Below are 56,446 nucleotides of genomic sequence, written 5' to 3'. Positions count from 1 at the left end.
AACGGATTACTTCAGTTCGTCGGCCTTGATGTAGCCGGAGTCGACGACCAGTGCCTGGTAGTTCGACTTGTCGACCTCATGCGGCGTCAAAAGGATCGAGGGGACGACCTTGACGTCGTTGTTGTAGGTCTTTTCATCGAGGCCGTCCGGCTTGCCGCCCGAGAGCACCTTGTCGACGAGTTCGACGGTGGCCTTGGCCAGTTCGCGGGTGTCCTTGAACACGGTCGAGTATTGCTCGCCCGTGATGATCAGCTTGACCGAAGCAGTCTCGGCGTCCTGGCCGGTCACGATCGGCCACGGCTGGGCGTCGGTGCCGTAACCGACGGCGCGCAGCGAAGCGGTGATGCCGCGCGACAGGCCGTCATAGGGCGAAAGAACGCCATCGACGCGGCTGCCGTCCGAGTAGTTGGCCGACAGCAGGTTGTCCATGCGCGCCTGGGCGGTGGCGGCGAGCCAGCGCAGCGTGCCGACCTTGTCCATGCCGGTCTGGCCGGACTTGATCTTGATCGAGCCGTCATCGATCAGCGGCTGCAGCACCGAGATTGCGCCGTTGTAGAAGAAGAAGGCGTTGTTGTCGTCCGGCGAGCCGCCGAACAGTTCGACGTTCCACGGCTTGGTGTTCGGGAAGCGCTCCTTGAGGCCCTTGACCAGCGAGTTCGCCTGGATCACGCCGACGCCGAAATTGTCGAAGGTGGTGTAGTAATCGACATTGGCGGTCTTCTTGATCAGGCGGTCATAGGCGACGACGACGACGCCGGCGTCAGCGGCCTTCTGCAGCGCGTCCGACAGGGTCGTGCCGTCGATCGAAGCGATGATCAGCGCCTTCGGGCCCTTGGTGATTTCGTTTTCCAGCTGGCTGAGCTGGTTGGGGATGTCGTCCTGAGCGTACTGCAGGTCGACCGTGTAGCCGAGAGCTTCGAGCTGGGACTTGACGGCATCGCCGTCATTGATCCAGCGCTGCGAGGTCTTGGTCGGCATCAGCACGCCGACAAGACCCTTGTCGGCTGCATGCGCCGAGTAGGTCATGGCAGCGATGCCAAGGGCCGCGACGGCGGCCAGTGTCTTGATGATTTTCACGTAAAACTCTCCCTGGTTGATGGACGCGACACCTCGGGGCTTCGCGGGCCGCGCAGTCGGGCGGATGCGCCAAAGCGCCGCCGCCGTCATAATCGATCTCCGGTATCCTCCCAATCGGCCCTCAGATTTAAATCGATACGATTTTGCTCGTCATCGACCGTCAAGTCTTGAGGACGCGCGAAAGTGTGACCCTTTGCCATAACTGTCAAATGCGATCTTCGGTGGTTGCTATACCAGAACCGGTATATGACTAAACCGGGCTGGAACAGTGGCGGAAGCGGGAAAAGGCATGGCGGCTTTACGAGGTCCTCAGGGAATTTCAAGCGGTTACGATGAATTGCCGGGCGATGGCGAGACACTTCTGCGTAGCGGCTTGAGCCTGCGTCACATGCGCATGATCGCAGCACTCGACGATCACGGTCGGGTGAGTGCTGCCGCCCAGGTGATGAACATCTCGCAGCCGGCGGCCTCGCGCATGATTTCCGAGATGGAAGCGGTGCTCGAGGTGAAGCTCTGCGAAAGGCTGCCGCGCGGCATCACACTCACCCCTTACGGCAAGGCGCTGGCCCGGCGCGCGCGCTCGATCCTGCTCGAAATGCGCGAGGCCGACCGCGAAATATCGGAGCTCAAGGCCGGCAAGGGCGGCTCGGTGTTCCTTGGCGCGGTGACGGCGCCGGCGATCGAACTGGCGGTCCCGGCGATCCGCGAGATACGCCGCCTCTATCCGCGCATCGAGATTACCATGCAGGTCGAGACGTCGAATGTGCTGGCGCGCGAACTGATCGCCACGCGCCATGATTTCATCATCGCCCGTGTCCCCGAAGACCTCAATCCGCGCCTGTTCGAATCGCGCGTCATCGGCGTCGAGAAGGCCTGCCTGATCGTGCGCCGAGGCCACCCGCTGAGCAACGGCCATCCTCTAAACAATGGGAAGGCGGTGAGGCTGGAGGACACCGCCGCCTTCGACTGGGTGTTCCAGTCGGGCGGGTCGCCGCTGCGCCAGGCGATGGAGAGCAATTTCCTGAACCGCAACATCGCCCTGCCGGACCGCATCCTCAACACCTCGTCGCTGCTGCTCACACTGGTCATGGTGGCGCAGTCCGACGCCATCGCCCCGGTGTCGATCCAGGTGGCAAAATTCATCCAGAACCCCGACGGTCTCGCCGGCGCCATCGATGTCGTCCAGACCGAGTTCGACATCGAGGTCCGCCCCTACAGCCTGATCACGGTGAAGAACCGCGTGCTGTCGCCGGCAGCCAAGATGCTGCACGATTTTATCTTGCGGGAAGTGGGATAGGAACTGGAGCGGGTAGAGGGAATCGAACCCTCGCGTTCAGCTTGGGAAGCTGACAAGCTACCATTACATCATACCCGCGTCGGCCTCTCGATATCATGATGGGCGTGCTTCGGGCAATCGCCCTTGGACAGCTGTTCGGAAACGGCTGTTGGAAACCCGACCGATTGCGCCGTCCGCCCGCCTTGATGCGGGCGCAGCAAGTGCGTATTCGTGGGTTTGTACCCCGAATCCGGGCACACCAATCTGGAGGCAGGCCCCTTGTCCACAGTGACGCGCTTTCTCGGTGACTCGCCCGTCAGGGTGATCGTCAAGCTGCTGGTCGTGTCGTTCCTGGTCGGCCTGGTCATGAATGCGTTCGGCTGGACGCCGATGGACGTCTTCTACCGCATCCAGGGTTTCTTCATCGATCTTTGGAACCTCGGCTTCAACGCGGTCTATCGCTTCTTGGGCTATATCCTGCTCGGCGCCGCGATCGTCGTGCCGGTGTTCATCCTGCTCAGGCTCGCGAACTACCGGAAGTGAAGCGGACCACGATCCCGAAAAGTGGAAACCGGTTTTCGGAAAAGATTGTGCTCAAACCAAAGGCCACTCAGGCAAAGTCCGACGCCACCTCGAACAGGATGGCGTGGCGCGCCGCGAGCGCTGCGACATCGGTCGAATAGCCGCCGCCGATGACACCGCAGACCGGGATGCCCAGCGCGCGGAAATGACCGATCACCATGGCGTCGCGGGCACGCACGCCGTCATCGCTGAGCGATAGCCGGCCGAGCCGGTCCTCGGCATGCACGTCGACACCGGCATTGTAGAAGACGATGTCCCAGTGCGCCTTGGCCGAGAGCTCCGGCAGGAGGACACCCAGCCGTTCGAGATAGGCGCCATCGCCGGTGCCGTCCGGCAGGGCAACGTCGAGATCGGAGGCAATCTTGCGCACCGGATAATTGCGCTCGCCATGCATGGAAAAGGTGAACGCGCGTGGCTCGTCTTTCAGGATGTCCGCGGTGCCGTCGCCCTGATGCACATCGAGATCGACGATCAGGATGTTTTTCACCGCGTCTTCGGCTAGCAGCACCAGCGAAGCGACGGCAACATCGTTGAAGGTGCAGAAGCCCGCGCCTTGCGCGCGCCGCGCATGGTGGCTGCCGCCGGCGCTGTTGCAGGCAATGCCATCGATAAGCGCCAGTCGCGCCGCCAGCACCGTGCCGCCGGCGGCGAGTTGCGCCCTGAGCGAAACGCGCGGTCCCACGGGAAAGCCGATCTCGCGCTCGATCTTTTCAGGCACTGAACACGTGATGACCTGGTCGACATAATCAGCCGCATGGGCGAGCTTCAGCCAGGAGGCCGGCGCCGGCTCGGGCATCGACAGCGCCCCCGCATGGATCAGACCCCTGATATGCAAGGCCTGCATCAGCAGCGGATATTTGCTCATCGGAAAGCGATGATTGACGGCGAAGCCGGCATCGTAGTCGGGATGATGGACGATCTGCAGGGGCATGGCTAAAGCAATTCCAGGAAAAGTGTGCAGCGGTTTTCCCGGGAGAAGCGCGTAGCGCTTCCCCTTGGGAATTGCTTAAAACCAGTACTCGGATCCGGCGGGCTCGCGCCAGAAGAACATTTCGGTTGGCCGTCACGGCAAGAGTGATTGCGCGGTGGCCGGAAAATGGGGCACATCGGCTGTTCGATCAAGCCGCAATCAGCAAGGCAGCAGTCCCCTGGACACGGGTGCAATCCCAGCCGACGCGAGACCCTTCGCCGTCACCAACCGTTCGGTGCTCGCCATCGCCGTGCCGATGACGCTCGCCTATCTGACGACGCCGCTGCTCGGCATCGTCGACACGGCGGTGGTCGGGCAGTTCGGCGATGCCGCCCTGCTCGGCGGCCTGGCGGCCGGGGCGCTGGTCTTCGACGTGGTCTTCAGCACCTTCAATTTCCTGCGCTCCGGTACCACCGGCCTCGTCGCCCAGGCGTTTGGGCGCGGCGACGAACTGGAGGAGCAGGCGGTGTTCTGGCGCGCCGTGCTGATCGCGGTCGCCGCCGGCATCGTGCTTGTCGTCCTTGCGCCGCTGATTGCCATCGCCGGCCAGAAATTCATCGGCGGCGAAGCGCGCGTCGGCGAGGCGATGGGCGTCTATATCCACATCAGAATGCTCGCCGCCCCCTTCACGCTGATCAACTACGCCATCCTCGGCTATGTCCTTGGACGCGGCGAGGGCGGGCTTGGGCTGATGCTGCAGGCGGTGCTCAACGGCATCAACATCGTGCTTTGCATCCTGCTCGGCCTGAAGCTTGGCTGGGGCGTCGCCGGCGTGGCCTGGGCGACCGTCACCGGCGAATGTCTGGCCATGCTGCTGGGTCTCGCCATCGTTGTCTGGCGCTTCCGGGCCGCACCCCGCCTGCCGCGGCATCGCCTGCTCGACATGCCCGCTTTCCTGCGCATGCTGTCGCTCAACCGCGATATCATGATCCGCTCGTTCTCGCTGCTCGCCGCTTTCGCGCTGTTCACCCGCCAGGGCGCGCAGTTCGGCACGCTGACGCTGGCCGCCAATGCCGTGCTGATGAACTTCTTCCTCGTCGCCGGCTATTTTCTCGACGGTTTCGCCACCGCGGCCGAACAGTTGGCGGGACGCGCGATCGGCGCACGTGCCGAGACGGCGTTCCGCCGGGCGGTACGTCTGACCTTATTCTGGGGGTTCGGCCTCGCCGGAACCGCCACGCTGATCTTCTGGCTCGGCGGCGCCGGCCTGATTTCGTTGATCACCACGTCGCCGGATGTTCGTGCTGTTGCCGACATCTATCTGCCGTGGGCGGCACTGACACCGCTGAGCGGCGTGCTGGCCTTCCAGATGGACGGCGTCTTCATCGGCGCTACCTGGTCGCGCGACATGCGCAACATGATGCTGGTGTCGTTCCTGGCCTTCAGCGCCGCATTGTTCAGCTTGGCGCCGTCTCTCGGCAATCACGGCCTGTGGGCGGCGCTGCACGTTTTCCTGCTGGTGCGCGGCTTCAGCCTGCTGGCCATCCTGCGGCTCCGGTTGCGCACGGCGTTTTAGAGCGGCCTGGCAGCCCACTGATCGAGCCGGCTGTCGCGCAGTTCGCGCAATGATTTCAGCCGCTCCTTGTCGGCAAATCGCACCATCCCGGCAAGGATGCGCCCCGGCAGCGCCGGCCCGGCATAGATCATGCCGGTGTAGAGCTGGACGAGATCGGCGCCGGCGCGGATTTTCTCCAGCGCGTTCTCGGCCGAATCGACGCCGCCGACGCCGATAATGGCGCGCTCCGGCCCGAGCAATTTGCGCATCTTGGCCAGCACGATGGTCGAACGCTCGAACAGCGGTTTGCCGGAGAGCCCGCCGGTTTCGCTGGTGGCGCTACGCAATCCGGTTCGCGCCAGCGTCGTGTTGGAGACGATGACGCCGTCAATCTGCTTCTCGCTGACTTCGGCGGCGATGTCTTCAAGCTCGGCCTCGACCAGATCGGGCGCGATCTTGAGGAAGAGGGGCGGCTGCGCCGAAGCTGCTGCACGCACCGACATGACCCGAGACAACAGTTCGCCGAGCTGTTCGCGCGCCTGCATGGTGCGCAGGCCGGGCGTGTTGGGCGACGAGATGTTGACGGTGAGATAGCTGGCGTATTTCGCAAAACGGGAAACGCCCAACTCATAGTCACGGACACGATCGGCGCTGTCCTTGTTGGCGCCGATGTTGACGCCGACAATGCCGCCGCGTCCCTGGCGCGCGGCAAGGCGTTTTTCCGCCGCCTCGTGGCCCTCATTGTTGAAGCCCAGGCGGTTGATCACCGCATCATCCTCAGTCAGCCGGAAAATGCGCGGCTTCGGATTGCCGGCCTGCGGCAGCGGCGTCACGGTGCCGACTTCGGCAAAGCCGAAGCCGAGGCCAAGCAGCGCGTCGGGCACCTCGGCGTTCTTGTCGTAGCCTGCGGCCATGCCGAGCGGATTGGGGAAGGCGATGCCACAGAGGCTGAGCTTCAACCTGTCGTCGCGCACCGTCCGCGCGCCGACCGGCAGACCGCATCGCAGCGCCGCGATCGACATGCCATGCGCCGTTTCCGGATCGAAGGTGAACAGCAGTTTCTGGCCGATGCGATCGAACACGATCATTCGGCCTCCAGCGCCGGGAATTGATGGGCGCCGTCGGCCCCGAGCGGCAGTGGCCGCACCCACAGCACGGCGCTCATATCGAGCACGCCATAGAGATGCGGGAACAGCGCGCCGCCCCGTGAGACCTCGTATTTCAGCGCGTCACCGAGCAGCGCCCCGTCGATGGCGATCAGCAGCAAATCCATCTGGCCGGCGAAATGCTTCGCCGCCGTCTCCCTGACCTGATCAGCGGTGGAGAAATGGATGAAGCCGTCGGCGATATCGATCGGAGCGCCGGTGAAACGGCCGTTTTTCTCGGCCTCGCGCCAAAGCGCTTCGGGCGCGATCTTGTAGATAATCTGAGACATGGTTGCGCTATAATCCGAACCGATCATGCGGGGAAGGGCAACTCGTCCGCATTTACGGCGCAAAGCTGTGATAGGTTGCGCATACTGGCTCGTGGAGGATGGAACATGCGTCTGCAGCACATACTGATCCCCGCCGCACTGGTCTCGCTGGTTGCGGCATCGGCCTGGTCCGAAGAGACCGACCGCTACCGGCTGGAAAAATCGGCCAACGGCTATGTCCGCATGGACACCCGGACCGGCGCCATGTCGATCTGCGAGGAGCGCTCCGGCCAGCTCGTCTGCAAGATGGCGGCCGACGAACGCGCCGCCTTCCAGGACGAGGTCGAGCGTTTGCAGGCCTCGATGAAGGCCATGGACGAACGCGTCGCCAGGTTGGAGAATTCGCTGTCGGCCCGTCTCGAGTCGAAATTGCCGAGCGAAGAGGATTTCGACAAGACGATGAGCTATATGGAGCGCATGCTGCGTGGCTTCATGGGCATCGTCAAGGAGATGGACAAGGATGACGGCGCCAATCTCAATTCGAAAAAGACCTGAACTGCCCGGCGGGGAAATGCCCCGTCCGGCCATTGCCGCTTGAAACAAAGCGCTTCGCCGCATAATCGTCCGGTCCCGTAAAAGCCGATAATCAATAAGGGATTTGGGGAGGAACATTTGCCGTCGGGCTACACCTTCGTCATTGCCGACGACCATCCGCTGTTCCGCGGCGCCTTGAAAGAGGCGCTTGCCGGCGTCGGCGATGTCGCCGCCATTCACGAGGCCGGCGATTTCGAAAGCGCCAAGGCGCTGGTCGTGGCCCATGAGGATGTCGACCTCGTGCTGCTCGATCTGTCGATGCCGGGCGCCAGCGGCCTGTCCGGCTTGATCGCGCTGCGCGGCATCCACCCGGCGGTGCCCCTTGTGGTGGTGTCGGCGCATGACGACCCGGTGACCATCCGGCGTGCGCTCGATCTCGGCGCATCCGGCTTCATCTCCAAATCGGCCAGCATGGAGGAAATCCGCAGCGCTGTGCAATCGGTGCTGGCAGGCGATATCGCCGCGCCCGTCGGCATCGACCTCGGCGTCGAGCGCGACCCCGAAATATCCGACCTGATCAAGCGGCTGCAGGCGCTGACGCCGCAGCAGACGCGTGTCCTCGGCATGCTGGCCGAAGGCCTGCTCAACAAGCAGATCGCCTACGAGCTCAGCGTCTCCGAAGCGACTGTAAAGGCGCATGTCTCGGCCATCCTGCAGAAACTCGGCGTCGACAGCCGCACCCAGGCGGTGATCCAGCTGTCCAAGATCGGCAGCGATCCGCTGCAGCCGGCGGGCTAAAGCTATTCCAGGAAAAGTGCGTAGCGCTTTCCCTTGGGAATTGCGTAAAACAAAAAGATAGAAACTCTACTCGGCCGCGGACGCCAGCGGCCTGACCCTTGCCATCATCGAACGCAGCACCGCCGGCTTCAGCGGCTTGTTGATCACCGGCACGTCGAGCGCGGCGGCAGCGGCACGGACCTCGGTGGAGCGGTCGGCGGTGACCAGCACGGCCGGCAGGTCGGAACCATGGATGTCACGCAGGCGGGCGATGATGTCGAGGCCGCTTCTGCCATCGAGATGATAGTCGGCAAGCACGATGTCGGGACGATCGGCCTTCGCGAAATCCTCCGAACCCGAAAACGTGCCGATGCTGCAGCCCCAGCCCTCGAGCAGAAGCCGCATGCCGTCGAGGATGCGGGCGTCGTTGTCGATGCACATGACGCGCAGGCCGGCCAGCGAATTCGCGGTGCGGGCAGGCGCCTTCGGCTCGACCTCGCGCCGCGGCGCCTCAACCGCCGCAACCGGCAGGATAACGGAAAAGCGCGTACCCTTGCCCGGGTTGGAAAAGATCTGGATCTCGAGCCGCAGCACCCGCGCGATGCGGTCGACGATGGACAGGCCAAGGCCGAGACCTTCGGCCTCGCGCACGCCTTCGTCCAGCCGGGTGAACTCGTTGAAGACCGTGTTCAGCTTGTCGCCGGCAATGCCGATGCCAGTGTCGATCACCTGGATTTCGGCGAGTTCGCCGCGCCGTCGCACGCCGACCAGGATGCGGCCATGGGGGGTGTATTTGATGGCGTTGGAGACCAGATTCTGGATCAGCCGGCGCAGCAGGTTGCGGTCCGTCAACACGCTGAGCGACGAGGCTATGATCGTCAGATCGAGTTTCTTTTCGGCGGCGAGCGGCTGAAAATCATTGCCGATCTGGCGCAGCAGCCCGTCCAGGCGGAAGGCGCTGTCGTCCGGCTTCATCGCGCCGGCGTCGAGGCGGGAAATGTCGAGCACGGCGCCCAGGATCGTCTCGACCGATTCGAGCGAGGATTCGATGTTGATAGCAGCCTCCCCGGCCGGGCCCTTGCCGGCCTTTTCGATCAGCGACGAGCAGTAGAGACGGGCGGCGTTCAGCGGCTGCAGGATGTCGTGGCCGGCGGCGGCGAGGAAGCGCGTCTTGCCCAGATTAGCCTCCTCGGCCAGCATCTGCGCCTGCGCCAGCTCCTCATTGACCCGGGTCAACTCCTCGTTGACTCTAGTCAGTTCGATGGTGCGCGTCTTGACCCGCTGCTCCAGCGATTCATTGGCCCGCTTCAGCGCCAAATCCTGTTCGACGCGTCCTGATATGTCGGCATAGGTGGCGACGATTCCGCCGTCCGGCATCGGGTTTGAGCGTAGTTCGAGGATGCGGCCGCTGGTCTTCAACTCCATCTGCCACGGGCTGACGAAACTGGTCAGCCGGTTGAGCATCGCCACGCGCTGGTCGGCCGGAATATCGCCGCGCTCGGCGAGGTGGCGCAGGATGCGGTCGAGCGAGACGCCGACCTGGCCCATCTCGTCGGGCAGGTCGAACAGCGCGCGATATTGTCTGTTCCAGCAGATCAGGCGGAAATCGCGGTCGAAGACGGTGATGCCCTGTTCCATCTGGTCGAGCGCGATCTGCAGCAGGTCACGATTGTGCTGCAGCGCTTCGGTGGCGTCGTCGAGCAGGCGAAAGGCGTCCTTGGACTCGCGGTCGTTGCGGCGAAACAGCAGCGACAGGATCAGCCGCGCCGAAGACGAGCCGACCGCGCTCGCCAGCAGCTGCTCGGAAAAGCGGATGACATCCATGCTGGCCTGCTCATTGCCGTGCAGCGAGACGCCAGTGCTCTTTTCGAAGGACTGGAAGGAGCGCTCGGTGCGCTCGACGCCGAGGTAGCGCGAGATGGTGTCTTTCAGCACGTTGACGGTGATGGCGGTGCGGAAGCGGCGCAGGCTGGGCATCGGGCCGGATTCGCGCGGCACGAAGATCGACGCCTGGATACGCTCCAGCGGTACTGACGCGCGCGACAGCGAGCCGAGCACGAAGAACAGCGTGTTGACCGACAGGCTCCAGAGCACGCCGTGGTTCAACGGTTCGGCGACGGTGCCGAAAAGAGCCTGCGGCCGCAGCGCCTCGAAACCGAACAACCCCTGCACGACGATGTCCGCGTCGGCTGCCGAGAGCGACGGCAAAAGCAGCGTATAGCCCCAGACGAGGATGCCGGCGACCATGCCAAGGGCCGCGCCGCGGCCATTGGCGCCGCGCCAGATCAGCCCGCCGATCAGCGCCGGCGCGAATTGGGCGATTGCCGCGAACGACATCAGGCCGATCGACGACAGCCGCGCCGAGTTGGTGCTTTCGCGGTAGTAGAGGAAGGCAATGAACAACAGGATGAAGATGGCGCCGCGGCGCACGTTGAGGATCAGCGTCGACCAATCCTCATTCTCCGAGGTCGTGGTCTTGAGCAGGCGGCGCAGGAACAGCGGGATGACGAGGTCGTTGGAGATCATGATTGACAGCGCCACGCTTTCGACGATCACCATGGCGGTCGCCGCCGACAGCCCACCGATGAAGGCGGCCATGGCGAGGAAGTCATGGCCGCCGAACAAGGGCAGCGCCAGCACATAGAGGTCACTGGTGGTTTTGGTGCCGACCAGCGCCAGGCCGGCGAAGGCGATCGGCAGCACGAACAGGTTTATCGCCACGAGATAGAGCGGGAACACCCAGGTCGCGGTGCGCAGTTCGGCCTCGCCGCGGTTCTCGACGATGGTGACGTAGAACTGGCGCGGCAGCATGATGATGGCAAAGCCGCTCAGGCAAGTCAGCACCAGCCAGGTGGCGAGCGAGGTGTTGTAGCCCATGGCTTGCCGCACCTGGCTGTTTTCGGCCAGCTTGTCGATCATGTCGCCCGGGCCACCGAAGATCAGGAAGGTGACCATCAGGCCGATCGCCAGGAAGGCGGCGAGCTTGACCACGGTTTCGACCGCCACCGCCAGCACCAGCCCGTCCTGGTGCTCGGTGGCGTCGGCATGGCGGGTGCCGAACAGCACCGCAAACAGCGCCAAGAGCATGGCCACCACCAGCGAGATGTCGCTGACGAAGGGATCGAAGGAGGGCGGCGATCCCGTATAATGCTCGACCATCAGGCCGACCGAACCGGAGATCGCCTTCAGTTGCAGTGCGATATAGGGCACCGCGCCGATGGTGGCGATCAGCGTGGCGATCGCCGAGACGGCAAAGCTCTTGCCGTAGCGCGCGCCGAGGAAGTCGGCGATCGAGGTGATCTTCTCGCTCTTGGCCAGCCGCACGATGCGATTGAGCAGCGGAAAGCCGAACACGAACACCAGCACCGGCCCGGTGTAGATGCCCAAAAATTCGAGGCCGCGTTCGGACGACAGGCCGACCGAGCCGAAGAAGGTCCAGGAGGTGCAGTAGATGGCGAGGCTGAGCGCATAGATGAAGGGCCGGGCGCGGCCGGGTCCCAACGCCGTTGAACGCCGGTCGCCGAGGCTGGCGATGACGAACAGCAGCGTCACATAGGCGACCGCAATGATGACGATGAACCAGCCCTGCACGGCCCGAAAATCCTCCTCGGCCAGCTTTCACCCCGGCCTGCCCAGAGGCAATCACAGCTCTAAGGTCAAGTCCATCGCGGCTTTCGGCGCATGGTCGCGACCCTGCCCTGTCGAACCGTGAACCAAGGTAAGGAGAAAGCGGTGTTTTCCAGCTTTTGCTTCTGTTGCAACCGCAGGTTTTTGTTATGGTGCGCACGGGCCGACGCCGGAGGGACGGCGGCAGCGCGGTCCGTCATGACAAGGAGGGTCGAATGCTGAAAGAATTCCAGGAATTCATTTCCAAAGGAAATGTGATGGACCTTGCGGTCGGCGTCATCATCGGCGCGGCCTTCAGCAAGATCGTCGATTCTCTTGTCAACGACATCATCATGCCTTTCATCGGCGCACTTGGTGGCGTCGACTTTTCCAACTACTTCATAGGCCTCTCATCAACAGTGCATTCGACCAATCTTGCCGACGCGCGTAAGGAAGGCGCGGTGTTCGCCTACGGCAATTTTATCACCGTGGCGCTGAATTTCGTCATCCTGGCTTTCATCATCTTCCTGATGGTCAAGGCCGTGAACAACATGCGCAAGCGGCTCGAGCGCGAGAAGCCGGCCGCACCTGCGCCTCCGCCACCGGCCGACGTCGCTTTGCTCACCGAAATTCGCGATCTCCTCGCCAGGAAATAGACAAGGCCAGATTTCTGGACCAAAACCCCGGTCGTTCGCGGCCGGGGTTTTCTGTTGCCGCATCTGCTAACAGCATCCGCCAATGCATGTCGCCCATAAGTGCGCAGCGGTTCTGGATAATGAGATGCATCAAAGCAGACATCAAAACGGACCTGTTCATGACCCTGATCGATAGCTTGCGCGCCGAAGCGGTGGCCGCCCCCGAAAGCGGCATTGTCGCCGTCGTCAATTACGGCCGTACGCGCGAGGGCATGATCCCGCTCTGGGCCGGTGAAGGCGATTTGCCGACGCCTGCCTTCATTTCGGAAGCCGCCGCCAAGGGGCTCGCCAATGGCGAGACCTTCTATACCTGGCAGAAAGGCATTCCGGAGCTGAGGCAAGCGCTTTCTCGCTACTATGCCAGGCATTTCGGCAAGAGCTTCGCCGAAGAGGAATTCATCGCCACCGGTTCCGGCATGCATGCCATTCAGTTGGCATTAGCCGCGGTCGCCGGCAGCGGCGACGAGGTGGTCTATCTCTCCCCGGCCTGGCCGAATTTCGCCGCCGCCGCCGGTATTTCCGGCGCTACCCCGGTTGCGGTCACGCTCGACCAGTCGGGCAATGGCTGGTCCTGCGATGTCGACAAGATTGCAGCCGCGGTCACGCCGCGCACCAAGGCGCTGTTCGTCAACACGCCATCGAACCCCACCGGCTGGACGGCCGATAAGGAAACGCTGCAGGCGATCCTGAATCTCGCCCGCCAAAAGGGCCTGTGGATCATCGCCGACGAGATCTATTCGCTGTTCCACTACGGCCACGGCCGTGCGCCGTGCTTCCTCGACATTTCGACCGCGGAAGACCGCATCCTGTTCGTCAACTCCTTTTCCAAGAACTGGGCGATGACCGGCTGGCGCGTCGGCTGGATCAAGACCCATCCCGAGCTGCAGCAGGTGTTCGAGAACCTGATCCAGTATTCGACCTCAGGCGTCGCCCAGTTCATGCAGCGCGGCGCCGTCGCGGCGCTGGACCACGGTGATGCCTTCATCGTCGAGCAGGTGGAGCGCGCCAGGAAAGCGCGCGACCTGGTCTGCGATATTCTCGGCGCAACCGGCAAAGCGCGCTTCACCGTGCCGCAAGGCGCGTTCTATTTGTTCTTCACGGTAGACGGCATCACCGATCCGCGCCGGGCCGCTTTCGACATTGTCGACAAGGCCAATGTCGGCCTCGCGCCGGGCACCGCCTTCGGCCCTGGTGGAGAGGCGTTTTTGCGCCTGTGCTTCCACCGCCGCCTCGACCAGCTCGAGGAAGCGGCACACCGGCTGGCGGGATGGATGAGGACGGTTTGAGGTTAAATGGGCGGCGGCTTCAGCCGCCCGACTTCGGCACCAGCAGCGGCACAATCCGGTCGCTCTTGGTGACAGTGGGCCGCCCTGCGGAGCCATAGGGAATGCCCAGCGCATCCCATGTCTCGACCAGCGCGTCCTGCAATCCCGCAATCAGCGCATCGGTATGGAACGGCGTCGGCGTGATGCGCAGCCGCTCGGTGCCGCGCGGCACGGTCGGATAGTTGATCGGCTGGATGTAGATGCCGTGCACGCCGAGCAGACGGTCGCTGGCCATCTTGCAGAGTTCGGGGTCACCGACCAGCACCGGCACGATGTGTGTCGGCGATTCCATCACCGGCAGGCCAGCTGCAGACAGAACCTCCTTGGTCCGCGACGCCTGGTGCTGTTGCGCATCGCGCTCGGCCTGCGAGCGCTTGAGGTGGCGGATGGACGTGGTGGCGGCGGCGGCGACGGCCGGCGGCAGCGCCGTGGTGAAGATGAAGCCCGGCGCATAGGAGCGCACCGCGTCGATGACGGCGCTGTTGCCGGCGATATAGCCGCCCAGCGTGCCGAACGCCTTGGCCAGCGTGCCTTCGATGATGTCGATGCGGTCGGCCAGCCCCTCGCGCTCGGTGATGCCGCCGCCGCGCGGTCCGTACATGCCGACGGCATGGACCTCGTCAATATAGGTCATGGCGTTGTAGCGTTCGGCGAGCTCGACGATCTGCTTGATCGGCGCGATGTCGCCATCCATCGAATAGACGCTCTCGAACACGATCAGCTTGGCGCGTTCGCGGCCCGCGACCTGCAGCAGGCTTTCGAGATGCGCGACGTCGTTGTGGCGGAAAATCTTCTTTTCGGCGCCCGAGCGCCGTACGCCTTCGATCATCGAGGCATGGTTGAGCTCGTCCGAAATGATCAGGCAATTGGGCAAAAGCCGCGCAATGGTTGAGATCGAGGCCTCGTTGGAGACGAAGCCGGAGGTGAAGACGAGCGCGGCTTCCTTGTCGTGCAGGTCGGCCAGTTCCAGCTCGAGTTCGACCAACGGGTTCGAGGTGCCGGAAATGTTGCGGGTGCCGCCGGCGCCCGAACCCATCTTGCCGGCCGCGTTCTGGAAAGCGGCAATGACATCGGGGTTCTGGCCCATGCCGAGATAGTCGTTGGAGCACCAGACGGTGATTTCCTCGGCGCGGCCGTTTGAACGCCAGATGGCGCGCGGAAACTTGCCGACAATGCGCTCGAGATCGGCGAAAACCCGGTAGCGCCGCTCGGCGTGGAGCTGGTCGATCGCTTCCTCGAAGAACCGCTGATAGTTCATGTCGCCTTCCCAGTTTTGCGCGGGATCATAATCGTTGGCCCATTCGTCGTCCACCGGGCCGTTTTGGTCAAAATGCCACGCCCCAAGCCTGTTCCTAACGATGCCAGATCGTGGCCTATTCCCTTGATGTGGATCAATTTTGTGTCCGTACGATGCCACAGGCCGGTGAGACTGTTACGGATTTAACATTCAGGCGTTTCTAATGGCCTCGCCGCAGGCTTTCCAGTAAGGCGGTGATTGAGACAGTTTCCGACAAATTACGAGTAAAAGAGGACGCGGATGACGGTTTTGGTAACGGGCGGCGCCGGCTATATCGGCAGCCACATGGTCTGGGAACTGCTGGATGCCGGCGAGAGCGTCGTCGTTCTCGACCGCCTTTCCACGGGCTTCGAATGGGCGGTGGCGCCGGAGGCCAAGCTGGTCGTCGGCGATGTCGCCGATAGGGAATTGGTCGGCCAGATCATCCGGGATAACAAGGTCGACGCGATCATCCACTTCGCCGGTTCCATCGTGGTGCCGGAGTCGGTTGCCGACCCGCTCGCTTATTACGAGAATAACACCTCCAAGACCCGCACGCTGATCGAAACCGCGGTGCGCGAGGGCGTGCCGCATTTCATCTTCTCCTCGACCGCCGCCGTCTATGGCGGCGCCGGCATGGAGCCGGTGCGTGAGGATGCCCGCCTGGCGCCGGAATCGCCCTACGGCCAGTCCAAGCTGATGAGCGAATGGATGCTGCGCGATGCAGCGCTTGCGCATCCCTTGCGCTACACGGCGCTGCGCTACTTCAACGTCGCCGGCGCCGATCCCAGGGGCCGGACGGGGCAGTCGACGCCTGGCGCCACGCATCTGATCAAGGTCGCCTGCGAGACCGCGCTCGGCAAACGCCCCTTCATGCAGGTGTTCGGCACCGATTATCCGACGCCGGACGGCACCTGCATGCGCGATTATATCCATGTCAGCGACCTGGCTGCGGCGCACCGGCTGGCGCTGCAGCGCCTGCGCGCCGGCGGCGGCAGCCTCGTCGCCAATTGCGGCTACAGCCACGGCTATTCGGTGCTCGAGGTCATCGACAGCGTGCGGCGCGCCTTCGGCCGGGATTTCGAGGTCAAGATGGGCGACCGGCGCCCCGGCGACGCCGCCGCCGTGGTTGCCAATTCGGACCTTGCACGCGCCGAACTCGGCTGGACCCCGCAACGCGACGACCTCGACCAGATCGTCGCCGATGCGCTCGCCTGGGAGCGTATCCTCACCGGCAAGAACTCCGCGCGGGGCTGAGCCGGGCACTTCCGAGGGCTCGCAAGGCGCGCGGCGAAGCGCTATTGAAGGCATTGGCGATGCGGCGTGGAGGCGCTGCGCCGCGAAGAGATTTGGGGGGTGGCATGAAGATAACGGTGCTTGGAGCCGGTGTTGTCGGCACCGCGGCCGCGTATTATCTGGCCGCCGACGGCCATGAGGTCACCGTTATCGAGCGCCATCCGGCGCCGGCGCGCGGCACCAGCCAGTCCAATGCCGGTCTGGTGTCGCCGGGCGACGCCACCGCCTGGGCCTCGCCAGCGGCGCTGAAGACCTTCCTGCGCGCGCTCTGGAACCATGATCTCGGCATCAAGGTCAGGCTGCGCTTCGATCCTTATTTCCTCGCCTGGAGCCTGCGCTTCCTGCGCCAGTGCACGGTGGCGCGCCTGCGCGCCAACAGCCAGGTCAAACTGCGCCTGGCGCTCTATTCGCGCGACTGCATCAACGCGCTCTCCGACGCCACCGGCATCCACTATGACGAGCGCAAGAAGGGCATTCTTTATTTCTTCCGCTCGCAGCACAGCCTCGACACCGGCACCGACAACTACCAGTTTCTGGCGAAGCATGGCCTGCCGATCGAGATCGTGGGCCGCGACCGGCTGGTCGAACTTGAGCCCGGGCTCGCGGGCGTGAAGGAAAAGATCGCCGGCGGCGTTTATTCGCCGATCGACCAGACCGGGGATTCCAGGATATTCGTCGACGGGCTCGCCGCCTATGCTGCCGAAAAGCTTGGCGTCAGATTCCTGTTCGACACCACGGTCGAGGGGCTCGACATAGAGGGCGACTGGGTACGTGCGGTCATGACATCGGCCGGCCCGGTGACGGGCGACGCCGTCGTCATCGCCATGGGCCCCGAGAGCGGCCTGATCGGTCGCCGCTACGGTATCGACCTGCCCGTCTATCCGGTTAAAGGCTATAGCGCGACCATCCCGCTGGAGGACGAGAGCAAGGGACCGACCATGGGCGGCGCCGACGAGGACCGGCTGGTTGGCTACTCCAGGCTCGGAAACCGCCTGCGCATGTCCTCGACAGCCGAGTTCACCGGCTTCGACCGCAGCTTCAAGCCCAGCGACTTCAAGTCCATGCTGAGCACCGGCAAAGACCTTTTCCCTGGCGCTTTCGACGAGAAGAAGGCGCTGTTGTGGGCAGGTCTGCGGCCGATGATGCCCAACTCGGTGCCGGTCATCGGCAAGGCGAAATACAAGAACCTTTACCTCGACACCGGCCACGGCCATGTCGGCTGGACCATGGCCTGCGGCTCGGGCAAGTTCCTGGCCGACCTCGTCGCCGGCCGCAAGCCGGAGATCGACCCGCAAGGGCTGGTCTACGGGAACTGAGGGAGCTCTAGTCGTCGTGTTGGCATGGAGTCCATTCGCCGTGCACCCATTCGGCAAGCCATCCGCGCTCAAGCTGGCCAATCTGTGCCAAGTTTTCCTGCCTGGCGGTCAAATGGCCGAGACCGATAACTTCGAAATCTCCACAGTCCGCAGGATGATCATGTTCGCCGCAGGTCAGTTGCCACTCACCATCGAAATGATGAACGACCAGCGTCACCGGCCTCTCCGATCGAAAGACGTGCCCACATACAATTGCTCTGGTTTCCAACATTGAGGCCGTCACTGCGCAAAGTTTGACAAATATCGTACGACGATCTGGAAGATGCATCTGGCTGACAGATTCTACAAACCCTGAGTGACGAAATGTCGGGACCGCAAGTCGCTATCGACCTTGGCCGCATCGAGCGCAACGCCCGCACCATCGTCGAGCGCTGCGCGCTGTCCGGCATCAAGGTGTTCGGAGTTACGAAGGGCACATGCGGCATGCCGCAAGTGGCGCGGGCCATGCTGCGCGGCGGTGTTGCCGGCATCGCGGAATCGCGCTTCGAAAACATCCGCCGGCTGCGCGACAGCGGCATCAATGCGCCGGTCATGCTGCTGCGCAGCCCGCCCATGGCGCGCGTCGAGGAGGTCGTGCGCACCGTCGACATCAGCCTGCAGTCGGAACTGACCACCATCCGCGAGATATCGCGCATTGCCGAGCGCATGGGCCGCGTCCACGATATCATGCTGATGATCGATCTCGGCGATCTCCGCGAAGGCATCTGGCCAAGCGACCTGATCCCCACCGTCGAGCAGATCCTGGAATTCAAGGGCGTGCGCATCGCCGGCATCGGCACCAATCTCGGCTGCTTCGGCGCCATAATGCCGACGCCGGAGAACCTTGGCCAACTCGTCGCCCATGCCTACAAGACCGAGCGCCTGTCCGGCAAAAGCCTCGACTTCATTTCCGGCGGCGCCTCGTCGTCGCTGACGCTGCTGCTCGAAGGCAAGCTGCCGCCCGGCATCAACAATCTGCGCGTGGGCGAGGCGATCCTGCAAGGCGGTGTCGAAACCTTTCGCGACGTGCCGTGGCCCGAACTCGAACCCGATGCCTGCCGGCTGACCAGCGACATCATCGAGGTCAAACTCAAGCCTTCGCGGCCGATCGGCACATCCGGCTACGACGCCTTCGGCAACCAGCCGGTCTTCGCCGACGAGGGCGACCGGCTGCGCGCCATCGCCAATATAGGCCGCGAGGACGTGCTGGTCGAAGGGCTGACGCCGATCGCCAAGGGGGTGAGGGTGCTCGGCGCTTCCAGCGACCATCTGCTGCTCGATGTGCAGGATGCCGATCCGCGACCTACCGTCGGCGACAGTGTCGCCTTCCGCATGAATTATGGCGCCATGCTTCTGGCGATGACCTCGGAATATGTCGAGAAGGCGCCGATGCACGACGTCGCGGATTTCTCCGGCCGCAAGATGGTGTCGATCTCGGCCGAACCGGAAGCCGGCGGGATTATCGCCCGCGAGGGAACCGGCGCGCGTCTGGAGGCGATGAATTTCGACGTGGTCGAACTCGCCGACGTCGAGCGGCCGCCCTCGGGCTTGATCCGGCTCGCTGCCGGCGCCGATCGCCGTATCGCCCACAAGGCGCTGACCGCAACGGCGCGCGCGACGCATTCCTTCGGCCTGATCTGGATCGATTCCATCGCCGCCCTGATGCCCGAGTACGAGGAGGCCAAAGACATGCCTGAAGTCTCGGTGCTGGCCCGCGCGCTCGGTCTCGATCACAAGCCCTGCGCACTGCAGCCGCAGCTGTCGCCGGAAAATGTCGTCATCGTCGGCCTGCGCCATGCCGATCCGGCGGAGGCAAGGGTGCTCAAGGATTCGCGTGTCTCGGCCTTCACCATGACCGACATCGACGCCATGGGCATGCGCGACCTCATGCATGAGGCGATCCGCATCGCGACGTCGGGCACGCAGGGCTTTCACGTCAGCTATTCGCCGACGGCGACCGAATTTACCGGCTGGGCTGCGGGCTCGGGCGGGCTGACGGTGCGCGAGACGCATCAGGCAATGGAGGCGATCTCGCTGTCCGGCGGTCTGCTGTCGATGGATGTTTCCGGGCTGACCGCCGGTCTGGAGCCGCGGATCGGCGCCGACGCCATCAACTTCGTCATGTCGGCCTTTGGCAAGCGGATTTTGTGATCAGCCTTGCGCCTCGACTGCCGCGCGCCACGCGGTGACATAGGCCGCCCAGACCGGGTCGGTCTGCGGTTCAGTTCTCTCGCCCTTGCCGTGTGGAACGGACTGATCCGTTGCCAGCAGCGCCGCGCCGATGCTGGTGCCGGTGGCGGCCTCGGAGGCGATGACGATTCGCGCGGTCGCTGCCGCCAGCATGCCGACAAAGAGGCGGTTGCGGGCAAACGGTCCTTCCACGGTGGTCGGGCCGTCGGCGCCGATCAGCTCAAGGCAGGTCGCCGTCATCAGCGCCAGATAGAAGGAGATGGCGGCGAACCGCTCGCCTTTGCTGATGCCCTCGGCACCAAGCCATGCCGCGGCATGGTGCGGGAACGGTCCTGATCCCTGCTGGGTAGAAGGCAAAAGCAGCATCTTTTTTGTCAGAACGGCCAGCACCTCGCTGCCGCTGCAGTCCTGCGGCTTGTCCTTGGTCAGCTGGGAAAACTCACGGCCACCCATGAAACGCGCCGAGGGCACGGGGTCGCCCAGCGCGCTGACATTGACCAGCGTGTCGCGCGCAGCATCGAGCGCAATCTCTCTGCCGCCGACCGCCATCGATACCACCCAGGTGCCGGTCGAGACGACCGAGAAGGGCGGCTCGTCGGACAGAAGATGCGGCAATAGGGAGGCGTTGGAATCGTGCAGTCCGCAGAAAACCGGGGTCTGCGGATCGAGCCCGGTGCGCGCGGCAAGCGCCGGCAGGATCGGGCCGAGCTGGTCCCTGGCCGGCCGCACCGATGCCATCAGCCTGCGCCAATCCAGCCTGTCGACCATCGAGGAAAAGTCCGCCTCCCAAGGGCTCCACAGATCGGTGTGGCAGCCGAGCGAGGTCACCTCATTGGCGGCAACGCCGGTCAGGCGCAGCGCCCAGTATTGCGGATACATCAGCATCGCGGCGGCCTTGGCGAATTCGGTGGGGAAACGCTTCTCAAGCCAGAAGAATTGCGCACCGAGATTGAGGCCGACCGGCAGGCGCGGCGTACCGGTTTTGGCGAAGGGCGCTCGGACAGCGTCATACTCCGCCGCCAGCCGGTCGGGGCCGTCGAACTCGTAGTCAAGCACCGGCAGCACCAGCTCGCCCGAGGCGTCGACCAGCACGCCGGTCGCACCATGCGTGGTGATCGAAATCGCGTCGATACGCTGTTCGCGGTCGAGGCTGGCAAGGCTGTTGAGGATAAACGTCCACAGCGCCTCGACATCGTGATGCGGATAGGGCGCTTGTCGCAGCGGCGCGTTCGCCATGCGGCGCAACCCCACCTCGCTCAGCGTGACGAGATCGACCAGCGCCACCTTGGCGTTGGTCTTGCCGATGTCGATGACGGCGATGTGGCGCAGCGCACTCATGCCATATGGAACATTGTTTCCAGGGGGATGGCCACCGGTTGGTTGTCCGGCCTGGTCTCCATGATGTCGGCCATGTGCGCCCACCAGCGCTGCATCACCGGATACTTCGGCAGGTCGGCCATGCCATGGTCGTCCCGCCGCCACAGCACGCCGAACAGGATGTTGGTGTCTTCATCGAGATGGATCGAATAATCGGCGACGCCGGCCTCTCTCAGCAGCGCCACCAGCGACGGCCAGATCTCATCGTGGCGCTTTTTGTACTCGGCTTTCATGCCGGGTTTGAGCTGCATCTTGAAGGCGTATTTCTCAGGCATCAGCTGTTACCACGCAGCTGTCGCCAGACGATCGGCAGCGCGATGACGAAGATCAAGAGCAGGCCGATGAAGATCGACATGACGATGCCGGGCACGTTGAGCAGGCCGAGGCCGAAGGTCACCAGCCCCATGATAAAGGCGGCGAGCACGACGCCAACAATGCTGCCGGAGCCGCCCAGAATGCTGACGCCGCCCAGCACCACCATGGTGATGACCTCAAGCTCGTAGCCCTGCGCGATGGACGGCCGCGTCGAGCCGAGCCGCGAGGTGATCAGCACCGAGGCGATGCCCGCCATCAGTCCGGTCAGGCAAAACAGGATGAATTTGATGCGGCCGACGCGAACGCCGGAAAACTGTGCCGCGACCGGATTGTTGCCGGTGGCAAAGACACGGCGGCCGAAGCTGGTGCGATGCAGCAGGAACCAGTAGGCGACGGCCGCGATGAGGAAGAGCACCAGTTCGAACGACACCACCCACCAGACGTAACCCTGGCCCAAGAAAGCAAAACTCTCGGGATAGCCTTTGTAGGCCTGATCGCCCAGGATGATGAAGGCGATGCCGCGAAACAGGCTCATCGTGCCGATGGTGACGACGATGGAGGGCAGGCCGAGCCTTGTCACCAGGAGCCCGTTGAAGGCGCCGCAACCGAGCCCGACGACGATGCCGATAGCCACCAGCACCGGCGTGTCGGCGCCGGCCTGCACAGCCATGCCCATCATGGTCGAGGCGAGCGCGATGATGGCGGCGACCGACAGGTCGATCTCGCCCGAAATGATCAGCAGCGCCATCGCGAAGGCGATCAGGCCTTTCTCGGTGAAATTGAAAGTCAGATCCGACAGGGAGTAGGCGTCGAGGAAATAGGGCGAGGCGAAACTGTTGATGGCGAAGATGGCGACCGCCACGACGACCAGCAGCGCCTCCCAGGAAAAGATCGCCGAGGAGAGCGGCTTGTCGAGCCGGTCGGGAATGTGGCGCGGGGCGGGGGTGTCGGTCATGCCGCTTCCGCTTTCCTCAGGATAATCCGCCCCTGCTGACGTTCGCCACGCGCGTTGAGCACGACGGCCAGGATGATGGCGCTGCCTGAAATCGCCATCTGCCAGAAGGGCGAGATGTTGATGACGGGCAGCGCGTTGGAAATGATGCCGAGGAACAGCGCCCCTAACACCGCGCCCCCGACCGAGCCGATGCCGCCGGCAATCGAAATGCCGCCGATGACGCAGGCGGCGATGATGTTGAGTTCATAGCCGTTGGCGACCTCGACCGAGGCGATGACATAACGAGAAATCCAGAGATAACCGGCGAGCCCGCCGATCATGCCGGAAATGCAGAAGACGATGAATTTGGTTCGGCCGACATCGATGCCGGCATAGACCGACGCCGTCGGGTTGACGCCGATGGCATAGATCGAACGGCCAAGCGCGGTTCGCGTCATCACCACGAAGAACAGCGCGATGACCAGTATGGCGATCCAGGACAGAACCGGAATGCCCAGGAAAGCTGCGCGCTGGAAGCCGATGAACTCAGGGCTCATCTTGTCGGCATTGACCCATGCGCCGCCGGACAGGACGAAGGTGGCGCCGCGATAGATGGTGAGCGTGCCCAATGTCACCACGATCGAAGGGATGTTCAGCCGCCACACCAGCAGGCCGTTGATGGCGCCGAGCACCAGTCCGACGGCCAGCGCAATGACGATCAGCAGCGGGATCGGGATCGCCGGATGCGCGGCGTTCAGCATCGCCACCACCATGCCGGTGAAGCACAGGTTGGAGGCCATCGACAGGTCGATCGAGCGGGTCAGGATGACGACCATCTGTCCCAGCGCCAGGATCATCAGGATCGAGGTGTCGTTGAACACCTGGGCGAGATTGCCGGGGTCGGCAAAGGCCGGGAAGCGCGTCGAGATCAGAGCAATCAAAGCGACGATCGCCGCTGCCAGCCAGATCTCGCGGAATTTCAGGAGAGCCTTCATGCCGCGATCCCCGCTGCCGTCCGGACCAGCGTTTCGGCGTCCAGCCCCTTATTATCGTAGACCGCCGCAACCAGCCCTTCGCGCATGACGACGACGCGGTCGGACATGCCCAGAATCTCCGGCAGTTCCGACGACACCATGATCACCGACAGGCCCTGCGCGACGAGCTCGGCCATGAAGCCGTGGACGGCGGCCTTGGAGCCGATGTCGATGCCCTTGGTCGGCTCATCCAGGATGATCACCTTGGGCGCCGTCGCCAGCCATTTGGCGATGACGATCTTCTGTTGGTTGCCGCCCGACAGCGTGCCGACATCCTGGCTGAGCGAGGAGGCCCTGAGGTCAAGCCGCTCGGTGTAGGAGCGGGCGAGCGCGAATTCTTCCGACAATCGCAGCAGGCCGGATTTGGAGGTGCGCTTCAGCGAAGGCAGCGAGACATTCTGGAAGATCGGCAGGCCGATCACCACGCCCTGCTTGCCGCGCTCTTCCGGCACATAGACGATGCCGGCTTCGATGGAATCCGCCGCCGATTTCGGCGTGATCGTCTTGCCTTCCAGCGTGATCGTTCCACCCGATATGCGGGTGATGCCCGATATCGCCTGCATCACCTCTGACCGCCCGGCGCCGACAAGGCCGTAGAAACCGAGGATCTCGCCCTTGTGCAGTTCGAAGCCGATGTCGTTGAATTCGGTCGGGTGCGAAAGGCCAGCGACCGACAGCACCGGCGCGCCGATCTCGGCCTTGCGTTGCGGAAAGATGTGATCGACCGAGCGGCCGACCATCATGCGCACGATCTGGCTCTGGCCGGTATCCTTGATAAGGCCCTCGCCAACCATCTCGCCGTCGCGGAACACGGTGTAGCGATCGGCGATCCGATAGATCTCGTCGAACTTGTGGCTGATGAACAGGATCGCCTTGCCTTCCTCCTTGAGGAATTCGATCAGCAGGAAAAGCTCCTCGATCTCCTTCATCGAAAGGGCTGCGGTCGGCTCATCCATGATGACGATCTGCGCATCGATCGACATCGCGCGAGCAACCGCTACCAGATGCTTGTTGGCGATGCCGAGGTCTTTCAGCCGCGCATCGGCGTTGATATGGCCGGCATGCATGGTGTCGAGCACTTCGCGCGCGTGTTTTCGCATGGTGCGCCAGTCGATGGTGCCTAGCCGCGTGCGCGGCGCATGGCCGAGAAAAATGTTTTCGGCGACGCTCAGATCGTCGAACAGGACGGTTTCCTGATAAATGGCGGTGACGCCGTGGCCGAAGGCGGCATGCGCGCTGGGCAGGGTGACGGCCTGGCCGTCAATGCTGATCGTGCCGGCGTCGGGCTGGTAGATGCCGGTCATGATCTTGACCAGCGTCGACTTGCCGGCACCGTTTTCACCGATCAGCGCCGTAACCTGGCCGGGGTAAAGCGACAGGCTGACATTGTGCAGCGCGCGCACGCCGGGAAAGCTTTTGGAGACGCCGGACAGCGTCAGGCGCGGGGCAGGACCCGTGGGCTCCTCCTTCGCAATGCCGTGCTGGGCTGTCGTGTCCATATCCGTATCAAGCCCTGAAACAAGGTCCGTTTAAAGTCGCGGCGGGATTTTGGTCCCGCCGCGCTTGGTCCGAGACGTCCGAGATCAATAGATCTTGGAGAACTTTTCGATGTTGGACTTGTCGAACTGGAAGGGCGGAGCCATCGCAGCCGAGTTGCTGTCATCGAGCGTGACCTTGCCGACGCGGCCGATCGACAGCGTTGCGCCCGGCTTTGCCTCTTCCTTCTTCACCGCCAGATCATGAGCGAGGTAGACGGCGGAATAGCCGAGGTCGATCGGATTCCAGAGGGCAACCGCCTGGCTGGAACCGTTGTCGATGAACTTCTTGAACTCCGACGGCAGCGCCAGACCCGTGACATTGACCTTGCCGATCAGGTTCGCGTCGGTGACGACCTGGGCAGCGGCAACGACGCCGACGGTGGTCGGCGCGATGATCGCCTTGAGGTTCGGATAGGATTTCAGCAGGCCCTTGGCTTCGTCGGTGCTCTTGGCCGAATCGTCATCGCCGTAGACGGTGGCGACGAGTTTGATCTTGGGGAATTTCTCCGGCAGGATCTTCTTGGCCGCGTCGATCCAGGCGTTCTGGTTGGTCGCGGTCGACGAAGCCGACAGAATGGCGACTTCGCCGCCTTCCGGCAGATAGTCGGCGGCCAGCTTGATGATGGTCTCGCCGATCAGGCCGGTGTCGGACGGGTTGAGATGCAGCTGGCGGCCTTCCTTGGCGACGCCCGAATCCCACGAGATGACGGTGATGCCGCGCTCCATGGCCTTCTTCAGCACCGGCACCAGCGCGTCGGCGTCATTGGCCGAAATCGCAATGGCGTTGACCTTCTGCGCGATCAGCGAATTGACCACTTCGATCTGCGCTTCGGCGGTCGCCTTGGTCGGGCCGGTGTAGATGATGTCGACATCGCCGAGTTCCTTGGCCGCCTCTTCGGCGCCCTTGTTGGCGGCGTCGAAGAAGCCGTTGCCGAGCGACTTCACCACCAGCGCGATCTTGACGTTCTCGGCATAGGCGGCATTCACGAACATGGCGGCCGAGAACGCGGCCGTCACCATCAATTTCTTCAGAAAGCTCATCGTATTTCCTCCCTTGAGCGTTGCATTCCATCGTCGCTGCGGTTGGCCTCAGGCCTGCAGCGAGGATTCTTCCTTTGCCGACTTGCGGGCGACGATCAGCGTCACACCCGCGGCCTCCAGCATGTTGGCTTCGCGATCCTCGATGCCGTCATCGGTGATGACGGTGGCGATGCGCTTGAGCCCGCACAGGATCAGGCTCGAGCGCTGGCGGAATTTCGATGAGTCGACCAGCACCACCAGTTCGTCGGCCTGGTCGATCAGTTTCTGCTCCGCCTGGATCAGCAGCGGGTCGCCTTCCATCAGGCCAAGCGGCCCGAGCCCTTGAGCGCCCATGAACATGCGGCGCGCGTAGAAATTACGCGTCACGTCATTGTCGAAGGGCGAGAGGATGATGTTCTGCTCGCGGTAGATGGTGCCGCCCGACAGCATGACGGTGTTCTTCGAATGCTTGAGCAGGTGCTCGGCGATGGGGAACGAATTGGTGAAGATCGGCATGCGGCGTCCGGTCAGGAAATGCACCATCTGGAAGGTGGTGGTGCCGCCATTGATGATGATCGGTTCGCCGTCCTTGCACAGCTCCACCGCTTCGCGCGCAATCGCGCGCTTCTGCGAAGCGTTAAGCGTTTCGTTGACGGAAAAGGGCCGGCCGGCGAGGCCGATGAACTGCGGTGGCGAGATCGCCTCGGCGCCGCCACGCACGCGACGCAGGCGCTTTTGCACATGAAGAGCCGCGATATCGCGCCGGATCGTCGCCTCGGAGGAGTCCGTCAGGTCGACCATCTCCTGCACCGTCACCACAGGCTTTTCCTGGACGGCGGACAGAATGATCCTGTGGCGCTCTTTTTCGTGCATGGTTCCTCCCTGCATGGTCATGAGGCACTAGAAAACCACCAGTGTCAATCATTTCCGCTCATATAATTTCATTGTGCAGTGCAATATGATCGATCTTGATCGTTTATGATTGACAACCGAGATGCTTGCGTAGACATTTCCGGCAAAATGGACCGCGCCTTTTGCGTCCCAGGGAGGATAATCATGCTCGACAAGCGCTCCGGCTCGCGCCTTGCCAACCTTTGGGACGATGCTAAAGCCAAGGGGCTGAGCGAGCCTGAGCTTCTGGTCTATCGCTCCAACACGCTCGGCTCCGACAAGCGTGTCACCAATTATGGCGGCGGCAACACCTCGTCCAAGATCCGGCAGAAGGACCCGCTCTCTGGCGCCGAAGTCGAAGTGCTATGGGTCAAGGGCTCGGGCGGCGACAGCGCCTCGATCAAGCTGGACGGTTTCGCCACGCTTTACATGGACAAACTGCAGGCGCTGAAAGGCCTTTATCGCGGCGTCGCGCATGAGGACGACATGGTGGGCTATCTTCCCCACTGCACCTTCAATCTCAACCCGCGCGCGGCCTCGATCGACACGCCGCTGCACGCCTATGTGCCGAAGCCGTTCGTCGATCACATGCATCCCGATGCCATTATCGCGATTGCCGCGGCCAAGGATTCCAAGGCGTTGACCAAGGAGATATTCGGTGACGCCATCGGCTGGCTGCCGTGGAAGCGGCCGGGCTTCGAACTTGGCCTCTGGCTGGAGAAATTCTGCGTCGAACACCCCGAGGCCAAGGGCGTCATCCTCGAAAGCCACGGCTTGTTCACCTGGGGCGACACACCCAAGGAGTGCTATGAGACGACGATCTCGGTCATCAACCAGGCGATCGAATGGTTCGAGCGCCGCTCCGAGGGTCTCGCCATCTTCGGCGGCGAAGTCGTCAAATCGCTAGACGCCGCTGAGCGCCGCGCCATCGCGGCGAGACTGATGCCGAGGATCCGCGGCCTGATTTCGGAGAAGAGCCACAAGCTCGGCCATTTCGACGATTCCGCCGCTGTGCTCGAATTCGTCAACTCCAGGGATTTGCGCCCGCTGGCGGCACTCGGTACCTCATGCCCGGATCATTTCCTGCGCACAAAAATCCGCCCGCTGGTTATCGAGTTCGACCCAGCGAAGCCCGACGTCGAAGCCGTGATTGCGCGCCTCGCCGACGATATTGCTGAGTACCGTGTCGGCTACCAGGCCTATTACGACAGCTGCAAGCATCCGGACTCGCCCCCGATCCGTGACCCCAACGCCGTGGTCTACCTGATGCCCGGCGTCGGCATGTTCACCTTCGCCGGCGACAAGGCCACCGCCCGCATCTCTGGCGAATTCTACGTCAACGCCATCAATGTCATGCGCGGGGCCTCGACCGTTTCGTCCTATGTCGGCCTGCTGGCGCAGGAGGCCTTCGACATCGAATACTGGCTGCTCGAGGATTTGAAGCTGCAGCGCATGCCGAAGCCGAAGTCGCTCGCCGGCCAAATCGCGCTGGTCACCGGCGGCGCCGGCGGCATCGGCCGCGCCACCGCCAATCGCCTGCTGCGCGAAGGCGCCTGCGTCGTGCTGGCCGATATCGACGAGACCGCACTTGCCAACGCCAACGACGAACTGGCGAAAGCCTATGGCAAGGACTTCGTCCGGCCGGTGCTGATCAACGTCACCGCGGAGGAGCAGGTGATTTCCGGCTTCGCCCAGACAGCCGTCGAGTTCGGCGGCATTGATATTCTCGTCTCCAACGCAGGCCTCGCCTCCTCGGCGCCGATCGAGGAGACGACGCTGGCGCTGTGGAACAAGAACATGGACATATTGTCGACCGGCTATTTCCTGGTCTCGCGCGAAGCCTTCCGGCTGTTCCGGGCCCAGAAGATCGGCGGCAATGTCGTCTTCGTCGCCTCCAAGAACGGTCTTGCCGCGTCACCCAATGCCGCCGCCTATTGCACCGCCAAGGCGGCCGAAATCCATCTCGCCCGCTGCCTGGCGCTGGAAGGCGCGGAAGCCCAGATCCGGGTCAACGTCGTCAATCCGGACGCCGTGCTGCGCGGTTCGAAGATCTGGACCGGCGAGTGGAAGGAACAGCGCGCCGCCGCCTACAAGATGTCGACCGACGATCTGGAAGAACACTACCGCTCGCGCTCGATGCTGAAGCGCTCGGTGTTTCCCGAAGACATCGCCGAAGCGATCTATTTCCTGGCGTCCGACATGTCGGCCAAATCCACCGGCAACATCATCAACGTCGACGCCGGCAACGCGCAGAGCTTTACGCGCTGAGTTAAGGGCGGAGCGCTTCTCTTCTCCCCGTCACTATACGGGGAGAAGGTGGCCCGAAGGGCCGGATGAAGGGCAGCGCTGACTGAACGCATTGGGAGGAATAGCACTTGTCCGAAACCATCATCGCCGCCGATCTCGTCTCCAGCCACAACGCCCAGCGCAAACCCGACCTCGAGCGCGACTACGCGTCGCTCGGCGAACGCCTCGACCGCCGCGGCATCGCCATCGATGCCATCCGCGACAAGGTCGAGAAATTCGCCGTCGCCATTCCGTCCTGGGGCGTCGGCACAGGCGGCACGCGGTTTGCCCGCTTTCCCGGCGCCGGCGAGCCGCGCGACATTTTCGACAAGATCGAGGACTGCGCCGTCATCAGCCAACTGACACAGGCGACGCCGACCGTCTCGCTGCATATACCGTGGGACAAGGCCGATCCGAACCGGCTGAAGCAGGCGGCCTCGCGCTTCGGCCTCGGCTTCGACGCCATGAATTCCAACACCTTCTCGGATGCCAGGGACCAAAAACTGTCCTACAAGTTCGGGTCGCTGTCGCATGCCGATGCCGGCACGCGCCGCCAGGCGGTCGAGCACAATCTGGAATGCATCGAGATCGGCAAGACGCTGGGGTCCAGGGCGCTAACAGTGTGGATCGGCGACGGCTCGAATTTCCCCGGCCAGGTCAATTTCGCCAAAGCCTTCGAGCGCTATCTCGACGCGATGAAGGAGATCTATGCCGGACTGCCCGCCGACTGGAAACTGTTCACCGAACACAAAATGTACGAGCCGGCTTTCTACTCCACGGTCGTGCAGGACTGGGGCACCAACTACCTCATATCCAAGGAGCTGGGCGACAAGGCCTACTGCCTGGTCGACCTCGGCCACCATGCGCCCAACGTCAACATCGAGATGATCGTGTCGCGGCTGATCCAGTTCAAGAAACTCGGCGGCTTCCACTTCAACGATTCCAAATATGGCGACGACGATCTCGATGCCGGCTCGATCGATCCCTATCGGCTGTTCCTGGTCTTCAACGAACTGGTCGATGCCGAGCTGTCCGGCGCCGAGGGTTTCGATCCCGCCCACATGCTCGACCAGAGCCACAACGTCACCGATCCGATCGAAAGCCTGATGCTGTCGGCGGTCGAGGTGCAGCGCGCCTATGCGCAGGCGCTGCTGGTCGACCGCAAGGCGCTCGAGGGTTTCCAAGACGGCAATGATGCGCTGATGGCGACGCAGACGCTGAAAGCTGCCTACCGCACCGATGTCGAGCCGATCCTTGCCATGGCGCGGCTGAACACAGGCGGCGCCATCGATCCAGTCGCCGCATATCGCGCGGCGGGCTACCGGGCGAAGGTCGCGGCGGAACGGCCGGCGGTTGTGGGCGGTTCAGGCGGGATTGTTTGAGATTGGCTAATCTCCACCACAGGGGGGAGATCAGCTTGCCTCTGCCGGCAGGCGAACATCAATATGTGTTCGCTCATATTGATGATGGACTCGGCCGCTCCATGTAGCTCTTCTAGGCACCGCACTTGGAGCACCGCCATGCCCTTGACCCGCCGGACGCTGATTGGCGTCACCCTTTCGCTCGCAATTGCGCTCGCGCCATCCGGCGCGCTCCATGCCGCCTCGCCACAACCGGCGAAGGGCGAGCACGGCATGGTCGTCACCGCCCAGCATCTGGCGTCGGAAGCCGGCGTCGAGGTGCTGAAGAAGGGCGGCAATGCCGTCGATGCGGCGGTCGCCGTCGGCTATGCGCTCGCCGTCGTCTACCCTAATGCCGGCAATATCGGCGGTGGCGGGTTCATGACCATCCGCTTCAAGGACGGCAAATCGACCTTCCTCGATTTCCGCGAGCGCGCGCCGCTGGCGGCAACCAAGACCATGTATCTCGACAAGGACGGCAATCCGGTGAAGGGCGCCAGCCTTGATGGCTACCTTGCGGTCGGCGTACCGGGTTCCGTGGCAGGGTTCGAGATGGCTCGTGAAAAATATGGCACGCTGCCACGCCAGGATTTGATGGCGCCGGCAATTGCCTATGCCAAGGATGGCTTCATCCTCGACCAGGGCGACGCTGCTTCATTCGCGAGCAATGCCGCACGGCTGGCGAAGGACCCTGCCGCCGCCGCCATCTTCCTGAAGCCGGACGGCAAACCCTATGGCGCCGGCGAGCGTCTCCTCCAGCCCGATCTTGCAGCCTCGCTCGCCGCCATCTCCGAAAAAGGCGCCGACGCCTTCTACAAAGGCGCCATCGCCGACGCCATCGTCAAGGCGAGCGGCGCCAAGGGCGGCATTCTGGCCAACTCAGACTTCGAGCAATATAAGGTACGCGAGCTGCAACCGGTGAGCTGCACCTATCGGGGCTATGAGATCACGTCCTCGCCGCCGCCAAGCTCCGGCGGCGTCATCATCTGCGAAATCCTCAACGTGCTGGAGGGCTACCCGCTGTCTTATCTCGGCGCCCGCTCGGCCGAGACCGTGCATGTCATGGTCGAGGCGATGCGCTACGCCTATGTGGACCGCAACTCGGCGCTCGGCGATCCCGATTTCGTCGACAATCCGGTCTCGAAACTGCTCGACAAGGGTTACGCCAAGGAGATCCGCGACAAGATCGACCCGTTCCGCGCCGGCGTCTCGCAGGATTTGATGCCGAAGGGCTTCGGCGAGTCGAAGGAAACGACGCACTATTCGATCATCGACGATGACGGCAATGCGGTCGCGGTCACTTATACGCTGAACGGCTCGTTCGGCGCCGGCGTGGTCGCGGACGGCACCGGCATCCTGCTCAACAACGAGATGGATGATTTCACCCAGAAGCCTGGCGTGCCCAACCTCTACGGTCTCGTGCAGGGAGAGGCCAATGCCATCCAGCCGAAGAAGACGCCGCTGTCATCGATGAGCCCGACCATCGTCGCCAAGGACGGCAAGCCGTTCATGGTTATCGGCAGCCCCGGCGGCTCGCGCATCATCACCATCACGCTGGAAGCCATCGTCAACGTCATCGACCACGGCATGAACATCCAGGAGGCGATCGACGCATCGCGCATCCACCATCAATGGCTGCCCGACACGATCTATGTCGAACCGTTCGGCCTGTCGCCCGACACTGAAAAACTGCTGGCCGGCATGGGCTACCACCTCGATCTCGCGGATTCTACCTGGGGTCAGGCTGCCGGCATTCTTGTCGGCGGCAAGAGCCTGGCGGAAATCGAGAAGGGCGGCGGCGCCCGTTACAACGGCGCCATCGACAGCCGCGCCGCATCCGGCGAGGCGATTGGCTACTGATCAAAACAAGAGATTGATCAGAGGACGAGCGTAAGCGTCGACCCGACGAGCATCAGCGCCGCGATCACGACGAACGCCGCGTAGATGCGGGGACGGTCGAGGAGCAGCGCATTGCCCGATATCCAGGCCGCGGTTGCGCCGCCAAGCGCAAACAGGAAGCCGTTCCGGTGACCAAAGGTCATGGAAGCGGCCATCAGCCCGCCAATGATCAGCGCGCCGAAGACGATGATCACGGCAACGGCGTATTTCTCGAAGTCGTTGCCGCCGCCCATGGCCGGGCCGATCGCGTTCAAATTGGTCAGATCGTCCGGATCGAACGGGTTGGTCGATCCATATTCATCTTGACCGACAGGTTCTCGCATCATTCATTCTCCGCTGACCGGCAACAAATCATCAACATCTGCCGAGCGCAACCGGATCGCGCCGTGCCGAAGGCCGCCGATGCGGTCTTCAACACTTTCTGATGCCGACTTGCCACGGTTTTTTTGCGCCGGTTCACAAAATCTACCCTGCTTTCGGGTCCACACGCCTGAATTACCTAGAAAATGAATTACCTGGAAAAATCGCTGCGCACGATGCCGTGCCGCTGCAGCTTGTCGTAGAAGGTCTTGCGCGGAATGCCGAGCGCTTCAATCGTTCGCCGGACATCGCCGTCATTGCGGCCAAGCGCCTCGCGGATGACATTGGCTTCATAGCGTTCCAGCCGTTCCGGCAGTGAGCTGGCGTCATCCGGCTCCGCCGGGGCGGAAGGTGGCGCTTGCGCCGCTTCCTCGAGTCCCAGCACGAAACGCTCGGCGAAATGCGCGAGTTCACGCACATTGCCCGGCCAGTCGTGCTGGCTCAGATGGCGGTGCACTGAGGCAGGCACTGCTGGCATTTGCCGGAGGAAGCGGGCGGCTGCACGCTCGGCGAAGTAGAAGAACAGCAGGGCGACGTCGTCGCGGCGTTCGCGCAGCGGCGGGATCGAGATCGTCACCACATTGAGCCGGTAGTAGAGATCCTCGCGGAAGGCGCCGCGCCGGCTGGCATCGCCGAGATCGACCTTGGCGGCGGCGACGACGCGCAGGTCGACCGGCCGGATTTCATTGGTGCCGAGCGGCGTCACCTCGCGCATTTCCAGCACCCGCAGCATCTGCACCTGGGTCGAGGCCGGCATGCTTTCGATCTCGTCGAGGAACAGCGTGCCGCCGCTCGAATGCTCGATCCGGCCGATGCGCTTCTTCTGTGCGCCGGTGAAGGCGCCGGCCTCATGGCCGAACAGCTCGCTTTCGATGACCGTGTCCGGCAGCGCGCCGCAATTCAGCGCCACGAAATTGCCCCTGGCGCGGCGGCTCCAGCGATGCAGCAGGCTCGCCACCACCTCCTTGCCGGAGCCGGTCTCGCCGGTCACCAGAACGTCGACATCGGTATCGGCGATTTGCCGCAGCGTCCGGCGCAATCGCTCCATCGCCAGCGTCTGCCCGATCAGCGGCAGGCCGTCTTGCGCCTGTTCGGCGCTTTCGCGCAAGGCGCGGTTCTCCATCACCAGCCGGCGCTTTTCCGCCGCCCGTGCCACACTTTGCGCCAGCCGGTCGGCGGCGAAAGGCTTGGTGATGAAGTCGTAGGCGCCATCCTTGATCGCCTTGACCGCAACCGCGATGTCGCCATGCCCGGTGACCAGGATGACCGGAATGTCGGCATCAAGCTGCAAGACGCGGTCGAAGAGCTGCAGGCCGTCAATGCCGGGCATGCGGATGTCGGACACCACCACGCCGGGAAAATTGGCGTCGAGCCCGGCCAGCGCCTCGTTCGCCACCGCAAAGGCCGAGACGGAAAAACCAGCGAGTTCCAGCGTCTGCCGCGTGGCCCTCCGCAATTCGCTGTCGTCGTCGATCAATACGACCGGTGCGGTGTCCATCATGCTGCCCTGGCGAGGTGAATGGTAAAGCGCGTGCCGGCCTGGTCGCTCGCCACCTCGATGCGTCCGCCATAGTCGGCGACGATGTCCTGCGAGATGACGAGGCCGAGCCCGAGGCCTTTTTCCTTCGAGGTGTTGAACGGCGTGAACAATGACTTGAGGATGGCAGGCGAAATGCCCGGCCCATTGTCGGCGACGGCAAGCGCCACGCCGTCGGCCGTCTCCTGGGCCGACACCTGCACCCTGGCGCCGTCGCGCCCGTCCAGCGCTTCCAGCGCATTCTGGAACAGGTTGATCAGCACCTGTTCGAGCCGCAGCCGGTTGCCCATCACCTTGAGCGTTACCGGCGGAAGCGTGATATCGAGTGCGTCCAGCCGACCGGCAAAGCGGCTTCTGAGCAGCACCACGGCGCCCTCGATGACGCCGCGCAATTCGACCGGTTCGGCTGCCGTGCGCCCCTTGCGGGCAAAGACCTTCAACTCTTCGGTGATGCCTCCGATGCGCTCGGTCAGCGCGGCAATCGCGCCAAGGTTCTCCTCGGCCGAGGCGGTCTGCTTGCGCTCCAGGAACACTCGCGCATTGTCGGCATAGGCGCGGATCGTCGCCACCGGCTGGTTGATCTCATGCGCGACCCCGGCGGCAACCTGGCCGAGGGTAGCAAGACGGTTGGCCTGCACCAATTCCTGCTGCATGACCTGCAGCTTGGCTTCGGTGCTGCGGTGATCGGTGATCTCGGCCTGCAGCCGGTCGCGCGCCAGGCTGAGGTCATGCGTACGCTCGACGACGCGGCGCTCGAGCTCGATGCGCGCTGCCTGTTCGGCAGCGATGCGCATCTGCGCCGACTGACGGCGCCACAGGAGATAGCCGGCCAGCGCCAGCAACGGCACCACGACGCCCAGCGCCAGCAGCCGCATCTCACGCACCGCAGCCGCGATCGGCGCTTCGACCGGCACGAGATAATCGAGCCGCCATGGCGTCGATTGGACCAGTGTCGAAAGCCTGAGATATTCGGCATCGCTGCCGCCCGGTGTTATCGCATGCACCATCGACACGTCAGGGCTCAATGCCTCGGGGCGTGTGATCGGCAAGGGGATCAGCGGCGCGTTGCCGAATTGCTGGCTGCTCCGGATGGTGGCAGCCACCGGGCCGGTCAGCGGCGCGGTGGTCATGAAGCGCCAGGACGGCACGCTGGTGATCAGCACGACGCCGTGGTCGTCGCTGACATAGGCCGGCCGGTTGGCCTCATGCCAGTCGGCTTCAAGCTGGTCGAATTCCATCTTAACGACGACGACGCCGAGCGGTGCCGCCGCATTGCCGACGCGACGCGAAATATAGAGGCCCGGGCGCTTGCTGATGTTGCCCAGCGCAAAATATTCGGCCGTTCTCGATTGCATGGCGCCGGAGAAATAGGCGCGGAAACCATAGTCGTTGCCGACGAAGCTGGTTGTTTCGCGCCAGTTGCTGGAGGCGATCGCAAACCCGTCGACGCCGGTGACGTAAAGCACCGAAGCCTTGGTGCCGGAGACCAGCCCTTCGAGCTTGCGGTTGAGCACGTCGATCGTGACAGCGCCCTTGTTCTGCAGGGCGTCATGCACCTGCTGGTCCTCGGACAAGAGCAGCGGCAGCGCCCGCGGGCTTTCCAGCACGGCGCGCAGCAACGCAACCTTCAGATTGGCATCGGTGCGGCCTTGCGCCGCCAGTGCCGCGACCTCGGCGCGGCGCGCGTAGAGGCCGGCGCCGGTGAGCGCCGTGGCAACGATCACCAGCGCGATCGCCGCAAACAGCAGCCAGGCGCGACGCGCGCGTTTGCCGAGTTGCTCGGGCGTCGGCGACAGGACCGCGGCAGGGCGTTGCAGCATTCCCTATTTGTGCATGATTTCGCACAAAGCACAATTCAGTCATGCGGATGTCCGCACTTGCGTTGAGCGGCAGCAGCCTCGATCGGACGAATACCCAACAAAATCAATGGCTGCGGTATGCCGCACAGTCTGGCACGGCAGTTGCAGTGACCAATACAGCAGTCGCAAGGCTGCGGAAAACAACTGCCCCGGGAGGTCGAGCTTTCGATCGGGGCGCCATGGAGGACGTCATGCAGCCAGCATTCGCTGCCGCCGAACCGCGCGGCAAGCTACCCTTTTACCGTCATCTCTACGTGCAGGTCCTGACGGCGATCGCCGCCGGCGTGCTGCTCGGTCATTTCTATCCCGAACTCGGTGCTTCGCTGAAGCCGCTCGGCGATGCCTTCATCAAGCTGGTCAAGATGGTGATCGCGCCGGTCATCTTCCTGACGGTGACCACCGGCATTGCCGGCGTCTCCGACCTGAAAAAGGTTGGCCGCGTCGCCGGCAAGGCGATGATCTATTTCCTGGTCTTTTCGACCCTGGCGCTGGTCGTCGGCATGGTCGTCTCCAACGTCGTCCAACCGGGCGCCGGCATGCACATCAATGCGGCGACGCTCGACCCCTCGAAGGTCGCCACCTTCACCGAGAAGGCGCATGACACGACCATCGTCGGCTTCCTGCTCAACATCATCCCCGACACCATCACCGGCGCCTTCGCGCAAGGCGACATTCTGCAAGTGCTGTTCTTCTCGGTGCTGTTCGGCATCTCTCTCGCTCTGGTCGGCGAGCGCGGCCGCCCGGTCGTCGATTTCCTGCAGGCGCTGACCTCGCCTATCTTCCGCCTGGTCGCCATCCTGATGAAGGCCGCCCCTATCGGCGCCTTCGGCGCCATGGCCTTCACCGTCGGCAAATACGGCATCGGCGCGATTGCCAACCTCGCCTTTCTGATCGGCACCTTCTACCTGACGTCGCTGCTCTTCGTGCTGGTCGTGCTCGGCGCTGTCGCTTGGTACAACGGCTTCTCGATCCTCGCCTTGATCCGCTACATCAAGGAAGAGCTGCTGCTGGTGCTCGGCACCTCGTCCTCGGAAGCCGCTCTTCCCGGCCTGATGGCCAAGATGGAGCGCGCCGGCTGCAACCGCTCGGTGGTCGGCCTGGTCATCCCGACCGGCTACTCCTTCAACCTCGACGGCACCAACATCTACATGACGCTGGCGGCGCTGTTCATCGCCCAGGCGACCGACACGCCGCTCACCTATGGCGACCAGATCCTGCTGCTGCTGGTTGCCATGCTGAGCTCCAAGGGTGCCGCCGGCATCACCGGCGCCGGCTTTATCACGCTGGCCGCCACGCTCTCTGTCGTGCCTACGGTACCCGTTGCCGGCATGGCACTGATCCTCGGCGTCGACCGCTTCATGTCGGAATGCCGAGCGCTGACCAATTTCGTCGGCAATGCAGTGGCGACGATCGTTGTGGCGCGCTGGGAAGGCGAACTCGACCAGACCAAGTTCGCCGCCGCCATGGCCGGCACATTGTCCGAGGAAGCCGACCTGGCGCTGTCGGGCGATCTGCAGCCCGCCTGATTACTGAACGCAGACGTTCGCCACAAGGCCGCAGCCGGTTCGCCCGTTGCGGCCTTTTGTTTTGGCGCGCATGGCGGCTGGTGTTGGCCAAAGCTTCCCGGCTAGGATGTCGGCGGTTTTCAACCGAAAGGCCGGCGAATGAGCAGTGCATACCCCGAGATCTATCTGGTCCGTCACGGCGAGACGGAGTGGAGCGCTTCGGGAAAACACACCGGCCGCACCGACATACCGTTGACGCCAAGGGGCGAGGCGGCGGCTCGCGGCGTGGCGGACCGGCTCAAGGATCTGTCCTTCCAGGCGGTGTGGTCGAGCCCGTCGCAGCGCGCCTTCAGCACCTGCACGCTTGCCGGCTTCGGCGCTGCTGCCGTCAAGAAGGACGACCTGCAGGAATGGGACTATGGCGCCTATGAGGGCGTTAAGACCAAGGAGATTCTTGTGCAGCGCCCCGGCTGGCAATTGTTCCGTGACGGCTGTCCCGACGGCGAGTCGGTAGCGGATGTTGGCGCCAGGGCCGACAGGATCATCGCCGGGCTGCGGGCAATCGAGGGCAATGTGCTGGTGTTTTCAAGCTCGCATTTCCTGCGCGTGCTGGCCGCGCGCTGGCTCGGTCTGCCACCCGAAGGCGGTGCGCACTTCGTACTTGATACCGCGAGCCTCAGCATCCTCGGCTATGAGCACGATCTGAGCGAGCCGGTGATACGCAGGTGGAACCAGAAGTAGGGTTTCGCGGCAAGCCTGCCTCTTAACGCGCGAGCACCGCCAATTCCTCCGATGTCAGATGCCGCGCCTTGCCCTTGGCGAGTTCGCCGAGCTGCAAACCGCCGATCGCCACCCGAACCAGCCTCAGCACCTCGATGTCGAATGCCCCGAGCAGGCGGCGGATCTGGCGGTTGCGGCCCTCGTCGAGCACGATTTCCAGCCAGGCAGTGCGGCCGCCGCTGCGCAGCAGTTCGATCGAACTTGCGGTCAGCAGTTCGCCGTCGACGATCGCTCCGTCGCGAAAGCGCGCCAGCATCGCTTCGTCGGGCGCGGTGCCGATCTGGACATGATAGGTCTTGGCGACATGCGAGGCCGGATCGAGCAGGCGGTTGGCCCAGCGCGTGTCGTTGGTCATCAGCAACAGGCCTTCGCTGGCCTTGTCGAGGCGGCCGACCGGCGACACGAAAGGCAACTCCAGTTCCACCAGGCAGTCATAGACGGTGCCACGATCCTGCGGGTCATCGCGCGTGGTGACCTGTCCGCGCGGCTTATTGATCATCAGGTAGACTTTTGCCTCGCCGACGATCTGCTCGCCGTCGACAGCGATGCGGTCGCGGCCGAGATCGACACGCAGCGACGGATCGCGCACCACCTTGCCGCCAACCCGCACGCGCCCTTCGGCTATCAGCAGCTCGGCCTGCTTGCGCGAACACAGGCCGAGTTTGGAAAGCGCCCGGTTCAGGCTAACGCCTGCCTTGGCGGCCTGGTGTCGGGCGATGTCTGGTGGCCGTGCCATGTCCTGCTTGCCATCCCAATGATCGGCATCGACAAATGCCACGCCCCGCATTGGCTTCGCAACCTGCCGACAATTGGTGGGATCGTTTACCGTGGATCGAAGGCATTTTTCGGTTGAAGTGTCGCTGCCTTGTCCCGTATGTCGCACGCATGGCATCGATTGACGGGGGGAAAACCGTGGCGCATGACGCCGGTTCGACCGAATCCGGAACGATGCCGGTGCGCGATCTCAGCAAAGACGATCGTGACGAGATGTTCCGCCTTTACGAGAAATACTACGATGCTGCCGATCGCGACCGGTTCGATCGCGATCTCGCTAAAAAAGAGGTCGTCGTCCTTATCCGACGCCGGCACGAGATCATCGGCTTCTCGACCATTTTCGTCGGAAGCCAGGAGATTGCCGACGACACGGTTCACTATCTCTTTTCCGGCGACACGGTTCTGGATTCATCACGCTGGGGCGATCCGGTGCTGCTGCGCGCCTGGTTTCGCGCTGCCGGCGCCGTCAAGGCAAGGATCGGCGAGGGCCGGCTGTTCTGGTTTTCCATCATGATGGGCCACCGCACGTTCCGCATCCTGCCCAATTTTTTCCGCGACTTCTTTCCCTCGATCGACGGACGAGATACCAGCGGTCTGGCGCGGATACGCAACGAGATCGCCGCAGTGCGCTATGGACAGTATTTCAATCCCGAGACCGGGCTGATCGATTTCGGCCAGTCGCATGGGCATCTGCGGCACGAATGGGCAGGCGTCGAGGAAACCGCCGCGCGCAACCGCTACGCGGCCTTCTTCCTCAAGGCCAATCCCTGGCATTTTCGTGGTGTCGAGCTTGCCTGCCTGGCCGAATTCGACATCGCCAACCTGAAGCGCTACGGGGCGACCAGCTTTGCCGAAGGCCTGGCGGATGGTCATTGACGCCTGGTCGCGGATTGCCGATCTCACCGCGGCTACCGACGCCGGGTTCCGCGCCGGGCTGAGCGGCGTCGAAACGGCCCAGCGCGGCACCCTGGCTGGTCTCATCAGTGCCAATGGTTCGACCGCGTTCGGCAAGGACCGCCGGTTCGCCGAAATCCGTTCGGCGGAAGCGTTTCGCGATCTGGTGCCGATCGCCGACTATGCCGCGCTCCAGCCTTACATCGGCCGGGCGATCGGCGGCGAGGACGGGGTGCTGACAACCGAGCCGATCCGGTTCATCGAGCAGACCGGCGGCAGTTCGGGCGGCTCCAAGAACATCCCCTATACCGACACTGGGTTGAGATCGTTCACCGACTGCCTTTATCCCTGGCTTGCCGACTTGATCCGCCGCCGGCCCGGCGTCACGCGAGGCCGCAGTTATTTCGCGCTCAGCCCCGTCGGCCGGTCGCTGGATCAGCGCATCGGCGTGCACCGGGTCGGCAGCCCCGTGCCTTTCGCCTATTTCGGCGCCTTGCGCGACAGCCTGATCGCCCTGTCTGCCGTGCCCATGGAGCTGCGGCTGCTCGCCGATTTCGAGACCTGGCAGCGGCAGACCTGCCTGCATCTTCTGGCCTGCGAGGATCTTGCCCTGGTCTGGGTGTGGAGCCCTACCTATTTCACCGAAATCCTGCGCGCGATGCGGCGCGATGCCGGCATCCTCTTACCCCAGTTGACTTCGATGTTGACGGCAACGCATCCCGCCGCCGCGGTGCGCACCCGTATCGAAACGCTGGAGAAAGCGCTCCGTGACCCACAAGGCGACCTCTCGGTTATCTGGCCGCAGCTTGACACCGTCAGCTGCTGGACCGATGCATCGAGCAAAGGTTTCGCCGCCGAACTGCAGGCCCTGTTCCCCGCCGCCTTCATCCAGTCGAAAGGGTTGATGTCGACGGAAGCCGCCGTTTCATTTCCCTATGGCGACGGTCCCGGATCGATCCTTGCCGCGCGAAGCGGCTTCTTCGAATTTGTCGACGATGGCGGCACCAGCCATTTTGCCTGGCGGCTGGAGATCGACCAGGCCTATCGGCTGATCGTCACCACCGGCTCCGGCCTTTATCGCTATGACACGCAGGACATGGTGAAGGTCGTCGGCTTCGACGGCGACACGCCGCGTCTGCAATTCGTCGGTCGCGCCGGCATGGTCTCCGACCTCTGCGGCGAGAAGCTGACCGAGGCATTCGTCGCTCATTGCATCGGTAAGATCGGGCTTGGCCGGCAGCAGGCCTATGCGCTGGTCGTTGCGGCAACAGAGCCGCATCCGCACTACCGTCTCTTCGTCGAAGCCGGACCAGCCGCTGCGGCATGGAGCGAAAAGCTCGATGCCGAACTCGCCGCCAACCCGCAATACGAATATGCCCGCCGGATCGGCCAGCTTGGCCCTGTCCAGGCGACGCCGGTCGAGGATCTCTATGGCCGGCTGAAACGCCATCGCCTGAAAGGCGGTATAAGCATTGCGGGGATGAAGGCGCCGGTGCTGTTGCGGCAGGCCGACAGTGAGCTCATCGCCGCGCTGGAGGCGACCGGGGCTTGACCCCGCGCCGGTCAGGCAGCCAGCCGCAAGACGAGTGATTCCAGCCCGCGGATCGACGAATTGTCCATCCATGTCGGCTGTCCGGAGGCGGGTTCGATGCTGCTCCAGCGACGGAGCACTGCCTCCAGCAGCCGTTTTCCCTCCATTTCGGCAAGCGCCTTGCCGATGCAGACATGGGCGCCGCGGCCGAAGGCGAGGTTCTGCTTGCCCGAACGGCTGATGTCGAAGCGCTCGGCCTGGCTGAACCGGGCCGGATCGCGATTGGCTGCGCCGACGAGCAGGACGACCATCTGCTCCTTATCGATCGGCTGATTGTTCAGTTCGATAGGCTGCAGCGGCCAGCGGCAGATTTTCTGAACCGGGCTTTCAAGCCGCAGGGTCTCGGCAACCGCAGTGGCAACTAGATGCGGATCGGCCCGCAAGGCAGCCCATTGGGCGGGCGCGTGGGCGAGATGGAACAGCATGTTGCCAAGCAGATGCACGGTGGTCTCGTGCCCGGCGAAAGCCAGGAAGGCGATGTTGCGGCCGGCAACCGTCAGCCCGACGGCATCGACCAGCGCCGGCAATCCGACCAGCAACGGCGGCATTACGGAGCCGGCAAGGTGGCTGCGCAACAGCTCGGCGAAATAGGCCGACATTTCGTGGGCGGCGTTCGGCGCCGAGCCGAAGGCGTCATCGAAACCAGTGTCGAGGATGGTGCGGATCGACGCCGACCAGGCGCGCAGCATCGGCATGTCTTCGGCTGGAACGCCGAGCAGCCGGCCGATGATGCGTTCCGGCACCGCGCGCGTGAAGGCGGCGACGACGTCGACCGTGCCGGACAGATCCGCCTTTGAAACGAGCTGGTCGATGGCCTCGTCGACCACGGGCGCCAGCACTGCCGTGCCGTTGCTCACAAAGGGCTGCTGCAGGGCTTGCCGGATGGCGGCGTGCGCGCGTCCCTCCTGATACATCAGCCAGTCATTGATGGCTGATCGGCCGGTATCGGCTTCGCCGCTCGGCGGGACATGCGACAGCTGCCGGTTGACAAGACAGGCCGAAACAAGATCGTATTTCGTTACGTAGACGTCGCCCCACGGCGCCTGCCAAACAGGCGCCTGCTGGCGCATCTCATCGTAGATCGCGTAGATGTCTGTAGAACCATTGAAGCAACCGGCGCGTACTTGCCGCCAGCTGTGGTCGGCCGATGGAAATTCTCCATGCATTTTCTTGTGAATATCCCCCGTTACCTCACCCTGAATCACAACCACCCGTCGAACTATGACCGGCGGGCAGGGTCATGGCCATGACCGTTGCCGCGGGCTTCAGCCCGGTCTATTACCTTTGTACCCGCCAGCACGCTTACACGATAGGTGTGTTCCTTGGCTATTACCCGCATGGGCTTGGCGGTGTCTTGCGGATAATCCCTTATGAAGAGACCGGCAGTCTTGGCTCGGTCGCGCCGGGAACGTTCATTTTTACCGATTTCGAAAGGCTCACGCCGGTTCAGATGCAGGCGGCGACTGACCTGTTCGACAGCGTCGCTGCCCAGGATCCCGGCCTGCTCCTGCTGAACAACCCCGCCAAGGCGCTTGGCCGCTTTGACCTGCTGAAGCGGTTGAAGGGAGCCAGCCTCAACGGTTTCGATGTCCATCGCCTCGATCAGCGCCAGGCCATTTCGCGCTTTCCGGTGTTCGTGCGCTGGGAAAGCCGGCACGATCCGCCGCTGACCGGACTGTTGGACAGCGCGCAAGCGCTGGAAGTGGCAATCGCCGCCCTGCCGGAGCCTATCCGGCATGACCCGGACCTGATGATCGTCGAATATGGCGCCGCCCCCTCGGCCGATGGGCGCTTCCGCAAATATTCGGCCTACAAGGTCGGTTCTACCATTTATCCGCAGCACTGCTTCATCAACGAGAACTGGTACATCAAGTTTCCAAGCACCCGCTTCACTGAGGCGGACAGGGCTGAAAGCCGCGCCTATGTCGCTGACAATCCGCACGCGGCCGAGATCAAGGGGGTGTTCGCGCTAGCCGGGATCGACTATGGCCGCATCGACTACGGCATGATCGACGGCCGCATTCAGACCTTCGAGATCAACAACAACCCGACCGTCCTGGCGCGCCCTCCCGGCTGGGATGCGGGCGCCAATTACGGCCGATACGCCGATCTGCACGCAAAGGCGCTGCAGGGCATCATCCGGTCGGCATCATCCGCCCCGCCACTGAAGCTTGGGGACGGAAGCCGCAGCGTTGACGCAATCCACGCCGATGCCATGCGCAAAGTGCGTCGGCGCATCGCCTGGTTTTCCCTCAGGCGAAGCCTGTCGTTGCGCGGGCTCAAGAAGCGCTTGGCAAACCGGTTTCGCGGCTAGAGCCCGGTCCATCCCGATGGAAATCGGGATGGAGCCCTATCTTCTAGTTTGAGCATGATCTTTTCCGAAAACCGGATTCCACTTTTCGGGATCTTGCTCTGGGTCGATCCCCAGCCGGCGGTCCGGGACTCGCCTGAAGCTGAGGTTCGGCCTGGGAGGTGCTTGGCGCGACCTGACAGCCCGCCATGGAACGCTGCCCCGCGACGGACGTTGTTGCCGACGAGCGATTTGTCGCGAAAGGCACCGCCATGAAGAAAATCTACCAAAAGCCGACGCTCGTGAAGCGAGGCAGGCTCACCAGCCTGACGGCTCAGATCGTCGCTTCTGGGGTCATTCTGGGGGAATGATCCCCCAGATAAGGGAAGGGATAATCGATGAGCGAGCGCGGCGTTGATTTCCTGCAGGGCTGGATCCACGAGCACCTGCCGGGCGAACTGCCTGCCGACAAGGCAACGGCTCGAACCCTAACCACGCGAGCTGCCCTGGATGCTCGGCATTTAGGCCTTGAGGTCAGCGAGATCGAAGAGGATCTCGGTCCGCTGGAACGGGTGATTTTCGAGGCGCTGGATCAGCCCGATATCTGAGCCCCCGATATGAGCCCATTGCAGGCGATATTGGCCCATCGCCATCCTGGCGGGGGCTTTTCCGTGATGGCATCCGTGGGTGCGCAGCCCTAGGCAGCCCGCGCAGCTGACGCTCCCCGTGCCGGCGGCAATTCGAACACAGTGGCGCCGTTCTCTCGGCCGCGTTCGACATAACCGATGACACGGAACCATTTGCCGACGTCGGCCCGCTGCAGCCAGCTGCGCGAGTGGATGGGAAGGTTGCCGGCCAGCGCCTGAATGTGGCGGATGTGGCGCCTGCAGAAGCGGACCGTCGCGGCGCTGAAGAAACCCTCCTGCGCGGCAAACAGCGTGTCGGCGGCGTCGCTGTTCTCGTGCCAGGCGACGATCGCCACCGTCTTGTCGCCCTCGACCAGCGCGTGCGCTCGGCCTTCCTTCAAATTCATCATCAGATTGTCGTAGGCGACCTTGCTGTCCTTGCCGGCGGCCACATACTCGTCCGACATCCGCGTGGACAGATCACGGAAGACACTTTCGAGATCGCCGATCGTAGCTGCGCGTGCTCGCATTTCTCCTCCTGCAGCCCCGGCAGGCAGTTTGCCCTAGGTGGAGGGGATCACCAAGCAAAGCGAATCCGCCATTTGGCCGATGGGCGCAAAGTGATTTCAGAAGGCGGGTTTATTGCGTTGGCAGATCGCTCCCGTGGAACCGAACTTGCCTCCCCCGAATTGACTCGCGATCGCGTTCGGGAGGGGAAGCATGCAAGATCAGCATTTCGATGAGCCGGTTCGCGTGGCGCTCGGCAGATCCAGAAACAAGATCTACAAGGTGGAGCGTGTCGCGCAGGCCGCCGATATCCTGATGAACCGATGGCCCGTGAAGACAGGCGGCTATCACGTCGCCGCCCGCAAAGCCTGCCTTGGCGTTCTGGAAGGCCTTCAAGAGGCGCGCTATGCCCGCGCCGCCTTCGTCAACGCGGCGATCGAGGCCGATATACTGGTCGAGCGCGACCGCGAGGGTTGAGCGGTCCATCGCCTCTTTGTTTGGCGTGAGGTAAACTGGCAGACCGGTCGGGAGCCTTCCATGTGCAACGACTATGAGCAGCATATTCTCTGGGCTGAATATTGCCGGATGCTGGAGTCGCTGGCACTTGAGATCCCGACCCATCAGACCGAACTTGACCTGCCGCGGGTTGATGACATCCATATCAACGATCCAGCCCCGATCATGCGCGCCGCCGGCGACACTGGCGTTGTTGAACTGACGTCGATGACGTTTGGATTTCCGCCGGCCGGCCCGAAAGGCGGACCAGTGTTCAACTTCCGCTCCGAAGGCCGGCAATTCGCCGGCAGCAAACGCTGCCTCGTGCCGGCATCCGCCTTCTTCGAGTTCACGGGCACGAAGTATCCGAAGGCAAAGCATCGCTTCACGCTCAACGGCTCGCCGTTCATGGCCATCGCAGGGCTTTGGCGTGAAGCTGCCGGCAACAAGCCGCCAACCTTCACCATGCTGACAACCGAGCTTGGACCGGATATTGCGCCCTATCACAGTCGGCAGGTCGTGGTGCTTCGGCCCGGCGATTGGGCGGCTTGGCTCAGTCTGACGAAGCCGGAAGCCGAACTGCTGCAGCCGCTTCCAGCCGACTCGCTGCGCGTGGAGACCGTGCGCCCCGAAAGTTCATAACTCGGTTGCGCAGGCTTGCCGGCACAGCCGGCAGGCCGAAATCAGGAATCCGTCGGTGCGGCGCCAGGAAGTCAAGCCCTTGATGTTCAGAGAAAACTGGTGCCCAGAGGCGGAATTCAAGTGAAGAAAATCCCGTTTTGCTTTCAGATACTTAGGGGAATGTTAGCCGCATCTGATACCAACATAATACCAACAAAATATTCCTGTGGATTGGTTCGGTTCCTGCTATCTCTCAATGCCTTGCACCTGCACCTTGTCTCTTCCGGTTTAGTCTACATCCTTCTTGGTCATACCTCATCATGCGGGGTCGAGTGAAGACCACGGCTGGCCAAGACGACTTAATCAGAACGGATGGCCATTGCGCTCAATATCGGGATCGCTTTAGGCGGTTTCTGAAAGCCGACATCGTGCGAAGAACAGGTGGCTATTTACGGGTCCTGAGACCTTGGCCCATACACCGCTTTGTAGGGTGGACGCGGCGCAACGAAAAGCGCGGCCAGCCGTTCCTCATGTTGCTTGACCAGTGAGGCAGCAATAACAGGTAACTCTGCGGCGGACCGGTGTAGTCGTCGAGGTCGATTGGATTAGACTTCATAGGTGCTCCGTCGACGCGTAGTAGACGGTCTCGTCCTACCAGCAGCCCAGCTTGGCCCAGTGCATTCTGGCTTTGCAGGCGCATGGCGGCAGAAATGATCTCGCGCCAGTGCCTGATACCGCCCTTGGCGATTTGGCCCTTGGTGAAGGCGAACTCCAATTCAACGCAGCCGAGAGACAGGATGTCGATTTGATGTCGGTCAATTGCGTAGCAGGCCATGGCATCGACCAACGCTGTCATATAACTGGCATAGTAGGATCGGCGCCTCGGAGGTGCCGGGCCACATCCCACCCGCTTGGGCCGTCCCCAAGTCTGATATCTGTCAGGAGAGCCACAACTCGCTCCGGCTCACGATCGAAAGTCGCAATCGCTTGAAGGCCCTTTTAAGCCGGCGACCACCTCGAACCCGGCCTCCCGGAGAGAGTTCTCGACGTCTCCACGATCAGCACGGAACCCGATGACATTGAAAGCCTGCTTCGTGCGCCCCAACAGTTGAACGGCTGCGAACTCTTAAGGTTCCTGGCGCGCAATAGCACTCGTTAATCCGGTGGAAAGCAGGTTGTGATCCAGCCGTTTCGAACAGGTTGCGGCAGGCGAAAAGGATTGAGGACAGCTGAACTTTGCGCGCATCATCGACGCACTGACCATTGGCCTTCGTCTCCTCTAGGCAGCGGGAACATTAGCGCCAACTAAAAGTTGGGAGCAAACACGAACAGGTTCTTGATGGCACATGATCATTCTTTCAAAATGTTGATCCGCAAGCTCCAAGCCATCTCGGAACTCGCAGAATCAGACATTGCGACCTTGGGGAACATCTCGATTCAGGAGAAGAGATATCAGGCCAACGAAGACATTCTGCGCGAGGGCGATAAGCCGAGCCTTTCGTTCGTCGTTCTTGAAGGCTTAATAGGGTCGATCAAACTAACCGGGGAGGGGAAGCGTCAAATCTCCTCCTTTTTTGTTCCGGGCGACATTCCCGACCTGCATGGTTTGCATTTGTCGGTCATGGATTGCACTTTCACCCCTCTCATGCCCGCTAGGGTGGGCTTCATGCGGCACGACGAACTTCGCGCCGTTTGCGACCAGCACTCTTCGATAACGAGAGTGTTTTGGCGCTCGACGGTGATCGATGCGGCGATCTATCGAGAGTGGGTCACCAACGTCGGTAGGCGCGACGCCTACTCGCGTATGGCTCACATTCTTTGCGAACTCATTGTTCGCCTTCGCTCGGTAGGCCGCATTGAAGATCATGTGGCCTATCTCCCCATAACGCAGGCTGCACTTGGCGACGCACTTGGCCTCTCTACCGTGCACGTGAACCGAGTGCTTCAGGACCTTAGACGCGACGGTCTGATATCCACCGTTGGCTCGCGTTTTCATGCGACCGACTGGGCAGGGCTCGTTCGCGCCGCAGATTTTGACTCTACCTATCTTCATCAAAGGGCTGCGCAGACGGGTGCCGGTTTCTGATCCTGCTGGGTCGCTCATGATCCGTTGAGCCCTCGCGATCCTCAAAACCGAATCTCCTGTAGAACCCGCACTCCAACAGGAATGTCGATCACCGCTTGAGAACTGGACCGCAGACTTACCTAGCGACGGCATGGCTTCTCAAAGATACGACCTCAGGAGGGACTCGACGAAACCTGAGCGGTGTTTGACGCGTTCACTGGCCAACCAGCCGATGCGTGGGGCGCTCCGGCTAAATATCTGGACGGGGAATATTCCCGCGATCTTGTAAGCCTTCTGACCGCGTCGACCTGAAGCGAAGTTTCGCCGGGGGGTAATCTCTAAAGTGCGACTGCCATGGAACACGTGCCGAGCGCCGGAGAGTGTCCAATTCCCCGGTCTGTGCATCCCGGGCACAAGCTCAGCCATAGTGGAGACGCGGCTTTGGCAACGTTCCTATAAATTGAACCCCAATTCGGTCGTTCCTGCGCCACCGCAGGACTGCCTGGTAGGCAACGCCGTCGGTCGGCCCGTAAACCACGAACCGCTCAGGGACACGCGATTCCACCGGGATTTGAGCTCAGCTCTGCCACTGTTTTGGTTCCGAATGGTGCAACTGATCTCGGAGTTTGTAATTCCGCTGATGATTGAGGCGCCTTTCAGCACCCGCTGCCTCCGTTCGCGGCGATGCTCTTCATCAACCATGTGACCTCCATCGGTCACCCGCGGCCCTATATGGTACGCGCACCGGCGAATAAACTGTCCATCTAGGTCGTCGCTCGTTAGTGTCTCACTTTAAAGTTTGACGACGGAGACGGACAGCATAAATGCCCGTTGCGCCGGTGAATTCGCAACGCGAACAGACCCGAATGGGCTCGTCGTATAGCGTTGTTAATCCGGCAGCAGCATCTCCTCTTCATCGGCCGCGGCTTCGAACAGGAGCCGGAAGTCATTACCCGCCATTTTGCCATCCATCGCAGATAGGCAAGCCTCGGCCGCCAGTCGCCACTTGGGGCCACGATTGGACCACTTTAGAAGCTCCTCCGCGGCGGCATCAACTCGGTTGACACCAAGGCGAAGCCCCGGGCGCTCAGTCTTCACATAAACCGGAGGGTTGAACCAACGGTGGGGCATCANGGTTGACACCAAGGCGAAGCCCCGGGCGCTCAGTCTTCACATAAACCGGAGGGTTGAACCAACGGTGGGGCATCACGCCTCTCGAACGTCAAAGGCGATGAACAGTCCCCAAACGAAGGCTGATTTGACGATCATTTCGACTAACTGGCAGTCAGTTTCGAGAAGATCGCCGCCGCGCTGACGGACCGCTACAATGGTCGCTTTGACGGAAATAATGTCGCCGGGTTGAGAGCCCAACAGGACCTCGCGGACCAGCTCCTTGGCCGTTTGCTGCGTAGGCCGAACAGGTGCTTGAATGTCCATCCCATCCTCCCAGAGAGATAGAACCTCAATCAGCAATTCTGTGGGTCACTTTCCGAAAAAGGCAAGAGTCGGAAACGTACAAAGTAGGTTCCCGCAAACACCGCCCTACGATGGCTAAATCCCGCGACAGGCGCTGATTTGCACCTCACCGTGTCAGCTGCCGACGCGACCATAAGGAGCGAGGGCCCGCCTCTCTCCCAAGTTCTCACGGACGAACGCGAACAACGGTCTTGCCCGCGCGTCGGTCCGTTGAGTTGAAGGTGCCGATGGCATCATCCAAGCTCGAAACCTTGCCGATGTTCGTCCGCAGTCGTCCATCGCGGATCCGCTGCACTATCTCAGAAAGCTGGGCTCGATCAGCCTCGACGACGAAGTCAACCGCCAGGCCGTCTGCAGGTCGAATATCCGTTGGTCCGACGACTGTGACAAGGATACCTCCGGCCCGGACGAGCGTTGCGGATCGCTTCTGGACATCGCCGCCGATGACATCGAACACCAGATCGACGCCGCCGACATCTTCAAGGGTGTCTTTTGCGAGGTCGAGGAATTCATTTGCACCGAAGTCGAGCGCTTTCTGGCGGTCGGCGGCCCGCCCGGTGCCGATCACATAGGCTCCGGCCTCCCTGGCAAGCTGCGCCACCATCGAACCGACGGCACCGGCAGCGCCATGCGCGAGAACGCTCTGCCCGGCCTTGATGCGGCCATGCTGGAACAGCCCCTGCCATGCGGTTAGGCCGGAGATCGGCAGGCTAGCGCCCACCGTAAAGTCGACATCGCCGGGCAGCGGCGCGAGGTTACGGGCCTCCATGGCAACATACTCGGCGAGGGTGCCGTCGCGATGCCAGTCCGCGAGGCCGAACACCCGCTGACCTATAGAAAGCCCCGTAGTGCCGTAGCCGAGCGCAGTGACCACACCAGCCAGTTCGTGGCCGAGGATCGAAGAGGTCCGGTCACGGAAGGCTCGGTCGGCCCACGTCGAGGGCCACTCCAGTTCGGTGTTGACGAATCCTGCCGCATGAACCTGTACGACCACGTCGTTAATTGCCGCCCGAGGCTCGGGCAACTCCACCAACTTCATCCCGGCCGTTCCTGCAGTCTGGTCCGTCGCTACGATTGCTTTCATGGGGCGTCTCCTCACCGTTGGGGTAAATTGCGGGCGCGGAGGATCTTTCGATGTCTCGCGCAGAGTTGGCGTTGAGTTCATCGTTGGCGACCGCGAGCGGAAGCTAAGCAATCTCGTCGGATTCTTCCAGCACGGGTAAACTTGCGTTCGTGAACACCCCTGCCATCGCAATCTCAGACACTTCAAGCATGTGGAACAAAAGCAGATCAAATACGTTGTGCCGTTCCCAACATGGAGAGCGTCATGCAAACTACACCCCGAGCCAAAGGCGAAGCTATCAGCAAGGATCCTGACGAATGGACGACGGGAGACGAGCCAATGACTCCGTCGCAAGCTTCCTACTTGAAAACATTATGTGAGCAGGCGGGCGACGACAGAAGCTACGCCGAAGATCTAAGCAAAGCCGAGGCCTCGAAGCGAATCGACGCGCTAAGGACTGAGCTCAAGCTCTGAAGGCGCTGGGAGACCTACGACAGGTTGGTCAGTTTTGCGGTATTTGGCCTCTGATCTGGACGGTCGTATTAGTGAAGGTGGTAGAGTTTGCTAAGGATCTTCAATTCTCCTGCGACTCTTGAGCAGAGAAAGATAGTCGGTGAACCTTGTGGTTCCAAATTCGTCCTCGACCTTCGCAGTGGCTGCATCGCCCGTAATGTCGAGCGATGCGACTGCCCAGTTGGGGCTGGTGTTCGGCGGCAAGGCCGCACTCATCACCTCGCCGACATAGGCATCGACACTCAGCCATGGAGCTCGAAGAGATCGCGGCTATCTACCCGCTCTATCAGCAAACCGGGTATGGGCGGAAAGTGGGCGTAGGCCGACCATGTGGTTGTCGACGCCGAGATGCGCAGTGCTGGTATCGGCGCCAAACTGATGGGGCGGATCGAGAAGGAAGCAGCGCGTTTCGGCTGCGACATCACCCGCATCTCGATACGAGCGCACACACAAATTCTACAGCCTAAACGGGTTAGGCCGATGATGCGCTCGTTCTGGTCAGCCACTGAGTGCGTGGGTCGAGGCAGAGTTCCCACAATATGCTGCGCACAAAGTAGCGACAGAGCGGGCCTAGAAGCGACATAGCGCCGGGTGTGAACGCGAACGCAGCCGGCGCCCGAATGCGTTCAGCGAGCGCCGTCGCGTCCACCTTGCCTTTCTTTGACGGCCCTGTGTTCAGCTTCCCACGGCAACGCGTGGAAGTCGGGCTGGTGCCCCGCTTCACGGTAGCCAGCCTGAGTGAGTAACTTGCTTTGTCCCGCTCCACGACGCAAACAAACGGCGGATTCCCCAAGCACCTATAAACGCCTACAGCTTTTTCCATGCGACAGGTGTGCTGCGGGTGCTCGAAGATGTCGTCCTTCATTGCGATGACAGAACAGGGAGCGAGGACAACTCTTTTTTTGATTGCAGAGAGAGTCTGAGCGGGCTTACTAGTGAGGGGTTTGCCATCGCTTTGAGGGAGGCTGCGATGGTTGCAACGCCCATAGATATCGCTCAAGCGGCCACTACGGCCACCTTGCTGATGCGCCTTCGTCAACGTCATCGCGATGACGTGGCGCGAGGCTGGGAAGATGCCGACCCTTCTACTGTTGCCGTCTCCCGTACGCCTGAGTGTCAATGGCGCGATTTAGCCAAGGCCCTGGTGCACGATTGGTTCGAGCTGATAAAACTGGCTTGGTGGATTGGATCGTCAGCAAGTAGCCGCTGCCCGCCAGCGGCCCAGCAGCCGTCTGCGGGACTTTGCAGCGGGCGCGCTGGGCCTGACCGGTGGGGCGGTGTGGTATCCGCCGGCTGGCGAACATATGCGCCTCCTCCCAACGCCAGCGAAACATCCAAACGAACGAGGCGATCTAACAGCGATCTCACCGTCCAGCCAACACATAGGCCTATAGCAAAGGCTTATAATCGCTGAGAGAACGAAAATGGCCGACGCCATGGTTGGGGAACCCGGGTGGGTAGGCGCCGGCCACAAGCGGAACAGGCCCGCCGCGCCACACATATGGCTGATTTGTCATCACGTGGTTATGGTGTGATCGCGTAGGGCTAGACCAGCGGAACTTAGTAAACGCCGCTTATTAAGCGATCCTCGACGCGATCGTTCATCGCCACGACGACCTGGGAAACTTGACGATTGCAGCCCTCTGCCATGTCGAGCTCAAGTCATGAACATCGGCCCTCCGATCATGAGCAGGCATGCGCCCATCCTACCATATCGCGCTGCCGGTATCGCAAGGCGCCGGCAGCAAGGGGGAGGCGACCAGAGCCGATGTGAAGGGACTAGGCAGCTAATATTCGCTTGCGCTAATTTAAATGTGCCGTAACGTCAGGCTCAGCCTTTTGCGGAGGCGCAACGGTGGGGAGTATGATGAGAGTTGCTGTGTTTTGTGCGGCGATCGTGATCGCTGGGACTGGTGTCGCTGTTGCCAAGGAGAAGAAGGTGGTGGTGAGTGACGCCACGGACCTTTGCTCTACGAAGCACTCGGCCAAGAAGCAGGTGCTCGAGCTGGACTGCAGGCCGACCGGAACCGCCAAATTGCCGGCCGGTGGAACGCCGGAAAAGCCGCGCCTCGGATACGACACCGATCCGTGGCTGGTTAAAGGCCTTTAGACACTAGGCGACGGCAACACAGCGCGGCTAAGGGGATGTGCGCTGGCGGTGAAGCCTTCTTTGTTCTCTCACCGGTGGAACATTGTCGCCTGAAAACGCTTCGGACGGTGCACTGCCCCATCAGTGCAACGTTCCCTTCCTTGTTTGCACTGGCCGGCTGCCGAAAGGTGGCCGGCTTTTTTGTATATAAGCGCGACCTGATGTTTGGGGCTTGTTGATTGGACAGCAGCGAGTGGCCGCTGCTGGCTTAGCGTCCAGGATTGGAATCTGTAAAGGCGAGATCACCAAGGCAGGGATGACCAGACTAAATAACGGTTTCGTCTGTTAGCCGCCACGCCGACGATAATTGAATTCAGAAGGGAGTCGGCCCGGCTGCCCAACATCAGGGTGCAAAAGACAGCCGGGCCAAGGCTGGAAAGAGTTCCGCTCCAGCCCAGCCGTGCCCGGCACGATACGCATCGCACCTGGGCGCAAGCGGTACCAATGGCTCGCCTATTCCGCCGCGCCTTTTCGGCAGGAAACCCTCGGCCTCATCACAATGGAGGGCGACATTCGCAGCGCCCTATGGAACCATCCAGAGTGACATAGGCTGTTTCATGGAACTTCCTGATGACATCAGGAGGCCTGTTAAGCATGCCAGTTGTTCGCGCTCATAGCTCAGATGCAGGTTGGAGCCCTTCCTAGTGCACCACTATGAGAAGCGAGAACTAGGAACCGGGAGTGCTGCGAATAGATTGCCGCAGTCCAGCTTTCATCAGAGCATGGCAAGGGCTGCCTTTCTCTCCACGTTGGCAGTCGTCCTGCTGCTCGCGCTATTGCCAGACCACCTGCTGCACGCCCTCGGATTGGCCTTTACGTCTCATCACGACAAGCTCAACCACGCCGCCGCGTTCGCCACCTTGTCAGCTTTGGGTAGCCTCGGCTGGCCCCAACAGGTGGTCCGGCTGGCGGTTCTACTTGCTTTAACGGGCGCAGCGATTGAAATCCTTCAATGCGTCACAGGGCGTGACATGAGTGTCTTCGACTGGTTTGCCGACTGCGCCGGAATGGCATACGGGCTGAGAACTATGAGCTGGGTGAACGAGATTCTAGGCGAACCGGTTATTTGATCGCCACAGGCTCCGCTTTACCGCCGCCGTCTTGGCCCCACTTGCCAGCCTCACGCCCGGGGCCGCCTTCGATCACCCTCGCTATTGCCGTTCAATTTCCGACGCAAAGGCCGATAGCAAGGGAAATAGGTTTCTGGGCCGCTCACCATTTAGACTTAGGTCCGATTCTCTCGCGCAAATGGCCGAAGCCGGAAACATTTCTCCTTCTACNTTGTTGCAGTGGCCGTGCCGCTGAGGAGAACATGCACAGTGCCTCTATCAAATGAACTGCGCGACGTACCGATAGAATTCCAATGCCCCTCCTGTTCGTGCCCAATGGTGAGAAGGGGATCCTGGCTGAAAACGATTGCCGGTTTCAGCTGCGATAGCTGCAGGTCCAGAGTGCGGATCGGCTACGAAGCGAAGCTGGCCATATTCGACCGGCACCTTAAGCGACGCGCGCCGGATCTGGGCCGACGACCAATGGAGTGCGATCCCGGCAACGGTTCCTGAGAGTGTGTCGGCAATTCAAGCTCCAACTGCTTGCGGTCTGCCGCAAGTCCAAGCTTTCATCTGGTCGCAGGGTCAGGCGGCTCTTCGTCCGTACGGAACCGATGATGGCGAGAGGTTTCGATGCGCTCGGAGCACCGAGCAGGTCGACACGTTTTTCGTGCGACCACCAATCTCTAGCTGGCCGCTCCGATGCTCTGACGAGGTGCGAGCAACTTGATCTTCAATAGTCTTTTTCGAGCCAGCATGCGCGCCGCCTCCGCGATGCGGTCTCCGTAAGCATCGGCGACGAATGATAGCGTCGACAGGTCGATAATGAGGTCGTCGATCGCGCCCGCCAAGACACTGGACCCGCGCCCAAATTGATGCACCAGCGCCAGCACTTCCTTAAGTGCCGTCGAGGCTTCACCCGCATCCAGCAGCGCCTCGATGTCATCGAAAACCTGCATCCCGACCCTCCCGCTTTAAAACGGTGGCAATTTCGCGCGAAAAGAAAGCGCCTGCCAAAGTGCTCGCGCACTAAGGCGGCTATTCAAACAACAAGAAAGACCCTGGTGGCCCAACGATGAAGGGCGTCCATGGAGGGCGTTCAGCGAGACGCAACTGAGATTCGGCGCGACATTAAAGGACGGCGATGCTTCAGCCGCGCTCTCTTGCGAGCAATCCGAGCAGCGCCCAGCCGCCAGCCAATCGAAGATGTACGCCAAGACCGATAAGCTGGCGGAGCGTTTTGCCGAGACTGAAGACGCGGTGAATCGCTCAGCGAAGACATGACCGAGGTGGAGGCGGTCTCTGCCGAGGTGACCCGGTGGAAGTTGATGGGCCTCGGCGCATTGGGCGTCACTGGCATGGCAGCGGCGGCGCTCGCCTCGCTTAGTTACGCCCTGTTGGTCTATCTGGCGCGTGCTGCGCGGCGGATGACGAGCAGGCGGCATAGTCGACAGGCTCTCAAGATGGCTGGTGATGTGTGATGATCGCGTCGACGGGAACAGCTTTGCGATTACGCACGAGTTCTTATCAGTTATGCTCGGTGTCAGGCGGCCCGGCGTCACCATAGCGCTGCAAACCTTGGAGGGCCAAGGTCTGATACGCTCAATGCGAGGAGAGGTAGTCATTCTTGATCGCGCGCGTCTAATTGCGCTGGCTGATGGGTCATATGGCAGGGCTGAAGCCGAATACGCTCGGCTAGTCGGCAAACTGCATTGACGGCAGACGCCGCG

General features: G+C 62.4%; 53 protein-coding genes, 1 tRNA gene and 2 pseudogenes. 30 read left to right on the top strand and 26 right to left on the bottom strand.

All coding sequences use genetic code 11. The annotated features are described in order from the left end of the window. Window positions 1-6: 6 nt before the first annotated feature. Entirely contained in the window at window positions 7-1,077 is a 1,071-nt protein-coding gene (gene chvE, locus X730_RS138940; RefSeq protein WP_023681943.1) for a multiple monosaccharide ABC transporter substrate-binding protein, read from the bottom strand. Between the two features lie 289 nt (window positions 1,078-1,366). On the opposite strand from chvE, the gene X730_RS138945 reads away from it, so the two are divergent. Then, window positions 1,367-2,374 carry a LysR family transcriptional regulator gene (locus tag X730_RS138945; protein ID WP_023681942.1) on the top strand — a complete coding sequence of 336 codons (1,008 nt, stop codon included), beginning with the start codon at window positions 1,367-1,369 and terminating at the stop codon, window positions 2,372-2,374. 4 nt (window positions 2,375-2,378) lie between these two features. Here X730_RS138945 and X730_RS138950 read toward each other — a convergent pair. Next, a tRNA-Gly gene (locus tag X730_RS138950) sits at window positions 2,379-2,452 on the bottom strand. A 180-nt stretch (window positions 2,453-2,632) separates the two neighbouring features. Here X730_RS138950 and X730_RS138955 point away from each other — a divergent pair. Then, a complete protein-coding gene (locus tag X730_RS138955; RefSeq protein ID WP_023696688.1) occupies window positions 2,633-2,896 on the top strand; it encodes a DUF6460 domain-containing protein in 264 nt (87 codons plus the stop codon). Between the two features lie 67 nt (window positions 2,897-2,963). Here the strand turns inward: X730_RS138955 and X730_RS138960 are convergent, their stop codons facing one another. Continuing rightward, the gene (locus X730_RS138960) at window positions 2,964-3,866 is read right to left on the bottom strand and encodes a histone deacetylase (protein WP_023827396.1); all 903 of its coding nucleotides are present in this window, start codon (window positions 3,864-3,866) and stop codon (window positions 2,964-2,966) included. A 217-nt stretch (window positions 3,867-4,083) separates the two neighbouring features. Here X730_RS138960 and X730_RS138965 point away from each other — a divergent pair, with 217 nt between their 5' ends. Continuing rightward, entirely contained in the window at window positions 4,084-5,421 is a 1,338-nt protein-coding gene (locus tag X730_RS138965) for an MATE family efflux transporter (RefSeq protein ID WP_023696686.1), read from the top strand. Here the strand turns inward: X730_RS138965 and X730_RS138970 are convergent. Together X730_RS138970 and X730_RS138975 are read right to left on the bottom strand one after the other, a co-directional pair. Further along, a complete protein-coding gene (locus tag X730_RS138970) occupies window positions 5,418-6,488 on the bottom strand; it encodes a quinone-dependent dihydroorotate dehydrogenase (protein WP_023711402.1) in 1,071 nt (356 codons plus the stop codon). The genes X730_RS138965 and X730_RS138970 overlap by 4 nt on opposite strands. Further along, window positions 6,485-6,835, bottom strand: a complete 351-nt coding sequence (locus X730_RS138975; RefSeq protein ID WP_023669645.1) for a DUF952 domain-containing protein — start codon at window positions 6,833-6,835, stop codon at window positions 6,485-6,487. The genes X730_RS138970 and X730_RS138975 overlap by 4 nt, the downstream gene beginning before the upstream one ends. Before the next feature lie 105 nt (window positions 6,836-6,940). On the opposite strand from X730_RS138975, the gene X730_RS138980 reads away from it, so the two are divergent. Continuing rightward, window positions 6,941-7,369, top strand: a complete 429-nt coding sequence (locus X730_RS138980) for a hypothetical protein (RefSeq protein ID WP_023726826.1) — start codon at window positions 6,941-6,943, stop codon at window positions 7,367-7,369. 117 nt (window positions 7,370-7,486) lie between these two features. Next, the gene (locus X730_RS138985; protein WP_023688678.1) at window positions 7,487-8,146 is read left to right on the top strand and encodes a response regulator transcription factor; all 660 of its coding nucleotides are present in this window, start codon (window positions 7,487-7,489) and stop codon (window positions 8,144-8,146) included. Window positions 8,147-8,212: 66 nt separating this feature from the next. Here X730_RS138985 and X730_RS138990 read toward each other — a convergent pair whose 3' ends face one another. Continuing rightward, a complete protein-coding gene (locus X730_RS138990) occupies window positions 8,213-11,716 on the bottom strand; it encodes a PAS domain-containing hybrid sensor histidine kinase/response regulator (RefSeq protein WP_023827395.1) in 3,504 nt (1,167 codons plus the stop codon). Window positions 11,717-11,967: 251 nt separating this feature from the next. On the opposite strand from X730_RS138990, the gene mscL reads away from it, so the two are divergent. Both mscL and X730_RS139000 read left to right on the top strand, forming a co-directional pair. Continuing rightward, window positions 11,968-12,387 (top strand): large conductance mechanosensitive channel protein MscL, encoded by a 420-nt coding sequence (gene mscL / locus X730_RS138995; RefSeq protein WP_023688675.1) that lies wholly within the window; start codon window positions 11,968-11,970, stop codon window positions 12,385-12,387. 158 nt (window positions 12,388-12,545) lie between these two features. Next, window positions 12,546-13,712, top strand: coding sequence for a pyridoxal phosphate-dependent aminotransferase (locus X730_RS139000; protein WP_023827394.1), 1,167 nt, complete (start codon window positions 12,546-12,548; stop codon window positions 13,710-13,712). Window positions 13,713-13,731: 19 nt separating this feature from the next. Here X730_RS139000 and hemA read toward each other — a convergent pair whose 3' ends face one another. Then, on the bottom strand, window positions 13,732-15,009 hold the full coding sequence (gene hemA, locus X730_RS139005; RefSeq protein WP_023827393.1) for a 5-aminolevulinate synthase: 1,278 nt from the start codon (window positions 15,007-15,009) through the stop codon (window positions 13,732-13,734). A 279-nt stretch (window positions 15,010-15,288) separates the two neighbouring features. On the opposite strand from hemA, the gene galE reads away from it, so the two are divergent. Both galE and X730_RS139015 read left to right on the top strand, forming a co-directional pair. After that, the gene (gene galE, locus X730_RS139010; protein ID WP_023827392.1) at window positions 15,289-16,284 is read left to right on the top strand and encodes a UDP-glucose 4-epimerase GalE; all 996 of its coding nucleotides are present in this window, start codon (window positions 15,289-15,291) and stop codon (window positions 16,282-16,284) included. A 104-nt stretch (window positions 16,285-16,388) separates the two neighbouring features. Beyond that, entirely contained in the window at window positions 16,389-17,639 is a 1,251-nt protein-coding gene (locus X730_RS139015) for a D-amino acid dehydrogenase (RefSeq protein WP_023669653.1), read from the top strand. Between the two features lie 7 nt (window positions 17,640-17,646). On the opposite strand, the gene X730_RS139020 is transcribed toward X730_RS139015, so the two are convergent. Further along, window positions 17,647-17,856 carry a hypothetical protein gene (locus X730_RS139020; RefSeq protein ID WP_023703422.1) on the bottom strand — a complete coding sequence of 70 codons (210 nt, stop codon included), beginning with the start codon at window positions 17,854-17,856 and terminating at the stop codon, window positions 17,647-17,649. Between the two features lie 146 nt (window positions 17,857-18,002). Here X730_RS139020 and X730_RS139025 point away from each other — a divergent pair, with 146 nt between their 5' ends. Then, window positions 18,003-19,829: an alanine racemase gene (locus X730_RS139025; protein ID WP_023827391.1), complete on the top strand. Its 1,827-nt coding sequence runs from the start codon at window positions 18,003-18,005 to the stop codon at window positions 19,827-19,829. Here the strand turns inward: X730_RS139025 and X730_RS139030 are convergent, their stop codons facing one another. The 7 genes from X730_RS139030 to X730_RS139060 form a co-directional block, all read right to left on the bottom strand. Then, window positions 19,830-21,206, bottom strand: a complete 1,377-nt coding sequence (locus tag X730_RS139030; RefSeq protein ID WP_023745311.1) for an FGGY-family carbohydrate kinase — start codon at window positions 21,204-21,206, stop codon at window positions 19,830-19,832. Further along, window positions 21,203-21,520 carry an L-rhamnose mutarotase gene (gene rhaM, locus X730_RS139035; RefSeq protein ID WP_023827390.1) on the bottom strand — a complete coding sequence of 106 codons (318 nt, stop codon included), beginning with the start codon at window positions 21,518-21,520 and terminating at the stop codon, window positions 21,203-21,205. Before rhaM ends, X730_RS139030 begins: the two co-directional genes overlap by 4 nt. Next, window positions 21,520-22,515: an ABC transporter permease gene (locus tag X730_RS139040; RefSeq protein WP_023827389.1), complete on the bottom strand. Its 996-nt coding sequence runs from the start codon at window positions 22,513-22,515 to the stop codon at window positions 21,520-21,522. The genes rhaM and X730_RS139040 overlap by 1 nt, the downstream gene beginning before the upstream one ends. Next, complete coding sequence (locus X730_RS139045; protein ID WP_023699531.1) at window positions 22,512-23,489, bottom strand: ABC transporter permease; 978 nt, start codon at window positions 23,487-23,489, stop codon at window positions 22,512-22,514. Before X730_RS139045 ends, X730_RS139040 begins: the two co-directional genes overlap by 4 nt. Then, a complete protein-coding gene (locus X730_RS139050; protein ID WP_023827388.1) occupies window positions 23,486-25,027 on the bottom strand; it encodes a sugar ABC transporter ATP-binding protein in 1,542 nt (513 codons plus the stop codon). The genes X730_RS139045 and X730_RS139050 overlap by 4 nt, the downstream gene beginning before the upstream one ends. An 84-nt stretch (window positions 25,028-25,111) precedes the next feature. After that, window positions 25,112-26,107, bottom strand: a complete 996-nt coding sequence (gene rhaS, locus X730_RS139055; RefSeq protein ID WP_023669661.1) for a rhamnose ABC transporter substrate-binding protein — start codon at window positions 26,105-26,107, stop codon at window positions 25,112-25,114. A 48-nt stretch (window positions 26,108-26,155) separates the two neighbouring features. Continuing rightward, a complete protein-coding gene (locus X730_RS139060; protein WP_023669662.1) occupies window positions 26,156-26,959 on the bottom strand; it encodes a DeoR/GlpR family DNA-binding transcription regulator in 804 nt (267 codons plus the stop codon). Between the two features lie 183 nt (window positions 26,960-27,142). Between X730_RS139060 and X730_RS139065 the strand changes: the two genes are divergently transcribed. The 3 genes from X730_RS139065 to ggt all read left to right on the top strand — a co-directional run bounded on the left by X730_RS139065 (window position 27,143) and on the right by ggt (window position 32,523). Then, on the top strand, window positions 27,143-29,245 hold the full coding sequence (locus X730_RS139065; protein ID WP_023736114.1) for a bifunctional rhamnulose-1-phosphate aldolase/short-chain dehydrogenase: 2,103 nt from the start codon (window positions 27,143-27,145) through the stop codon (window positions 29,243-29,245). A gap of 107 nt (window positions 29,246-29,352) precedes the next feature. Beyond that, window positions 29,353-30,645 (top strand): L-rhamnose catabolism isomerase, encoded by a 1,293-nt coding sequence (gene rhaI, locus X730_RS139070; RefSeq protein ID WP_023669664.1) that lies wholly within the window; start codon window positions 29,353-29,355, stop codon window positions 30,643-30,645. Window positions 30,646-30,783: 138 nt separating this feature from the next. Beyond that, window positions 30,784-32,523 (top strand): gamma-glutamyltransferase, encoded by a 1,740-nt coding sequence (gene ggt, locus X730_RS139075; RefSeq protein WP_023669665.1) that lies wholly within the window; start codon window positions 30,784-30,786, stop codon window positions 32,521-32,523. A 17-nt stretch (window positions 32,524-32,540) separates the two neighbouring features. Here the strand turns inward: ggt and X730_RS03815 are convergent, their stop codons facing one another. The 3 genes from X730_RS03815 to X730_RS139085 form a co-directional block, all read right to left on the bottom strand. Then, window positions 32,541-32,888 (bottom strand): hypothetical protein, encoded by a 348-nt coding sequence (locus X730_RS03815; protein WP_032885862.1) that lies wholly within the window; start codon window positions 32,886-32,888, stop codon window positions 32,541-32,543. 185 nt (window positions 32,889-33,073) lie between these two features. Then, a complete protein-coding gene (locus X730_RS139080; protein ID WP_023827387.1) occupies window positions 33,074-34,423 on the bottom strand; it encodes a sigma-54 dependent transcriptional regulator in 1,350 nt (449 codons plus the stop codon). Continuing rightward, entirely contained in the window at window positions 34,420-36,279 is a 1,860-nt protein-coding gene (locus X730_RS139085; protein ID WP_023816202.1) for an ATP-binding protein, read from the bottom strand. The genes X730_RS139080 and X730_RS139085 overlap by 4 nt, the downstream gene beginning before the upstream one ends. 218 nt (window positions 36,280-36,497) lie before the next feature. On the opposite strand from X730_RS139085, the gene X730_RS139090 reads away from it, so the two are divergent. Together X730_RS139090 and X730_RS139095 are read left to right on the top strand one after the other, a co-directional pair. Next, the gene (locus tag X730_RS139090) at window positions 36,498-37,844 is read left to right on the top strand and encodes a dicarboxylate/amino acid:cation symporter (protein WP_155922526.1); all 1,347 of its coding nucleotides are present in this window, start codon (window positions 36,498-36,500) and stop codon (window positions 37,842-37,844) included. Between the two features lie 138 nt (window positions 37,845-37,982). Further along, a complete protein-coding gene (locus tag X730_RS139095; RefSeq protein WP_023827386.1) occupies window positions 37,983-38,564 on the top strand; it encodes a histidine phosphatase family protein in 582 nt (193 codons plus the stop codon). Between the two features lie 22 nt (window positions 38,565-38,586). On the opposite strand, the gene X730_RS139100 is transcribed toward X730_RS139095, so the two are convergent. Further along, window positions 38,587-39,339 (bottom strand): pseudouridine synthase, encoded by a 753-nt coding sequence (locus X730_RS139100; RefSeq protein ID WP_023669671.1) that lies wholly within the window; start codon window positions 39,337-39,339, stop codon window positions 38,587-38,589. A gap of 149 nt (window positions 39,340-39,488) precedes the next feature. On the opposite strand from X730_RS139100, the gene X730_RS139105 reads away from it, so the two are divergent. Both X730_RS139105 and X730_RS139110 read left to right on the top strand, forming a co-directional pair. Beyond that, on the top strand, window positions 39,489-40,253 hold the full coding sequence (locus X730_RS139105; protein WP_031197345.1) for a hypothetical protein: 765 nt from the start codon (window positions 39,489-39,491) through the stop codon (window positions 40,251-40,253). After that, entirely contained in the window at window positions 40,243-41,823 is a 1,581-nt protein-coding gene (locus tag X730_RS139110; protein ID WP_023827384.1) for a GH3 auxin-responsive promoter family protein, read from the top strand. The genes X730_RS139105 and X730_RS139110 overlap by 11 nt, the downstream gene beginning before the upstream one ends. A gap of 11 nt (window positions 41,824-41,834) precedes the next feature. On the opposite strand, the gene X730_RS1000000165510 is transcribed toward X730_RS139110, so the two are convergent. Then, window positions 41,835-43,028 carry a cytochrome P450 gene (locus tag X730_RS1000000165510; protein ID WP_023827383.1) on the bottom strand — a complete coding sequence of 398 codons (1,194 nt, stop codon included), beginning with the start codon at window positions 43,026-43,028 and terminating at the stop codon, window positions 41,835-41,837. An 80-nt stretch (window positions 43,029-43,108) separates the two neighbouring features. Here X730_RS1000000165510 and X730_RS1000000165505 point away from each other — a divergent pair, with 80 nt between their 5' ends. From X730_RS1000000165505 to X730_RS139115, 3 genes are all read left to right on the top strand, one after another. Beyond that, window positions 43,109-44,176, top strand: coding sequence for a hypothetical protein (locus X730_RS1000000165505; RefSeq protein WP_023827382.1), 1,068 nt, complete (start codon window positions 43,109-43,111; stop codon window positions 44,174-44,176). Window positions 44,177-44,361: 185 nt separating this feature from the next. Beyond that, the gene (locus tag X730_RS1000000169280) at window positions 44,362-44,523 is read left to right on the top strand and encodes a hypothetical protein (RefSeq protein WP_023669672.1); all 162 of its coding nucleotides are present in this window, start codon (window positions 44,362-44,364) and stop codon (window positions 44,521-44,523) included. Between the two features lie 27 nt (window positions 44,524-44,550). Further along, window positions 44,551-44,760: a DUF768 domain-containing protein gene (locus tag X730_RS139115; protein ID WP_023669673.1), complete on the top strand. Its 210-nt coding sequence runs from the start codon at window positions 44,551-44,553 to the stop codon at window positions 44,758-44,760. 89 nt (window positions 44,761-44,849) lie between these two features. Here X730_RS139115 and X730_RS139120 read toward each other — a convergent pair whose 3' ends face one another. Next, window positions 44,850-45,308, bottom strand: a complete 459-nt coding sequence (locus X730_RS139120) for a hypothetical protein (RefSeq protein WP_023669674.1) — start codon at window positions 45,306-45,308, stop codon at window positions 44,850-44,852. 190 nt (window positions 45,309-45,498) lie between these two features. Between X730_RS139120 and X730_RS139125 the strand changes: the two genes are divergently transcribed. Further along, complete coding sequence (locus X730_RS139125; protein WP_023669675.1) at window positions 45,499-45,762, top strand: DUF982 domain-containing protein; 264 nt, start codon at window positions 45,499-45,501, stop codon at window positions 45,760-45,762. A gap of 60 nt (window positions 45,763-45,822) precedes the next feature. Next, a complete protein-coding gene (locus X730_RS139130) occupies window positions 45,823-46,422 on the top strand; it encodes an SOS response-associated peptidase (protein WP_023827381.1) in 600 nt (199 codons plus the stop codon). Between the two features lie 424 nt (window positions 46,423-46,846). Here the strand turns inward: X730_RS139130 and X730_RS139135 are convergent, their stop codons facing one another. After that, window positions 46,847-47,257: a hypothetical protein gene (locus X730_RS139135; RefSeq protein ID WP_023669676.1), complete on the bottom strand. Its 411-nt coding sequence runs from the start codon at window positions 47,255-47,257 to the stop codon at window positions 46,847-46,849. 483 nt (window positions 47,258-47,740) lie between these two features. Between X730_RS139135 and X730_RS139140 the strand changes: the two genes are divergently transcribed. Next, on the top strand, window positions 47,741-48,487 hold the full coding sequence (locus X730_RS139140) for a Crp/Fnr family transcriptional regulator (protein ID WP_023699539.1): 747 nt from the start codon (window positions 47,741-47,743) through the stop codon (window positions 48,485-48,487). Between the two features lie 867 nt (window positions 48,488-49,354). Here X730_RS139140 and X730_RS139145 read toward each other — a convergent pair. The 3 genes from X730_RS139145 to X730_RS139155 all read right to left on the bottom strand — a co-directional run bounded on the left by X730_RS139145 (window position 49,355) and on the right by X730_RS139155 (window position 51,026). Next, window positions 49,355-49,597 (bottom strand): DUF982 domain-containing protein, encoded by a 243-nt coding sequence (locus X730_RS139145; protein WP_023827380.1) that lies wholly within the window; start codon window positions 49,595-49,597, stop codon window positions 49,355-49,357. Window positions 49,598-49,672: 75 nt separating this feature from the next. Continuing rightward, window positions 49,673-49,903, bottom strand: a complete 231-nt coding sequence (locus tag X730_RS139150; RefSeq protein ID WP_023827379.1) for a hypothetical protein — start codon at window positions 49,901-49,903, stop codon at window positions 49,673-49,675. Window positions 49,904-50,108: 205 nt separating this feature from the next. After that, window positions 50,109-51,026 carry an NADP-dependent oxidoreductase gene (locus X730_RS139155; protein ID WP_023827378.1) on the bottom strand — a complete coding sequence of 306 codons (918 nt, stop codon included), beginning with the start codon at window positions 51,024-51,026 and terminating at the stop codon, window positions 50,109-50,111. Window positions 51,027-51,257: 231 nt separating this feature from the next. Here X730_RS139155 and X730_RS139160 point away from each other — a divergent pair, with 231 nt between their 5' ends. The 4 genes from X730_RS139160 to X730_RS139175 all read left to right on the top strand — a co-directional run bounded on the left by X730_RS139160 (window position 51,258) and on the right by X730_RS139175 (window position 54,737). After that, on the top strand, window positions 51,258-51,479 hold the full coding sequence (locus X730_RS139160; RefSeq protein ID WP_023695044.1) for a DUF3072 domain-containing protein: 222 nt from the start codon (window positions 51,258-51,260) through the stop codon (window positions 51,477-51,479). A gap of 139 nt (window positions 51,480-51,618) precedes the next feature. Next, a complete protein-coding gene (locus X730_RS1000000169130; protein WP_280816117.1) occupies window positions 51,619-51,750 on the top strand; it encodes a hypothetical protein in 132 nt (43 codons plus the stop codon). A 1,632-nt stretch (window positions 51,751-53,382) separates the two neighbouring features. Further along, the gene (locus X730_RS139170; protein WP_023737208.1) at window positions 53,383-53,628 is read left to right on the top strand and encodes a hypothetical protein; all 246 of its coding nucleotides are present in this window, start codon (window positions 53,383-53,385) and stop codon (window positions 53,626-53,628) included. A gap of 734 nt (window positions 53,629-54,362) precedes the next feature. Continuing rightward, on the top strand, window positions 54,363-54,737 hold the full coding sequence (locus X730_RS139175; protein ID WP_245261419.1) for a VanZ family protein: 375 nt from the start codon (window positions 54,363-54,365) through the stop codon (window positions 54,735-54,737). Between the two features lie 665 nt (window positions 54,738-55,402). On the opposite strand, the gene X730_RS139180 is transcribed toward X730_RS139175, so the two are convergent. After that, window positions 55,403-55,675 (bottom strand): hypothetical protein, encoded by a 273-nt coding sequence (locus tag X730_RS139180; RefSeq protein WP_023698300.1) that lies wholly within the window; start codon window positions 55,673-55,675, stop codon window positions 55,403-55,405. 100 nt (window positions 55,676-55,775) lie between these two features. Between X730_RS139180 and X730_RS1000000169275 the strand changes: the two are divergent. From X730_RS1000000169275 to X730_RS03925, 3 genes and pseudogenes are all read left to right on the top strand, one after another. Continuing rightward, window positions 55,776-55,833 (top strand): annotated as a pseudogene (locus X730_RS1000000169275) (hypothetical protein); the annotation flags it as partial. Between the two features lie 163 nt (window positions 55,834-55,996). Continuing rightward, a complete protein-coding gene (locus X730_RS1000000168800) occupies window positions 55,997-56,197 on the top strand; it encodes a DUF1515 family protein (protein ID WP_023695071.1) in 201 nt (66 codons plus the stop codon). Beyond that, window positions 56,166-56,432, top strand: a pseudogene (locus X730_RS03925) (helix-turn-helix domain-containing protein); the annotation flags it as partial. The gene X730_RS1000000168800 and the pseudogene X730_RS03925, both read left to right, overlap by 32 nt. Window positions 56,433-56,446 lie beyond the last annotated feature (14 nt).

Origin of the sequence: Mesorhizobium sp. L103C131B0, from assembly GCF_000502275.1 — a bacterium.
Lineage (GTDB): Bacteria > Pseudomonadota > Alphaproteobacteria > Rhizobiales > Rhizobiaceae > Mesorhizobium.
This window is presented reverse-complemented; position numbering and strand designations above follow the sequence as displayed.

Bases quoted from the DNA above. Each gene is read 5' to 3' on its own strand.
- X730_RS139180 (WP_023698300.1), bottom strand. From the start codon at position 55,675: ATGCAGGTTTTCGATGACATCGAGGCGCTGCTGGATGCGGGTGAAGCC.
- X730_RS139140 (WP_023699539.1), top strand. From the start codon at position 47,741: ATGGCACATGATCATTCTTTCAAAATGTTGATCCGCAAGCTCCAAGCC.
- X730_RS138945 (WP_023681942.1), top strand. From the start codon at position 1,367: ATGGCGGCTTTACGAGGTCCTCAGGGAATTTCAAGCGGTTACGATGAA.
- rhaM (WP_023827390.1), bottom strand. From the start codon at position 21,520: ATGCCTGAGAAATACGCCTTCAAGATGCAGCTCAAACCCGGCATGAAA.
- X730_RS139045 (WP_023699531.1), bottom strand. From the start codon at position 23,489: ATGAAGGCTCTCCTGAAATTCCGCGAGATCTGGCTGGCAGCGGCGATC.
- X730_RS139000 (WP_023827394.1), top strand. From the start codon at position 12,546: ATGACCCTGATCGATAGCTTGCGCGCCGAAGCGGTGGCCGCCCCCGAA.
- X730_RS139090 (WP_155922526.1), top strand. From the start codon at position 36,498: ATGGAGGACGTCATGCAGCCAGCATTCGCTGCCGCCGAACCGCGCGGC.
- X730_RS139155 (WP_023827378.1), bottom strand. From the start codon at position 51,026: ATGAAAGCAATCGTAGCGACGGACCAGACTGCAGGAACGGCCGGGATG.
- X730_RS1000000165510 (WP_023827383.1), bottom strand. From the start codon at position 43,028: ATGCATGGAGAATTTCCATCGGCCGACCACAGCTGGCGGCAAGTACGC.
- X730_RS139085 (WP_023816202.1), bottom strand. From the start codon at position 36,279: ATGCTGCAACGCCCTGCCGCGGTCCTGTCGCCGACGCCCGAGCAACTC.
- X730_RS139060 (WP_023669662.1), bottom strand. From the start codon at position 26,959: ATGCACGAAAAAGAGCGCCACAGGATCATTCTGTCCGCCGTCCAGGAA.
- X730_RS139095 (WP_023827386.1), top strand. From the start codon at position 37,983: ATGAGCAGTGCATACCCCGAGATCTATCTGGTCCGTCACGGCGAGACG.
- hemA (WP_023827393.1), bottom strand. From the start codon at position 15,009: ATGAACTATCAGCGGTTCTTCGAGGAAGCGATCGACCAGCTCCACGCC.
- X730_RS139145 (WP_023827380.1), bottom strand. From the start codon at position 49,597: ATGCCCCACCGTTGGTTCAACCCTCCGGTTTATGTGAAGACTGAGCGC.
- X730_RS139125 (WP_023669675.1), top strand. From the start codon at position 45,499: ATGCAAGATCAGCATTTCGATGAGCCGGTTCGCGTGGCGCTCGGCAGA.
- X730_RS138960 (WP_023827396.1), bottom strand. From the start codon at position 3,866: ATGCCCCTGCAGATCGTCCATCATCCCGACTACGATGCCGGCTTCGCC.
- ggt (WP_023669665.1), top strand. From the start codon at position 30,784: ATGCCCTTGACCCGCCGGACGCTGATTGGCGTCACCCTTTCGCTCGCA.
- X730_RS139030 (WP_023745311.1), bottom strand. From the start codon at position 21,206: ATGAGTGCGCTGCGCCACATCGCCGTCATCGACATCGGCAAGACCAAC.
- X730_RS139065 (WP_023736114.1), top strand. From the start codon at position 27,143: ATGCTCGACAAGCGCTCCGGCTCGCGCCTTGCCAACCTTTGGGACGAT.
- X730_RS1000000165505 (WP_023827382.1), top strand. From the start codon at position 43,109: ATGACCGTTGCCGCGGGCTTCAGCCCGGTCTATTACCTTTGTACCCGC.
- X730_RS139130 (WP_023827381.1), top strand. From the start codon at position 45,823: ATGTGCAACGACTATGAGCAGCATATTCTCTGGGCTGAATATTGCCGG.
- X730_RS03815 (WP_032885862.1), bottom strand. From the start codon at position 32,888: ATGATGCGAGAACCTGTCGGTCAAGATGAATATGGATCGACCAACCCG.
- X730_RS1000000169280 (WP_023669672.1), top strand. From the start codon at position 44,362: ATGGAACGCTGCCCCGCGACGGACGTTGTTGCCGACGAGCGATTTGTC.
- X730_RS1000000168800 (WP_023695071.1), top strand. From the start codon at position 55,997: ATGACCGAGGTGGAGGCGGTCTCTGCCGAGGTGACCCGGTGGAAGTTG.
- X730_RS139050 (WP_023827388.1), bottom strand. From the start codon at position 25,027: ATGGACACGACAGCCCAGCACGGCATTGCGAAGGAGGAGCCCACGGGT.
- rhaS (WP_023669661.1), bottom strand. From the start codon at position 26,107: ATGAGCTTTCTGAAGAAATTGATGGTGACGGCCGCGTTCTCGGCCGCC.
- X730_RS139025 (WP_023827391.1), top strand. From the start codon at position 18,003: ATGTCGGGACCGCAAGTCGCTATCGACCTTGGCCGCATCGAGCGCAAC.
- X730_RS139115 (WP_023669673.1), top strand. From the start codon at position 44,551: ATGAGCGAGCGCGGCGTTGATTTCCTGCAGGGCTGGATCCACGAGCAC.
- X730_RS139170 (WP_023737208.1), top strand. From the start codon at position 53,383: ATGATGAGAGTTGCTGTGTTTTGTGCGGCGATCGTGATCGCTGGGACT.
- X730_RS138970 (WP_023711402.1), bottom strand. From the start codon at position 6,488: ATGATCGTGTTCGATCGCATCGGCCAGAAACTGCTGTTCACCTTCGAT.
- X730_RS139135 (WP_023669676.1), bottom strand. From the start codon at position 47,257: ATGACAGCGTTGGTCGATGCCATGGCCTGCTACGCAATTGACCGACAT.
- X730_RS139015 (WP_023669653.1), top strand. From the start codon at position 16,389: ATGAAGATAACGGTGCTTGGAGCCGGTGTTGTCGGCACCGCGGCCGCG.
- X730_RS139160 (WP_023695044.1), top strand. From the start codon at position 51,258: ATGGAGAGCGTCATGCAAACTACACCCCGAGCCAAAGGCGAAGCTATC.
- X730_RS138975 (WP_023669645.1), bottom strand. From the start codon at position 6,835: ATGTCTCAGATTATCTACAAGATCGCGCCCGAAGCGCTTTGGCGCGAG.
- galE (WP_023827392.1), top strand. From the start codon at position 15,289: ATGACGGTTTTGGTAACGGGCGGCGCCGGCTATATCGGCAGCCACATG.
- X730_RS139150 (WP_023827379.1), bottom strand. From the start codon at position 49,903: ATGGACATTCAAGCACCTGTTCGGCCTACGCAGCAAACGGCCAAGGAG.
- X730_RS139080 (WP_023827387.1), bottom strand. From the start codon at position 34,423: ATGATGGACACCGCACCGGTCGTATTGATCGACGACGACAGCGAATTG.
- X730_RS139100 (WP_023669671.1), bottom strand. From the start codon at position 39,339: ATGGCACGGCCACCAGACATCGCCCGACACCAGGCCGCCAAGGCAGGC.
- X730_RS139105 (WP_031197345.1), top strand. From the start codon at position 39,489: ATGGCATCGATTGACGGGGGGAAAACCGTGGCGCATGACGCCGGTTCG.
- mscL (WP_023688675.1), top strand. From the start codon at position 11,968: ATGCTGAAAGAATTCCAGGAATTCATTTCCAAAGGAAATGTGATGGAC.
- X730_RS139120 (WP_023669674.1), bottom strand. From the start codon at position 45,308: ATGCGAGCACGCGCAGCTACGATCGGCGATCTCGAAAGTGTCTTCCGT.
- X730_RS139040 (WP_023827389.1), bottom strand. From the start codon at position 22,515: ATGACCGACACCCCCGCCCCGCGCCACATTCCCGACCGGCTCGACAAG.
- X730_RS139110 (WP_023827384.1), top strand. From the start codon at position 40,243: ATGGTCATTGACGCCTGGTCGCGGATTGCCGATCTCACCGCGGCTACC.
- X730_RS138980 (WP_023726826.1), top strand. From the start codon at position 6,941: ATGCGTCTGCAGCACATACTGATCCCCGCCGCACTGGTCTCGCTGGTT.